Genomic DNA, 56,551 nt, shown 5'->3' on the forward strand with positions numbered 1-56,551 from the left:
GTGTGCTTTGAAAACATTGATATAACAAGGGCTGATAATTATGAAATTAGCTCACTTAAGGATAATATTGATACTTTTCAAAAAAGAGTAGTAGAATCCCTAAATCACGCACAAAAGCATTTCTACTCAGACCAAAATGATCAGGATCAGTTCTTAAAAGTTAAAGTCGGAAATCAAATTCAAATTGTATCATTAAAAGAACTCATGTTTATTGAGACATCCTCCAATTCACACAAGCTTCTGCTTCATTTGGAGAACAGAATAATACATTCTTATGATAAAATTGGGAATTACGACGTCTACCCTGACAAACTATTTAGATCACATAAATCCTATCTAATTAACTTAGATAACATTCTATCTTTCAACAAAACTGAAAGATCTTGCATAATGGCGAATGGAGAACACGTAATGGTTTCCGCGAGAAAAATTAAATTGCTCCAAAAGAAATTGTTTGAACTAAAAGAGAATAGTATGTAATGCGTTTTTACATGTAAAAGTCTACTACACTGGATATTGCGGACAAATTGTACCACTATTTGCACTCATGGTACAGTCATCCGATTTTCCTGCAATATCCAACTTCACTAATGAAAGATTTCTTTTCTTTATGCCCCACAAACTGAATTTTGACTTAGTTTTTAACTCAGTTTCGTTTGATATTTGTTGATATCTTTTAATCTATCAACAGTCTGAAAGCGCTGATATAGAAGCTTTTCAAGCATTTATTGACACTATATAAAAAACAAAAAAATTTTACAACAAATTACTTTAAGATCGTTTATGCATCCCCTAATAACTCTACGATTTTTACTTAAGTATTTTTGGTCCTTTCGCTTTTACATTATTTGTCTTTATTGCTGAAAATCAACCTTTCCTTTTTATGAAATCGTTTTTATTCTGCTTTTCATCGGAGTTTCTTCAAAGAACTATTAGGCGGCCTTTTCCTGTGCTATAGTGTCCTTACATTCAAGGAAAGGCAGGCTATAGCTCTATGAAGACACGCATTGAAACGGACTCGATCGGAAAAAGGAAACTTCCTAAAGAGGCTTACTATGGTATCCACGCGCAACGCGCCAAAGAAAATTTCAGTATCTCTAAGGAGAAGCTTCATCCGTTGCTGATCAAACACTTGGCACATATTAAACAGGCTGCGGCCAGAACAAATCAGCTGGGCGGAGCTCTCCCTCAAACGATCGGTTCGGCCATTGAAACAGCCGCTGCTGAAATGGCCGAAGGAATCTGGAACGAGCAAATCATCGTTGATTCAATCCAAGGAGGGGCCGGAACTTCCGCAAATATGAATGTTAATGAAGTGCTTGCAAATCGTGCACTGGAGTTGATCGGAAAAGAAAAAGGCAGCTACCAAATCATTCATCCAAATGATCATGTCAATATGTGCCAGTCTACAAACGATGTCTTCCCTAGTGCCGGTAAGCTGGCGATGGCTGAATTATTGGAACAATTATTGACGGAGTTGCGGTATTTAGATGATAGTCTTTTTCAAAAAAAATTAGAATTTGCTGATGTGGCAAAAATTGGACGGACTCAGTTGCAAGAAGCTGTCCCTACATCCTTAGGTGCCAGCTTTGGTGCTTTTCAGGCAATGATCCACCGTGACATTTTGCGAATTCAGGCTGTAAGAGAAAAATTGTTTACATTGAATCTTAGTGGTACAGCTATTGGCACGCAAGTCAACACCACCAAGTATTACCGCCAGCATATTCTGGAGACCTTGCAACACTTTTATAGTGATACGCTCTTTTTAGCAGATGACTTAGTTGAGGCGACACAAAACTTAGACGTATTTGTTGAAATTTCCGGATGTTTAAAAACTCTAGCTGTAGGTCTTTCTAAAATCTGCAATGACTTGCGGTTGCTTTCCAGCGGCCCTCATTCCGGTTTTGCGGAATTGGCCCTGCCTATCTGTCAAGCGGGTTCTTCGATCATGCCTGGAAAAATCAACCCTGTGATCCCCGAAGTCGTTAGTCAAGTGGCTTTTCATGTTATAGGAAATGATTTAACAGTGACGATGGCTGTGGAGGGTGGCCAACTTGAATTGAATGCATTCCAACCGATTCTTTTTCACGATCTGTTTGCTTCGATCGAGCTGCTGAGCAATGCCGGTCGAACTCTAACTAATTCTTGCATCTTAGGTATTGAAGCAAATCAGAATCACTGTGCAGAGACCCTGGCTAATTCAGATAGTCTAATCACCGCCATCGCTCCGTTAACGGGCTACGAACATGCCACCATTTTGTTAAAAGAAGCCCGAAAGTCGAAAAAACCTGTTTCAGCCTTGATTAAAAATACCAAGATGATGTCTGATCAGCGCTTAGCGCAATTTTTGGATCTTCCAGAAAGCCACCAACCAACCGGCTCTGATTAGCAGATTCTTGTATTTTATATATCCAACCTTTTAAAACTTCATTATGGACAAAGAGAGCTTGGTGCATAGCACCAAGCTCTCTTTGTCAGTCTTCTTCCGGAAGTTTCAACCCTCTAGGACCGACATTCGTTGAAAAAACGATGTGTGTATGCGTGTCACCGAACTTTTGTAATCGATTGATAAATTCATCCAGCTCAATCGTATTTTGAAAAATTACCTTTAGATGCATAGAATACATCCCGGTCACACAATCGCATTCCAGCACGTTGGGGATTTGATCGATATAGTCGTAAAACACCGGTTTATCCACCGCATTTACTGAACAATTGACGTAAGCTTTGATCAAATACCCCAGCTTTTGATAGTCGATCTGCCCTTGATAGTTCACTACGTACCCTTGCGCTTCTAAATTCTGAAGCCTGACTGACGCTGAAGGGGATGAGATAAAGCATTCTTTCGCAATCTGCTTGACCGAAACTCGACCGCTTTTTTGGATAATGTTTAAGATCTTTCTGTCTGTTCCGTCCATAATCTCCCTCCTATTGTGATGTTTCCATTTTAGTCCCTTTTATCTTGTATCACAAGTTTCGCAAGACACTCAATGTTAGATTTCCTAACATAAGTTTTTGCTGAATAACAGAAAAATCGCTAAGGCAAGGATCGCCAGCAATCCGCAGCAAAGATACATCACAAAAAATCCTCTTGCAGCTGCTAACACGCCCCAAATCATCACACCACCCCCGTAAGCGACATCCAGTGCAGAAGTAAAAATTGCTGTTCCGCTGCCTTTTTGATCTGCCGCTACGTTCATTAAAACAATCGTGTTCATCAAAGGCAAAACACTGGCAAAACCAATTCCGTAGAGTACCGCTGCTGCTATCAGTTGGCTCAATGAGCTGCTGATCGCGATCAAGAAAAAGGCCCCTGCGATGCTCATGATACTCACTGCTATCAGCCGACTTTCCTTTACTTTACGAATCAGTGAAGGAAAACATAAACGGAAAAAAACAGTGACTAATGCCATGATCGTAAAATAGCAGCTTGCCCCGGCAATCCCCTTTTCCATTGCGTATTGAACTAAAAAAGCGATCACGCCAGAATTAGCCAAACAAATCAAGAACATGACCAGCGTTGGAACCATGACCGGTTTACGAATCAAGGAATGTGCATAGCCTTTGCGAATCGGACGATCTTTTTTGCTTCTTTTCTGTTCCTTGTATCGCTCAGAAACAAACAGACTCATGAAAAAAGCCAAAAATGTAAAGACCAGTCCTACACGAAAGAGACTTTGAAACCCAGAGTGTTGAACAACGGCTAAACCGATAACAGGACCGATCGCACTTGGAAGAACCTGCGCAATACTAAAATAGCCTAATCCGATGGACAGTTGATCTTTTGGGATCAGATCACTCATCATTGCACCTGCTGCGGTAGATTGTGTACCATTGCCCACACCTTGAATAAAACGTAAAATCAAAAGAGCAAACAAGCCGCTCCAAATATTCAGCAATCCAAAATCCATCAGCAGCAAAAACAACCCTATGCCTAAGATCACTTTTCGGCCATATTGGTCCAGCAGCTTGCCAATGGGCAAACGAAAAAGGAGTGCGGACACTCCTAACATTCCTATGATCACGCCAGAATCAGCCTTTGATCCTCCAAGACTTTCTACATAAAGCGGCAGTGTGCCCATCTGAGAGTTGATGGCACAGCCAGAAAAAAAGGTGACCAGCATCAATAAAATAAAGTCCTTTGTCCAGATTGTCGTAGTTTCTTTGGTTCTTTCCATTCCGTCCCTCCAACTCTTTTAAACTGAGCCAAAAGCAACCTTCGACAAAAAATCTTTTGTCGCCTGTTCTTTCGGCTCACGGAAAAATTCTTGCGGTTTTCCACTTTCAACGACAACGCCCTCTGCCATAAATACGATTCGATCAGCAACATCATGAGCAAACTGCATTTCATGGGTAACGATGATCATGGTTCGACCTTCTTCTGCCAGATTCTTCATCGTATCTAGTACCTCCCCCACCAATTCAGGGTCTAAGGCGGATGTTGGCTCGTCAAAGAGCAGCAAGTCAGGATTTAATGCGATCGCCCGAGCAATACCGACCCGCTGCTGCTGCCCGCCCGAAAGCTGTTCAGGATACCTATTGGCCTTCTCAGACAGCCCAACCTTTTGAAGCATCTTCATCGCAATCTCTTTGGCCTCTGACTTCGGAATTTTTCTGGGGATAATCAACCCCTCCATCACATTTTGCAGTGCAGTTCGATGCTGAAAAAGCTCATAGCCTTGAAACACCATCGCAGTTTTTAAACAAATCTCCCGAACCCCTTTTGAAAAGGCACGATCAAAGCGAATATGAGTATCTCCTATTTCGATGTCGCCTTTGTCCGCATTTTCTAAAAAATTCAAACAGCGTAAAAAGGTCGTCTTTCCAGAGCCGCTAGGCCCAATTATGCAAATGACTTCTCCTGGCTTGATGGTTAGATCGATGCCCTTTAGAATCTGATCGTTGCCAAATTTTTTATGCACGTTGCGAATTCGAATCATTTCCCATCCCTCCTTCTTCATTCTCTTAGACGACGACTAAGTTTTCTGAGATATTCCCCATCGCCATTTCTACAGCATTGTCGAGCACTGTCTCGGTGATCTCTTTTACTGCCTGATCCGTATAATAAGCGATGTGCGGTGTCATAATAACAGTTTCAAACGTTTTTAAACGCTGATAGAACGGGTTTTGATCATATCCGACAGCAAAATAGTTTTCTTCATCTTCCAAGGTATCTAAAGCGGCCCCGGAAATATCGCCGGCTTCCAATGCTGATATCAGCGCTTCAGTATCGATAATTTTCCCTCTGGCAGTATTAACGAGCATGGCCCCTTTCTTCATTTTGGCAAAGGCATCCGCTGAGAATAGATACTCAGATTCTTTCATAAGCGGAATATGGATACTGATGATATCCGATTTTTCCATCATTTCCTCAAAGGAAACGTAGTCAATAGCTGCTGCAAGCTGTGAATGAGGCTTGCGACTGCAGGCAATTACAGTAGCTCCCAACGCTTTTAAGCTTTGTGCAACCACAGAACCAATCCTTCCAGTCCCCAGCACACCGACTGTCACCTCAGAAAGTTCTTTTCCAATTCTCTTTTGCCGATTTTGCGTCAATTTGGAGGAGTGAAGGTAGTCTGGAATATTACGCAGCAGCATCAACACTGACATTACTGCGAAATGTCCAACTGACGTAGGACTGTAACTAGGCACATTCGTCACAGCCAAGCCGTATTTCCCTGCCCATTCAAAGTTTACGCCGTCAACGCCTGTTGATTTGATCGAAAGGTGCTTCATCCCATATTCAGCCAACCTTCGATAGAGAAACGGCGATTCCCGCATCTCTTGACTAGGGTATAGGCAGATACCATCGTGTTGTCGGGCCATTTCAACATTTTCCCGGTTCAACGCATCACGAACAATCGTGACTGGCACTTTTGTCCGAGTGGACCAAGCATGAATAAATGGAATTTCCACATCTGTTACTCCATAAAAAATCAGTTTCATTGTTTTTCCCCCTTACATTGCTTTTGAATAAGTTGCAATCTGCAGCCCTTCGGCAATAATGCGCATGCCCTGTTTGATTTCTTTTAGCGTTGGCTTGGTAAAATTCAGGCGAAATGATTTTTCATAGCCTTTTCCAGCAACACTCATCACATTTCCTGGAATAATGGCAACTTTCTGTTTTTCTAGATAGTCAAAAAATCGCTCTTCTTCTACCTCTTCCCCCAATTTGCAGCAAATAAAGTATCCGCCTGTCGGTTCAATGAACGACAGTTCTTCTTCTTTAAATGCCTGCAAACAAGTCATCATGAGGTTAAATTTTTCTTTGTACAACCCTTTCAAGGACGCAACATGCGCCTCAAACTGATAATGCTTCATAAATTCTGCTACTAAGACCTGCCAAAAAAAGTTGCTGTGAGAATCAGAGACTTGTTTTGCTAAAATCAATTTTTCTAAAATCGGATCTGATGCCAGTATGAATCCTAAGCGGCAGCTGGGTGCCAGTATCTTTGAAAATGATCCCGCATAGATGACCAACCCTTCTGTGTCCAACGTCTTTATTTTGGGAATCGCTTCTCCTTGGTAAAGCAAATCTCCATAGGGATCATCTTCAAAAATGATCACTTGGTATTTTTTCGCCAATGCATAGATTTTCTTGCGTTCCTCGAAAGGAATCGAAGTGCCTAAAGGATTTTGAAACGTAGGGATTAGATAGAGCAGTTTGATTCGTTTTTGCTGGTCGCGTTTCAGCATTGCCTCTAATACAGTCAAATCGATCGTTTGTTTCTCCAGATCCATCGGAAGAGCCATTGGGATTGCTCCATATCCTTTAATCGCATTGACTGCCCCAGAAAAAGTTTGTTCTTCACATAAGACGATATCTCCCTCGTTGCATAGAACTCGAACCGCCAGATCCATCGCCTGACTCGATCCGGAAACGATCACGACTTCTTCCTGACCGGCCTGAGGGATATTCGTCACCAGCTGCAATCGTTTTTTCAACAAGCGTCTCAACTCTGGATACCCTTCTGTCGCACCATATTGCAAGAAGGATTCCGGATCAAATTCGCTGAACATTGTTGCTGCGATTTCTCCCATGGTCTCCATTGGAAATGCATCAACTGGCGGATACCCATAGGCAAAGGAAATGACTTCTTTTTGCTCCATGTTTTTGTGTGCATTTTCCCGTAACGGAGATACCTTTAATTGACTCATTCGATCTGAAAATTGATAATTCATACGTTTCCTCCTCTATTCGTTAACCTGCCTTCAATTGATTGGTAAAACGTGATAAAAAGATCTTTGTTCGTTCTTCCTTCGGTGTATAAAACAGCTCTTGGGGCGTACCAGACTCAACGATATGCCCGTGCTCCATGAACACTACCTGATCCGCCACATCATGAGCGAATTGCATTTCATGGGTCACTAAAATCATAGTGATCCCCTCCTTGGCGAGGGATTGAATCAACGCTAAGGTCTGACTCACCAGCTCAGGATCCAGTGCGGAAGTAGGCTCGTCAAACAAAATCACCGCTGGATTCAAAGCCAAGGCTCTAGCAATCCCGATTCGCTGTTGCTGTCCTCCCGACAATTGGACAGGATAATGATCTGCGCGATCTTCTAATCCAACCTTTTTCAGCAATCTTTTTGCGATCGTTCTCGCCTCATTTTTGCTTTTCCCCTGTGTAAGAACCAAGGGCATCGCAATATTTTCCAGCGCTGTTTTATTAGTGAAAAGCGCATAATTTTGAAAAACCATCGCTGTGCTTCGCTGAATCTGTAAAATTTCTTTCTTTGTTGCTGTCGCTATATCTGTCAACTGATTTTCAATAACGATTTTTCCTTGATCCGCTGTTTCCAAAAAATTGAGGCATCGTAGAAAGGTCGTTTTTCCAGAGCCGCTGGGACCTAAAAGGACGACGACCTCGCCTTTCTTTACCTCTAGATCGATGCCCTTCAACACTTGATTTTCTCCAAAGGACTTATGGATTTCCTTAATTTTTATCATGATAATTTTCCTCTCCTTTGCAGTATTCTTCTCTCCCATAAACTTGATGTCTTTTCAATGATTAAACTGATGCTCCAATAAATGATTGCGACCGCGACATAGGCTTCTAAAAAGCGATAATTCTGTTGCGCAGTGATTTTCGCTGCTGCAAACACATCGACAACACTTACCATCGACGCCAGTGCCGATGCTTTGATCAAGGTGATCAATAGGTTGCTGATCATTGGCAACGCCACGGGGAATACTTGCGGCATCAGTACACGGCGGATCGTTTGAAAGGTCGTGAGTCCGATTGATTTGGCTGCATCGTATTGTCCCTGCTTGATTGAAGAGAGGGCTCCTCGAAAAACCTCGCTTAAATTGATTGTTGCCATCAAACTCAGTGCAAAAATCACGATCCAGATTGGATCAATATCTTTAAATCGAATACCCCAATTCATTGATTCCGAAAAAGCATTGAACTGTTGGGAGAAGAGCATGAAGATCCCGAGTATCACCAAGACGATTGGAACTCCTTTTAAAACAGTGACAAGAAATTGAAAAAGTGGCGACAACCCTTTGATGTTGTAATTGCGAATCAGCGCGATTCCCCAACCGATTACCAATCCTACTATTAGTGCTGCACCAGCCATAAAGAGCGTTGTTCCGATATATTGAACTGCTGTTTTCAATGCCTCTACCATGATATCCAGCTTAAAGCTCATAATCCTCATCCCTTCTTTTCGTTTGCCTTTGGAACATAATCTCCCTGTAAGTACTCTTCTGAGATCTCACTAATCGTCCCATCCGCAATCAACTCGGTGAGCGCACCATTGATCGCTTCCATTAATTCTTTATCTGTTTCTTTGTTGAATAACAGATAAGCGTCCGATTTATGGACCGGTTTTTCACCTGTTTCAAGCGCAACATCGAAGGAACGATTATACGTATCGACTTGGTATTTCGGTGCCAAGGTAGCATCAACTGCGCCTGAGGTCACAGATTGAACGATTTGTTCAGGTGTGTATTCCCCATAAACCAATTCAAAAGCACCGTCGTTTTCCGCTAAATAGGCTTCAGCCATCGCTGCTTGATTAGTGGCAGTAGTGACATACACCTTTTTCCCCTTCAGTTCTTCAAAAGAATCAATCGGGGCACCTTGCGTACTATCGGTTACGATATACGTGTCCCAAACGACATAACCAACATCGCCATAGGTGAATTTCTCCTGACGTTCTTCATTGATTTCATATTCGTAAGCGGCAAAATCAACCTTTTTACTTTCAAGATTGGACAATGTCGTCGGAAAATCTCCACCTTGAAAAGTGAAATAGTAATCCTCCAGTTTTTCGTCGATTGCTTTGACCACTTGAACGTCGTACCCATCGTACTCGCCTTCCTCATTGAGGTAGCAATAAGGAAGGCCATCATTTCCTGTACCGACCTTCACTTCGGTTCCCTTTTGTGTGTTGGCCTCTGATTCCGCATCATTGCCACATCCGCTAAGCCCGATTCCTGCCAACGCAATAACCCCCAGCATGATCCATTTTGACGTTTTCATAGATTTCCTCCTTTGATTTATGAGACGAATTTTTTTCTTTTTAACAGCAAGAAGAGCTGTGGAACGCGTAGTTTAAAGTTCTGATTGCCATAATTCAGCTGATCCTCCAACAGAGCAAAAATTCGTTCTAAAAGAATACTCAGCAGGATGAATAAGACAGCTGCTCCAATATAGCCCTCTAAGGTATGGAACGTGACTGAGCCTATCGATTTAGCTGTGCCAACGACGTCCAACACCCCGATCGTAAACGCCAGAGAGGTGTCTTGCAGCAAAGCGATTGTCGTTGTCCCGAAACTCGGGATCGCCACTCTTACTGCCTGAGGGAGAATCACCTTCAAGTAGGTTTGCGTCCTGGTCAATCCACAGGCGGTACTGGCTTCGTATTGAGTTTGCGGAACACTGAGGATCGCGGCACGAATCGTCTCTGACTGAAAGGCTGCGGTATTCAATCCATAAGTAATATAGATAAAAATCAGTTTATCCAGATTAGACACATCGACACCCACCACCTGTAGCAGTTCAGGTACGCCGTAGTAAACGACATAAAGCTGGACTAGGATCGGTGTCCCGCGAATAAAGGAAACAAAGACCGCCGAAAGCTGATGGAAGATCGGCACTTTTTCGATTCTAAAAAAGGCCAGCAGCGCTCCTAGCAGTAACCCAATAAGGCTGGCAACACCAACGATTAACAGCGTCGTCGGCAATGCCTCCAACAGTCTAGGAAAATAGTTAATGACGAGTTGCCAATCAAAAAAACGATTCATATCCAGTTCCTTCTCTCTAATAGTCAGAATTTTCAAAATTATTTATCCACACTGTACATTTTTTCGTGAAACACAACAATCAAATCTAGTTGAAACGTAATTATATTTTCAGAAAAGAGCATTTTTTTAAACATCTTTCATGTTGTAACCGTTCCCTTCAAAATTAAATAAACTGTTGGAAAAGCTTCAGCGACTCGCTCATTTTTAACATGACCAGATCACTTTTTGATGCAAAATCGTTCCTGATTCTAAACGATTCGCTGATTCCCCTAGCACTAGTTTTGTGAAATAAAACAAGGAATTGCGGCATATGTACAAAAAAAAAGAGCACTGCGATTATTCAATCGCTAGTGCTCAACTTTATCCCCAATACTCCTGAATGAACTGTTTTCTGCGCTCCGCGTTTTTAGCATAATTTTCAGGATGGTGTTTATAGTAGTCCTGGTGCTCTTCTTCTGCTGGATAAAAGGCGGACGCAGGTTCGATCGTGGTGACGATCGGTTCTTTGAATTGTCCGCTGTCCGCTAATGCTTGTCGGCTTTTTTCTGCTGCGGCCTTTTGTTGTGCATCAAAATAAAAGATCACAGGCCGATAGTTGCTGCCGCAGTCTTCAAATTGGCCAAAAGCATCCGTCGGATCAGTTTGCTGCCAATAAATCTCCACCAACTCTTCAAAGCGGATCAAGTTCGGATCAAAAATAATCTCGACAGCTTCCGTGTGTCCTGTATCACCGCTTTTGACTTCTTCATAGGTGGGATTTTCGGTGTGTCCTCCCGTATAGCCAGAGAGAACCGATTCGATCCCTGGATGCGAATCAAATGGCTTGACCATACACCAAAAGCAGCCTCCTGCAAATATTGCTCGTTCCACTTTTCATTCCTCCATTTTCTATCCTTGTTTGCGAATAAGTCTTTCCTTGTGATCATCAAAACAATCCTTGATAAAAGGGATTCTTTTCTTCCTGAGTTGAACAACAAAAAAGGCACTCATTCCTTTGCCTATCGATCGCTCGACAGCCAAAGGGACGAATGCTTTCGTGTGACCACCCTTGTTCATATTGCCCTCACAGACAATACCTCATCGGTACCAATTCGCTTGATACCCGGCGCGTTAACGGTCGCTGTACCGTCTGGCCTGCGTGAACAAACCAAAATGCTCAGAGCTCATCTTCACTGAATTTTGCAATCCCCTTTTCCACCGACCGGGTTCTCTGTACTTGCTGACGCATCAGTTACTCTTCTCTTCCACGCGTATTTTCTAAATCTTGTTGCTTACTGTAATACAACCAGAGCGGGAATTCAAGAGGAAAGACCGCTTTTACAGATTTTTTTGAGCAGCTTTCTACAGTTAGAAAAAAGCTTTTTCGATAACCCGTCTGCGCAATCAAGACTGCGGTTCATGAAAAACCAGTAATTTCCCCTTTTTTGTATCATAAGTCAGTACCAAGATCGTGCCGTCTTCCGTTGAGTAAATCCTAGTAAGCTCTGCTTTAGGCAATTTGAAATAGTCCCGATGAATGGTCTCTTTTTTCACGTACTCTCGGATCACCTTGCCGTAAGACAGCCAAAAGATGCAGTCCTCTTTTCTAATGTATTCTGCCGTACTGAAAAAAGGGCCCTCTTTCCCAAGATCAATCTTTTTTCTTTTACCGGTGGTGACATTTTTTAAATAATACTCAAATTCGGGAATATCTTCGTATTCGCCGTCCGGATTTTCTGCCAGCTCAGACGAATAAGGGAACGTATAGGTCATCAATTCCTCGATCACCCACTCCTCCGAATAGGCAAAATAGGCTTTCTTGCTGTCCGTTTGTTCATCTGGGAAGGCATACTTCTTTTCGCTGTTTGTTTCTATTTCACGGATCGTATAGTTGGTGCCATTATTCAAAATTTGCTTGGTCCGATCGGCAGTCCACTCATCCTCTGAAAAGTCGTCTGTCGATTGTTTAAGGTCAAAATACTGCTGGTACAGTCGATCAAAGTCAGCACCTTTTTCAATGCTTTTTACGACTCGTCCTGAAGCCAGATCGACCTTCAATATGAACTGGCGCAGCTGACCGCTCTCCGAACGTTCAGCCGTCGGGGACCCGTAGCCATAAATGTACAAGTCATCTGACGTAAGTGCGCTTCTTGGAACTTTGCTGTCAAAAGCCACAAACTCGCCAACCTGCTTTTCTGTCTCCAGATCAACTACCCCATAGTAATATTTTTTTGTATAGCTGGCCCCGTCATTGTAAAACCGATCCACGTAATCGGTAAAATCCGCTGTGGCTGAGACCACCGCGTACTGCCGATCGATTTCTTCAACCTCATAATCTGGAAAGAGGCGAACTTCTTCGTTGGGGGGGATCGACTGCAAAGGGATTGCGACAGCTCGTTTTGAAAAAGGATCGACCTTCAACAACTGCTCATCATTGAAATAAATCAGCTGATCTTGATAGAATTGTATCCCCGAAAGCCCACGGTCACGAGTCTTGATTTGATCTGTCTCTGCAAAATCACTGATATCGATTTGCTGCAGCTTCAGGTTTTCGTGTTGTTGAACAGCAGACTTTTGCTGCTGAACCCAATAAAGACTCAAGCAAAGGGCCAGAACAAGCAGCCCCAAAATCCCGAGTGTCATTTTTCCTTTTTTCATCCTTTTCTCCTCGCTTCGATCGTGCAACGCTTCGTACCTCTACTGTAATACTTCCTTTAAGCTTTGACTACATCAAATCAACCATACTTGTTTTTTTGATCTGAACAATTGCTCAGCTTATTTAGTAAAACAAAAATATCCCTTGAAATTTCCCCGCACTCTCTGTATACTTTCGTTAACCAATAAAATATTATAGGTTAACGAAAAGAGGGGTATCTATGAAACTATCAACGAGAGAAATGGTCTTTGCAGCTTTGTTTGCGGCATTGACTGGTGTGCTGGCCCAGCTGACGATTCCTTTTGGGCCAATTCCGTTGACCATGCAAACTTTTGCTGTGGCGTTTACCAGTACTTTATTAGGAAAGAAAATCGGTACACTGACGGTGCTGCTGTATCTGTTTATGGGAGCAATCGGACTTCCGGTCTTTGCTGGCGGCAATGCGGGGTTTTCGGTCATTTTTGGTCCGACTGGCGGTTTTTTGATCGGCTTTGTTTTTACTGCTTTGAGTATCGGCTGGATTTTAGAAAACACGCGAAAAACTTACTTTTGGGCGATCACCGCCAACCTTACCGGTGCATTGATCACCTTATTGTTTGGGGTTTTATGGTTGAAGGTGAGTGCCGGAATGCCTTGGCAGGGCGCTCTTGCAGCTGGGATGATTCCTTTTCTGGTGCCGAGCGCGATCAAAGCCGTGCTGGCTGGTTATCTGGGTCTGCTGATCATGCGCCGCTTGCCTCGTTCTCTTCGCTTGTCAAACTAAAAAGGAGTGCGAATGTTCGCACTCCTTTTCTTATTTGCGTTGCAGCAGCCAAGTGGCACCGACGACATCAGTGACGAGATCTTCGGATTCGTTCTCTTGGCTTTTTACATAGTCGAAAAACAGCGGACGTTTCTGAGGTTCCAGACTGCTCAGCTCTTCTGCCCGTTGACGGATCAATTGATTGTTCCGATCATTCACAGCCTGCTCATCACTGGCTTCGGCTGCATTTGTTAAAGCAAGGACGTTGAAGCCTGCTTCAGCAAATGTCTCGTTCCATTGCTCCAATGTCAAATACTCATAGTTTTGGTACCGCACATTCTCTGATTGCCCGGCCAGATAGCCATCATCCAGCAAAAGGTAGCCCTGCGGCTTAACTACTTGTTTGACCTTATTCAGCATTTCCAAAGGTTCTCCCAGCACATTGCCGATCGCCCCTAGAATCGCCACATCGTAACCCCGTTCCTTTTGAACGGTTTGATTGACGTCTTCCACTGCAAAGCTGCACAAGTGATCCACTTGACATTTTTCAGCAGTTCGTCGCGCCTCTTTGATAAAGTCCGGCAAAAGATCACTGCCGTGAACCTTCATCCCGAGCTGCTGAGCGATCTCGATGGAGACGGCTCCTTTGCCGCAGCCTAGATCCAAAGCCTTGCACTTTTCCGGTTCTGAGATATGGGTACGGATCAGCTGTGTCATCAAACGCGGGTCGCTGCCCAGTTCGTAAATGTCCTGCAGCAAATAGGCTAGGTAAGGCAGCAGTTCAGCCGTTTCAGCTGTTAATGAGGCTGCTAGTTTTTCTTCTGTGTCTTGATGGTTCGTCATATTTTCATCCTCCAATAATTATTTGATCTTAGGTATTCAACTGCCTTGGAGGACCTCGAATCGGTTAGTTCGGGGATCGACAATTCATCTTCTCCAACTCCTTTTCTTTTTAGTTTATCATTTTAGAGAGCGTTTTCCTAACGTAAAAGGGAGACGATGTCTTTCTTGGCTGCACTTTTGGCTGGCAGCCAGCTAAAGACGATCCCTATGATCACCGACATTCCAAACGCCAGGGTGATCGTAAACAAGTCTGGCCGTACCGCTAATGGGGTGAATAAGCTGATTAAAATGCCAAACAACATTGCAAACAGATAGCCGATCGTTCCGCCAAACAGGGTCAATGTGATTCCCTCTAACAGAAACTGCATCATAACATTGCCTTTGGTCGCACCCATCGCCCGGCGAACACCGATCTCTTTGGTTCTTTCGGAGACGGAAATATAGATCATGTTCATCACACCGATTCCTGAGATGAACAGGGAGATGCCACCAATGACTGAAATCAGCAGTGTGATACTGGTCAGCAGGGTACGCAGTGTATCTACCTGACCAGCTAGATCCTCGCTTTTATAGCTGCCCATTTCCTTCCAGGTGCCATATTTTTTCAGCATGCTTTCTGCTTCCTTCGAGACCTTTTGAACATTGGCCGTCTCCGTCATCTTAACCTGGATCATGCTGTGGTCCTCAGAATTGAAGTAATGCTGAAAAATATTCTCCGGCAGCTCTGCCACCACGTAATTTTCCTGGGTTGCAACAATCGACCCTGCTGGCCGGTCTTCCATGATACCGACGACTTCAAATAAATGACCGCCGATCGTAATGCTTTGCCCTACCAAGGTCTCAGGATTTTCCTCCCGAATCGCCTTAGCAGCCGTTTCATCGATCACAACCACCGGATTTTCATTGAAATAGTCGCTGGCTTGGATCGCTCGTCCATAAATCACGGGAGAGCCGTCCTCCTTCAGCAGCTTGAAGCAGTTCCAGCGGCCGTCGTTGCCGACCTCATCAATGGTTTGATCGGCATATTTTACACCGTTTCGCGAATTGTCATAATAGCTCACTGATTCCACGCCGGAAATACTTTCGACTCGACTGATGTCTTCCTCGGTAAAGGCACCCAAGCCATTTTCAATAAATCCATCATTAGAGGGCGTAAAGGTGTAACCGACACTGCCATCAAACTGGTCCAATCCGATGAATTCCGAAGCGTAATTCTCAAACGCTCGCCCGATGGAGAATACGGTGATGACCGCAGATACCCCAATGATCAACCCAATCATAGTCAGGAAGCTGCGCCGTTTATTCTTGCCGATGGCTTTGATTGAGGTCTTCCAAACTTCACTAAACCGCATGAGGCACACCTTCTTCCAAGATGACTCCATCCTTCACCGTGATCGTGCGCTGGCAATAGGCAGCTGCCTCCGGATCATGCGTAACCATCAGGATCGTAACCTTTTCTTCTTCATTGAGCCGTTTGAACAGCTGCATGATTTCTTCTGAGGTGTGGCTGTCCAAGGCTCCAGTCGGTTCATCGGCAACGATGAATTTGGGATTGCCGACGATTGCTCGAGCGATCGCTACCCGCTGCTGCTGACCGCCTGAGAGCTGCTTGGGCAATTTATTGTATTTATCGGCAATACCGACCTTGCGCAAGGCTTCCATGACTAAAGGTTTGGTCTGCCGCTGCCTCATTCCGCCATACAACAACGGCAATGCCACATTTTCCAGCACTGTATTGTTTTCGATCAATTGAAAGGATTGAAAAACGAAGCCGACCGACTGGTTGCGCAGCTTGGAAAGTCGTTCATCCTTGTACCGATAAGCATTTTCGCCGTTAAACCGATAGTTGCCTTCAAAATCGCCGTCCAAAAAGCTGATGGTATTGATTAAGGTGGATTTCCCTGAACCTGAAGGCCCCATGACTGCGACGAATTCATGTTCGTCGATCGTCAAGGAAATGTCCTTCAGCACATGGATTTTCTCCTGATCGGCAATGTAATATTTATTGATGTTTTCCATGATGATCATTGAACGGTCACATCCATCCCATCTTTAATGTCTGATGCATCTTTGATGATCTTCTGGTCTTCATCGAGTCCTTCTCGCAGCACATAAAAGCCGTTGCCTGTTTCGCAGATGACTGCCTGTTTCTCGGCTTTGCCGCTCTTAACCGTATAGACATAATGCGTCCCCTCTTCTTCGATGACGCTTTTCAGCGGTAGATGGATCTCGTTTCTTGGGATCAGCAATTCGACTGAATACCCCACTTGGATCGGCTCATCTGGTACGGCTGTGAAATCGTAAGTCACTAAATTGCTCTTGTCTTCTTTTGCAGGTTCATTGTTTATTTCAGCTATGTTCGTAATCTTTCCAGTGACGGTGCGTTCATTATTGGCATATTGAATTTCCACCGGCTGTTCTAGCGCAACTTTCGAGCGATCGTATTCTGTCACGGTACCCTTGATGGCTGATTCTTCACTCTTTAGTACCATCAAAGCTTGTTGCGGATCGTTCTTCGCGTCTTCGTTGATACTCGTCACCACGGAGTCATAAGCAGCTCGTACCTTTTCGCCCCATCGATACGTGACCAGCACGGTATCCTTTACCACATGATCGCCTTGATTGACGTGGATCGTTTGAACGGGTCCTTTCTCTGGATCGACCAAAACCGTTTGCTTCTTCAAGGGTTGAACCTGCCCTTTTAAGTGCAGCGGAGTCTGCTTAGCTACCTTGTATAGTTCCACCGGCGCAGTGTCCGCTTTTGCCTTTACTTGTGCGCTTTGATAAACAAAAAAACCGGCTCCTGCAATAAGTACGACACCTAACCCAATTAAAAATTTCTTCATGTTTCTCCTCCTATTTACTTTACATTTCTGTCTCCCAAAATTTGGAAAATACATCCAAGCTGTGCAACTTTCTTTTTTGTTCTGACCGTATACCCTTTTTTGAATCATCTCCTGTTTCTTGCGGTAAAAAAGAAAATGGTCTATTGGGATTTTCCCTAAGTAAATTTTAATGGAGTACTCATTTGAATACTTCCATCGGAGGTGCAAACTCTGACTAGGACTTTAGACTGAGTTTGGTAAATGAAAAAGCATTTAAAAGAACGGATTGGCCGCTCTTTTAAATGCTTCATAGTCTTTTGCTGCGTTTAGTTGTTGCATTGCTGAACAAATTCAATTGGAAACATGGTACGTTCCGCCGTTTCTTCGACCGTCCTGCCTTCTGCTAAAAAGCGTTTTACCACACTGGTCATGCTTTCTGCAACCTCCACGATGAACTGATCATAGTCATAAAAGCGCATGACTCGCTGGCCCCATGGATATTCCTTGCTGTGGTGTAAAAACGCGATGCCTTCGATCGCTGAAAGCTTTGTTTCCCAGGCTTTTAGATCCTCCACCTCAAAATAAATCTGAACATTGTCTGGACGCGACTTCATCTCTAAGGGCACCTCCAAAAGTGTTTCATAATTCGCCTGCAGAGAAAAGCCGCCTTCAAAAGCTACATGAAGATTGTCCAAATCCATGACTATTTTTTGTTCCATTACTTCTTCGTAAAATTGCTTGGCCCGTGTCATATCCGATACTGCCAGCAGTACACCACCAAATTGCATACAGATCCCTCCAATGTCTTCTTCGTTCTGTTATCCACTATACGCTAAAACTTGGCAATTTCACTGTAAAAATCAGACATCTTTTGCCGGTATTCAGTCGGGGTACAGCCGGAGATCTGTTTAAACGCTCGATTAAAATGCGAAACATCGTAATAAGCCATCTGTTCATAGACCTGACGGATTGTCATAGTCGGATTTTGCAGCAAGCGAATTGCCTGATTAATTCGGACTAATCGTGAAAACACTTTGCTGCTCATTCCTAAATGTTCGTTAAACAACCGAGTCAGATGCCGCTCACTATAAAAAACTGTCTCTGAAAGCCGACTCAACGAAAGGACCCCTTGATGCTGAATGATCTGCTGCGTTGAAAACTGCAATTCCTTAGGAGAAGTGTTTGTTAAATATGTCAAAAAAAGCTGGTCCAATCCCTGCAACAGATTCTCGATCGTCTCCGATCGTTCCAAAAGCACCAGTATTTTCGCATTCAGTCGGTCATGCAGCAGGTCGAGATCCACCAGGTGATCGGCCAGCTCCTGTTGGTTGATGGTTATGAAGGCACCTAATCCGCCGGGTTGAAATTCTACAATCATGATCTGCTGGAAAGTGATCGCTTGGTCACCGACCAAAGCAGCCTTCGTTGCCGGTCCAAATACTTTGCCCTCAAACACCTGATCTCGCAAAGCAAAAACCAGCGTGGCGCAGCCATGCGGAATGATCGTATAGCTTTCTGTCATGTGCGATTGATTTGGAAACGAAAGCGTGTAGTTGGAGATATAAGAGCCCAGCCTTGGATCCGGCCGGAGATACACACACTCCGAATTTTGATAAAGCGCGCGTTGGTGATTGCTGTACGCACAAAGAGCAGTCTTTTCGATCATCGTCTCACCTCTGCTTTATCATAACAACTTCATTAAAAGCTTGTCCAGCTCCTTTTACTTATTGGTTCGTCAACTCCATCGCCAGTAACAGGGCTCCGATCAAACCGCTCTCGTTCGGCAGTTCCCAGCGAACAATATATTCCTCTACGGACGGGACTTGAACATAGCCGTTGATCGCTTTTAAGAAGTGTCGGCGGATTTTTTGCAGCAGATGGTCTTGGTTCATCACTCCGCCGCCCAAAACGATTTTCTCTGGTCCTACAATCACCGTGTAAGCGACCAGTGCCTGCGCAAGATAATACGCCTGCAGCTCCCAGATCGGATCATCTGCCGTCAGCTGCTCCCCTTTTATGCCCGTCCGTGCTTCCAGTGAAGGTCCCGAGGCCAGCCCTTCCAGGCAATCCTGATGATACGGACAGCAGCCCTTGTAAGTATCCTCTGGATGACGCTTTACAAAAAAATGGCCCATCTCCGGGTGGCTGATTCCTTGAAAAATCTGCCGATCCACGATTATCCCACCGCCGATCCCGGTACCGACCGTTACATAGATGCAACTGCTGCAGCCCTGTGCGGCTCCCATTTTCAGCTCTCCGTAAGCGGCAGTATTCACGTCTGTCGTCCAATACATTGGAATGGAGTAACGGCTCTTTAACGTTCCTAGTACATCAAAGTTCTCCCATCCCTTCTTCGGTGTCGATAAGACATACCCATACTTCGGCTGATCTGGCCGCACACCGATCGGCCCAAATGATCCGATCCCGATCGCTGCCACGTGATATTGATCAAAAAAAGCAAAAACCTGCTTCAATGTTTCCTCCGGTGAAACCGTTGGAAAACTGATTTTTTCGATCATCTCCAGCTGTTCATTGGCGACGGCACACACGAATTTGGTTCCGCCAGCTTCGATTCCCCCTACTAACATGCTGCTTCCTCCTCTTCTCGATATAAAAAAAGCCAAAGGTCTCCCTCTGGCTTTTTGGTTGTTACGCTTGCTCCTGTCTCCAAGGCTGCACGTTTTTGTCCCGGTAGACTTTGGCTTGGCCGATGGAATTGAACAGCTCCATTTTTTGCTTCACTACCGCTTTGGCGGCATCGATACACTCTGGATAAATCGCATTGGCATCCCACAGCTCGGTAGTGGAAAGAATCTCCCGGCATTTTTTGTAGAAGGCATATTTATAATCCGAAGAAATATTGACCTTTTGGATCCCGATCTGAACCGCTCTTGCGATTTCCTCATCCGGATTCGCGGAACCGCCATGCAGCACCAGCGGAATATCTACCCGACTCTTGATGTCTTCCAGTACATCCATTCGCAATTGCGGTTTGATGTTTTTCGGGTAGATTCCATGAGCCGTTCCGATTGCGACGGCCAACGTGTCGATCCCGGTCTTCTCAATGAACTCTTCTGCATCCTCCGGTTTCGTGTAGATTACTTCGGAGACGCCGCCTTCGATGGTAGTTCCAGTGTTGCCAATGGTTCCTAACTCCCCTTCGACAGAGACTCCGATCTTGTGGCAAACCTCCACAACTTCCTTCGTGATGGCGATATTTTCTTCAAATGGCAGCAGCGATCCGTCGATCATGACTGAGCTGAAGCCGCAATGGATCGCCCGCATGATGCTGCCTAGATTGTCACCGTGGTCCATATGGATGACAAATGGGACCGAACTGTTTTTTGCTCGGGAGACTGCATATTGGAAAAACTCATCTTTGGTAAAATCCAATTCTGTCGGATGGACGGCAATGATCGCAGGAGCATCATTTTCTTCGGCTGCTTCAATGACGACCCTTAAAAAGTTGCTGTCAGCGACGTTAAAGGCTCCAACGGCAAATTTTTCCTCTTTGGCGATTTCCAACATTTGATTCATATTGATTAACATTTGACTTAGACTCCTCTATAGTGATTTATTTTTAGAACCCGAAAGCTCTATATACTGTTTGACGACTGCTTTTCCGGCTGCCATCGTGTGATGGATCAAGGTCGGATAATCTACCTCCGGATCGGCGGCCAACTGCTCTCTGACATCCTGCAGCTGTGCTTTCATGAAGTCGGAACCAACATTGATTTTGTTGATGCCTAATTCAATCGATCGCAAAATATTCTCAGTCCCTGCACCTGACCCACCGTGGAGCACCAAAGGCAGATCAGTGGCCGCTTTGATTTTTTCAACGATGTCAAAACGAAACTCCGGCACGTAGCCCTCAGGATAATTGCCGTGGCTCGACCCGTAAGACAGCGCCAGACAATCCACCCCGGTTTCCTGAATGAATTGGATCGCATCGTCTGGGTCGGTGTACATGTCATCGTTGGTAAAATGATCGCCTGCTACGGCCCCCATGTCGCCGACCTCGGCTTCAACACTGGCATTATAAACCTGCGCCAGTTCTACCATCGCCTTGGTGATCCGAATATTTTCCTCCAGCGGATACATGGAAGCATCCATCATGACACTGGAAAAGCCCTCATGCAGACACTGTTTGACGAAAGCTTGGTCTTGGCCGTGATCTAAATTGATCGCGACCTCGACTTTGGCATTGTTGGCCATCCGAATGATCGGCTGAGTCAAATAGCGGTGATCCAAATGTTCCTTTAAATGGTCCTGCAGCAAGTCAACGATGATCGGTGCGTGCAGCTCTTCAGCGGCTTCGATTACCGCCTTGGCTGTTTCCAAATTGAAGCAATTAATCGCCATCACTGCATACTTTTCTTGATTGGCTTTTTGCAGCATTTCTCTCATTGAGACATACATGTGTTTAAATCCCTTCTTAGCTTAATTTGATCGAAGAAAAATCGACATCTTCCTCTTCTTCATCAACGACTGGTGCTTCGACTGGTTCTTTCTTCAGAACAAACAACAGAACACCAGTAATTACTGAGCCGATTAATAAAGCCAGAGTGAATTTCAATGGGTCGGTCATAGCTGGAATAATGAAGACGCCGCCCGACGGAACTGGTGATCCCACACCCCAGCTCATGCTCAGACCTCCACCAATAGCAGCCCCAGCAACACAAGAAACAATTACACGTAATGGATCCACCGCCGCAATCGGAATCACGCCTTCTGTGATCATACATAAGCCCATTGGGAAAGCAATTTTGATGTTGTCTTGTTCTTCTTTTGAAAACTTAGGCTTGCGGAAGACCCGAGACAAAATCCAAGAAATTGTTACGCCAAATGGTGGTACCATCGAAGCTAGAACCTTCACCGCTTCTGGTTCTTGAATACCTTCCAGCAACATGCCATCTGCAAACAAGGAAGCCACTTTATTGACTGGACCACCAAAGTCAAAGGCCGCCATTCCGCCCACAATCGAGCCGAACAAGAATTTACCAGAGCCCTGCAAACCAACCAAGAATTCTGTCAACGCTTCTGTTGCCCAAACGATCGGTACACCAATCACGAAGAACATCAATAACCCGATAATTAAAGTAGATAATAGCGGAACAATCATCATTGGCATCAAGCCCTGTGCCCAGGCCGGTACCTTTAAATTTTTGACTAAAAATAAGACGAAGAACCCAACCAGATAACCGCCCAGCATGCCGCCTAAGAAACCAGCACCGATGGAATTAGCGATCAGTCCCATGAACAACCCCGGTCCGATCCCGGGACGGTCGGCGATCGAATAAGCGATCACACCAGCGATTACGGGTGCTAAAAGCCCCATTCCCAAAACACCCAGCGAGACTAAAGCATCCGGCACAGAATAGGCTGCCTTGTAATCCTCGATCACGGCTCCACCCGTCAAATTTCCGATGGCGATCAATAATCCCGCTGTAACAACCACTGGCAGCATGTAGGAAATCGCCGTCAGTGCATGCTTTTTGAGCTGTAGTTTTTTCATCATTTCTTTTCATCCCCTTTTATTTTTATGCTTTCCTTACTTCCTCTTCAATCTTGTTGATCAAGCCTTTGGGTGCTTTGATCACCATACTCGTTGGGATTTCAACGATTTTTTTGCCTTTGAAGCGGTCCTTTCCTCCGATCTTGATGTCCGCGGCAATGATCACCACATCAGCTGCCTTGATGTCTTCTGGTGTCAGTTCATTTTCGGTCCCGATCGTCCCCTGGGTTTCAATATGGACCTCGTGTCCCAAGCTTTTGGCGGCGGTCTCCAATTTCTGTTTGGCAATGTACGTATGGGCAATGCCTGACGTACATGCGGCTACTCCAACGATCTTCATGTCTGTCTCCTCCTCTTGTTCTTGCTTTTTCTAAAATCGGTGAGTCACCGATCTTGATGGCGGTTTTTTTACTATTCAGTTGGTTCCTTAGACAGCAGTTCCAACATTTCTGCCTTGGTTTGCGCGGTGACCAGATGTTCGATGAATGCTTCATCTGCCAACAGCATCGCGACCTTTTGTAAAAGCTTAATGTGCATCGTGTTGGCATCTGTGTTGCGGACTGCAAACAAAATAATGACTTGAACGGGTTCGTCATCTAGTGATTCCCATTCGATCGGCTGTTTGGTTTTACCGACAACCAGCGAAGTTTGGCTGACACTGTCGGACTTGCCGTGAGGAATGGCAATCCCGTTGCCGATGCCAGTCATGCCTTCACTTTCTCGCTGGAACACATCTTGGGCAAAGCCGTTTATATCGGTGACGATGCCTTTTTCAGCCAACAGCTTGGTTAATTCAACGATCGCTGCTTCTTTTGTCTCAGCGTCCATTTCCAGTGTGATTAACTCTTCTGTGATCACATCTGCGATACTAAAATCTTCCATCATGTGCTTTGTCATTATTCAATCTCTCCTAACATTTGCTTCACTCTTTTTTCATCTTGCTTGGTAAACATCGAATTCACTAAGATCGATGGCACCTGCAGCTCGGTATTCAAATGGACCGTGGTCAAAATCAGATCGATGTTTTGGTACTGCTCTGCTCGTTTTTGGTATTGGCGGGACGACAGAACATCGACGATCTCTAATTCTGGAAAAGCCTTGCGAACTTTTACCTTCAACAGCTCCGAGGTGCCGACCCCGCTGCTGCACATGATCAGGACGCGTTTTTTCGCATCGATCATCTCCTTATATTTCACAAAATAAAGGGTCAAAAATCCAATCTCGTCCTCCGATATTGGATTGACCTGAAAGACCTCCTGAACTTCTTGGCTGACCTGCTGAACCTGATTGAAGATTTCTGCATATTCCAACTTGATGTCGCCTAGCAAATCGTTTTTAACGATGATCTCGTTTTTCAAGCGGTACAGCATCGGTTCAACGTGCTCATACAGATCCTGCTGGTTCGGCTGCTGATCGATCTGAATGCCCATCAGTTCGCTCATACGCTTCGAAAAATAGTCGGTCATGTTCAAGGCCGTCTGTGATTTCGGTGCCAACTTGATCTGATCATGTTCGATCCGCGAGGAAATTAGGTACTGAAACAGGTAAAAGGTCTCGCTCTCTGGCAGCAAAAGATTCAGGTAATCGTTCATTTTACTGATCACCTTTTCTGACAGACGATACAATTCGTGGTAGCGATTGATCAGCTTCTTTTCTTCCTCGTCCAACTGCTCAAAAGGCTGATCTTCCCGTATCTCCCCTTCGCGTACCCGCTTGATCAAAATATAAATATGGGAAAAAATATTCATGTTGTATGGATACACGATCCCGCTTCCCAGCTGATTCTCAATAAATTCCAACAAGGACGTAATAAAATTGATGTCGTAGGCACTAATTTTGTGTTTTTGCGTGGTAAAATCCGCATCCCACAACGTATTAGTGCTCAACAGTCCATTGACCACTTTGCGGATGGCCTTCTCATTTCCCTCCACCGCGATCCGCTGATCCTTTTTGACCAGCTTCAGCCGATACTCGGATAAGAAATCAGCGATGCGGGTCAGGTCGCTGCTGATCACGGTATCGCTCAAATAATACGGTGAGAACAACTCTTGGATCAGCACCTTGCGCGGTGATTTAAACAACAAAGCTAGCAAGATCGCATTTCGACGTTCTCGTGGGCCTTGGCTAGTTTCATCCTGGCGTTTTTGGACACTTTCGCTCAAATACTTGTCATAATCCAAACGAAAGCCTTTGCCAACTTCGGCAACGATGATCTCGCCCTGATCCGAAGCTTCATTGATTTTCTTGATGGTTCGATAAATCGTTTTGGTCGAAACATTGGCAAATTCAGCTAGCTCTTGACCGGTCAAGGTCATCCCGTGCTTGATAAACAACTCAATCAATTGTGTTTCTCGTTTACTTAGCTGCATTTTGTCAACCTCCTTGTCTATTACTATAATTTCTTTCTGTTCTCGTAACCGTTTTCCTGTGTCCATTTAAGTGGACACAAAACAGAAATCGCTTACAAACGATTGATTGAAGTCGTGAGCTTAACCGTACCTTGAAGTTGAAGACCAAGTCAATCACAGAAAGGTTTTCAGGCGGTGATGTCAAACTGTAACCTCGAAGAAATTTTCGACTTTTTTTCCACAAAAAAGAACATTCGGACACAAAAAAAAGACGTGCGTAAAAATCCACACATCTCCTATTTCAATAACCAACCGCCATCCACAGGCAAAACGACACCCTGTAGATAACTGGCTGCTTCACTGGCCAAAAATAGGGTGGCCGCCGCGACCTCCTGCGGTTCTGCCCAACGATTCAGCGGGGTCTCCTTGGCGACCCATTCAGCCATCGAGGCATCCCCGGCAAAATCCGCAGCGTTCATTGGTGTCTTGATCGCTCCCGGTGCCAGCGCATTCACCCGAATGCCTTCTGCTGCATAGTCCAAAGCCAACTGCTTGGTATAGCCGACCACCGCATGTTTGGCCATCGTATAAGCAGCACCGCCTCCACCCGCAATCAAGCCGGCAATCGAGGCCATGTTGATAATGACCCCAGATTTCCGCTCCAGCATGTGCGGCAAAAATACATTGGTCAGGCGAAAAATGCTGGTGACATTCGTTTGAAAAATTTTCATCCACAGCTCTTCAGTTGTGGATAACGTGGGCAGATAATCATCCAGAATACCTGCCGTATTAATCAAGATATCCACATGAGGATATCTTGCTAAAATGGCCGCTCCCACTTCAGCCACCTGTGAATAGTCACTCAGATCCACTTGGTATGGGATGAACCGTTCTTTTGCTGTCATCGGCTGTTGATCGAGTCCGATCACCGTCGCCTTCTGGGTTAAAAAAGCTTCCGCTTGTGCTTGGCCGATACCGGAAGCAGCACCTGAAACCACTACGGTTTTCCCGGAAAATTCTGAATACTCGATCACTCTACCAGCTTCCAATCATCGGCCAAAATGTCGCAAACCGTTGGGGCAAAGCTGGAAAAACCTTCGTCGGATGTTTTGATCAAAAAGTACGGCGTAACCGGCGCATCCTGATAGACCTCTCCCTCAACCAGAGTCACGTACAGCTCAAAACCGCCCCAGCCTTCACGAATGATCTTTGCACCTTTCTTTAATTCGGGTAAAATTGCTTCAAATGTCATTGTCCTGCCTCCTGAATAATGGTTTGATAGAGCGGCATCAACTGCTGATAGGTTTCCAGCATGTACGCCTTGGCCTCTTCCGGTTTTTCCCACAATGGACTGTCCTTGAGAATGATCCGGCCAATTTGAAACTCGCCTTTTTTCACATCACGAAATCTTATCAACAGCTTTTCCACAGCTTCTGGGGAAAAATCCTCCACCGTCTCCTTCGTGTGATCTCCAGACAACTTAAAATCTGGGGATAACGTAGTGAACACTTCTGGCTGGTCCAGCATTTTCTGAGCGATGGCCTTTTCGTTTTTCGGCTGATCAATGCAGGACAGCCACATGAACACGTAATCCGGCCAGATACCCAGCTGAAAATGCGGCTCCATCTTGTACCCGCGCTTTTTGCGGCTCAAAGCAGACCACGTATTTTCAGGAGCATGGGTAGTCCGTCGGCGGTGCTGAGCGATATGGATAAAGAACTCATCCGCCACCATTTTGGATAACTCTGCACTGAAATACTCATTCAGCGCTTGAAACACTGGCTGGATCTCTGACCGAATGGCTGCCATCCGATCATCCAAACCTGCGATCTTGAACACTTCAAAACTTGATTCATTAAACACGTTTGGTTCCTCCTGTTAAAAATTCTATCGTTTTTTCTCGTATACCCGCTCTGGTCTATTCATAGGTGTCCAAATACGTCTGCAAGGCCGCCGCCAATTTTCCCATATGCAGTCCGTCAACGAAGGAATGATGTGCTTGGACTGAAAATGGCAGTATAATACGACCCTCCCTTTTCCGATACTTTCCCCAGTCGATCAACGGTGTCGCATTGTCTTTTTTGCCGGATATCGTGTGGGAAATATGAGTAAAACTGATCCAAGGCAGTGGAGAAAATTGAAAGACATCATTGCCTAACGGTCCGGTAAAATAAGCTTCCTGCTCCTCGGCTGTTTTTTTCGCTAAAGCCGTGTACGCTGCCAGTGTCTCCGTCAGTGGCACGTTAACTACCTTGAATAATTCCGTTTCCGGGTTCAAGTAAGTAAACGCGGTGTGGATCTGATCGTACAAAACGACTTTTCCATCGACAAAGCGGTAACGGAACTCCTCGATCGAATTCGCACAGGTTGCCGCCGCAAAAATCATCGCAAACGTAAACGAATGCTTTTGTTCCTTCAGCTTTTGCAAGAAATTTGTGATGTCCAGCTCATAGGTGATACAAAAATTCGGTTCGACACTATCGCGAAAAACAGCACAGTGCAGCGCCCGTTTCCACGTCTTTTCATCAATCACTTGATAGGTTCCCATTGGCATTCCTCCTAATTTCGTTGTCTTCTATCATACCATGCAAAAGAGGCGAAACGGAAAACTTCTCCAAAAATCGTCAAGCAAAACTGGTTTCCTGCATCCTTTTGATGTTTCGCTTGAGCGAAGGGTTATCAGTTGTCAAAAACAAGAAATAGGACTACGATATACAGTGGATTTTTTACTGAATTCTTTCAATTATTATTTTCATAGGAGGCTATTATGGATTTTTCATTAATGCAGCGTTTGGCAGCCGAATTTATCGGAACCGCGCTTTTGATTATGCTGGGAAACGGTGCGGTGGCAAACGTTGATCTGAAAGGGACTAAAGGGTACGGCAGTGATTGGATGCTGATTGCAGTCGGGTATGGCTGTGGGGTCATGATTCCTGCCATGATGTTCGGATCAATCAGCGGAAATCATATCAACCCCGCGTTTACTATCGGCTTAGCCTTGAACGGCATGTTCCCCTGGGCAGAAGTCGTGCCTTACATTATTGCTCAGGTGTTAGGTGCCATGGTTGGTCAATTGATCGTAGTCGCTTGTTACAAGCCTTATTATGATCAAACAGAAAATGTCGCTCACGTTTTAGGGACTTTCTCTACGATCAACAGTGTCGGCTCAAAATTCAACGGCTTCGTCAATGAATTCTTCGGGTCCTTTATTTTGTTCATGGGTGCGATTGGGATTACCAAAGCCCCCTTCTTTCAAGACAATCTGGGAACTGCGCATTTTGCTTTAGGTTTCTTGGTGTGGACACTGGTAGCATCTCTTGGCGGACCAACCGGACCTGGCCTGAACCCAGCCCGCGACTTAGGACCGCGCATCATGCATACTATCCTGCCTTTGAAATACAAAGGCAGCTCCCAATGGGAATATGCTTGGGTCCCTGTTGCTGCACCGATTGTTGCGTCCATCGTAGCGATCGCCTTGTACAAATTCTTATTTATCGCTTAAAAAAAGAGGCCGCGGCCTCTTTTTTTATTCGGGTGTTCGCCAAAACTTCGAATACTCCTTTTTTTCATTGATGTTTGTCGCGATCATCTCCCGCAGCAGCGCATGATCAATCGGTTGATGCCACTTGATCCGAAATATATTTTTTGTCTGGTCATAGCCTGCCTCAGCGATTTTGTCAGCAAATGTACGCATCGGTTTGACTTCAGGAGAGACTGAAACGTGATTTCGAGAAAAGCTGAAGCCGATGATGTAGGTTCCGTGATCCGTAAACATTGGCTGATTCCATTTGATTATGGGCTCCAGTTGAGGAAATTCTTTGTGAATCCACTCAAAGAGGCCTTGCATTTTTTCTCTTTTTTCCTCTTCAAGTCCTGCCAAACTCCGATAAACTTCTTCCATCATGATTCCTCCTTTTCTCTGATCACGAACCTAATAATTCCTGTACAGCCGCTTTTCCTGAACGAACAGCACCCTCCATAAATCCTGGATAGCCGATCGCCAGTTCTGTCCCGGCAAAGACCATTCCTTGATATGGATTCCGTAAGATCTTCGCTGCATCCTTCAATCCATCTTTTCTTAACGCATCGCTGTAGCCGCCGCTGTAGTATGGTTCGTTCACCCACACAGCCTCTTTGACGGTCACATACTCTTTGGCCGGTTCCCCAAATGCGTTCACCAGACTGTCTAAAACAATTTCAAACCGTTCTTCTGGGCTCTTTTCTGCATATTGTTTAGCCGTCTTTCCACCGATAAAGGTCGTCAAACGACTTTCGGTATCCTGCTCCGTCGAGGAATCCGCGATCGCCGCTCCTGGTTGATTCACAGAAACCACTCCACCCACTGCTTTAAAGCCATTCTCCGTTTCCGTTTCATGCCAAAACGGTTCCTGATAAATCCAAGTGTATTTGATGACCGCCCCATCCGTAAAGCTGGACAGCGCTTCTCCAAAGTGCTCGTGTAGGGAATCGCTGTACGTGATCCGCTTTGCTGCAGTAGGTGGTACGGCTACGATTACAGCCTTTGTGTGATAAACGGCTTCTTCCGTTTGAACTGTATAATCCCCTTCAGTACCGCTGATTTGCTTCACCGGATCGCCATAATGCACTCGTTCGCCAGATAATTCCGCTAAAAAGTCCGTTATGTTTGAAAGCTGTCCCGCCACTTGAAAGCCATTTTCAGGTTTGTTGGACAGATAGCGCTCCGACATCTCCAGCAGATACGCCAGACTGACCTCGTTCGAATCATTGGTGATTTCCTCGGAAAAAAGACTGTTGGCTACTTTTTCCAAGTATGGATCCTTTAACTGTGTTCGGGTGAATTCTTTGACTGATTGATTTTCCGGTATTTCTGCTGCCGTCAATCGCTCTTCAATCTCCGCCAAAAGCGGATCGATCACCCGTCTGTTTTCATCAATAAAGACCGCATTTTCTGCCAGCGTTGTTCGCGTCAACGATTGATCGGTCTCATGGGCCAAAGCGACGATTTCAGTCATATCACGATTGACAAATTGCGGACCATGCTCAAAAGTGCGCCCTTCAATCTTCTCAGAGAATACCTTGCCTCCCGGTCGGTCATGGGCTTCAAGAATCGCATACGTCTTGCCCGCCGTCCGCAGGTTTCGGCCAGCAGATAGTCCAGCCAGACCTGCTCCGACGACCACTACATCTAATTTTTTATCCATAAGTCTCCCTCCTGTTCTATTAAGCATAGAAAACAAGGGAAGTCAAAGTCAATTTTACAGCTTATATCCCAAATCTGGAAAGGTAGACCTTGTCTTCAACAAAGAAAATCTCTTCGTAGTTGTCGTAGGTCATGACCCACTCTATTTTCTCGTTGTTTCTCACAGGGGAGACAAAATCTTTGATGGCGTAACGGTACTTGCGGATAGAGACGGACTCTGGGTTTTCCTGCATCACCTCTTCCAAGGCTTCATAGTGCTGGATCAGCTTGGTATGAGCCGAACCGAAGGAATCTGTCGATCGATAGAAACTCTCTCCCTCCGCAATTCGCTTGCGGATATAGGTCGCATCTGTGATCGTTTCTTGACTCTTGCCTAAAACACGCTCCGTTTCTTGAACCGTCATGCCTTTTATGACCTTTCTCAGCTCACTAAATTCAGGGATCTGTCTCAAATAGATTTGGTATCCCACATAGCCTGCTCCAGCAATCAACATCAAAAGTAGTGGAAGAACAATCGCGGCTTTTTTCATGGTCGCTCCTCATTCATTTTAGGTTAAGTTTACCCGATAAAAGAGAGCGATACCATTTCAGCCAATATTCTTAATAATTTTCCAATCATTCTTGCTTGGTGATGGCTCAAGTCCAGAATTTTTTATTTGCTTAAACAGCTTAAACTATCAAAATCCGATTGTGAATACCCGCAGTCTAATGGTAAACTTTGGTCAAGGAACCGTTCGTGAAAGAGGTGCAAAATGAAAGCTGGGGAGTTTTTGAAAAAGTTGAGTGTCAATCCTTTTATGAAATATACCGGTGTCTATACCAAGGTGGAGGGCAGACTTGTGCCTTTTACCACTGCGAAGCCGGATATTGAAAACAACCTGGTCTTTTTCCGCCAAAACAAAAAGCCGCCGCTAGCGATGAAAAACCTCTACACGATTCTTTTGCTGCACGAAAACAAACCTCTTTATTTTTGGAATGGCGGAAAGGTGAAGGTTTACAGCTATGATGTTGTTGATGGCAAGATCGTTTTTTAGAGAATGACTCGAAAAAGAATAAAATAACCATAATTATAGATACTGAAAAAATTTATCAAGCAATTTGGAAAGAAACTGCCATTGAGACTTCGAAAAGACTAGGCATTCCTGCGCAGCTCTAACTCATTTAAAGATTGGAAAAAAGCAAGTGTGGCTGGAGCGGAAGCGATTATGGATGTACGAAATAAAGAGAAACTCGCTTTAGTTTAAAAAGACAATAGACTGTTTCAAGCATTTTATTCTTTCGTTAATGATAAAAAAGCCCGGGACATCTCGAAAGATATCCCGGGCTTTCCAGTACCGCCGAAGCGATAGAAAGAGTCTTCGTCCACTAAGCTTCTTTCCGACACCCTGTATAATCCGACAGGTGAGAAAACTCGTGTGCCTCTGGATCGAAGGATCATCTGATCCACTCGACTCGTCGCATGAGACATACTATAGCACAACGGACACTGCTTTACCAACTACTTTTGGTTTTTTTGATACATTTCTGCGGTAATCTTAACAGTTTCCAAAGTCATTTCCTTGGTCACTACCGGACTGGTCAACCGGCCCTGATTCAAACAAGCATTGACATGTTCAACTTCGAAGACGAACTCGCTTTGCTGTTCCACCAGAATCTTCTCTTTTTGCCCGTCCGTAAAGAGAACTTCAGCTTCCTTGGTCTTCCAAAAATTCGGGATATGAATCTGACCTTTTTCACCATAGATCGTGATGCCTGGCGGCAGATCCAGCTTGACCGTCAAAAAGATCGTTCCCACCACGGTATCGTCAAAGGTCAAGGAAAGATTGGCTTGGGTATCGGACTGGTCAGGCGGAAAGACCATCGTTCCTACCACTTGATCCGGTCGTTTTTGCATCAGAAATTGCATGTATTCCAACGGATACGTCCCCGCACCCCTTAAAACCCCACCACCGGCTTCCAACGATGAAAACCAGCTGATATGATAAATATTGGGATACGCCATGACAGCTTCCATCCACTGGATCTTTCCGATCGTTCCTTTTTCCAGCAATTCGACCACTTGATCTGTGATTGGTAAAAACAAAGCTTTTTGTGCCTCCATTAAAAACAATTGCTTGCTCTCAGCCAAGTCAAACAGTTCCTCGGCCTGTTCCAATGTCATGGTGAAGGGCTTCTCCAGTAAAACATGCTTATTATGCTCCAGAGCCAACTTAGCTGCGTCATAGTGCCCTTTGTTGTAAACAGCCACATACACGATATCCACTTCTTCTGACTGGCACAGCGCTTCATAGCTGCCGTAAGCCTGCGGAATGTCGAGCTCCTTCGCCATTTTTTCTGCTTTCTTAAGCTCCCGCGACGCAATCGCAGTCACTTCTCCATCCATACTTTCCCTCACGCCCGCAACAAAGCGCGGCACGACTTGAGCGGTACTTAAAATCCCATAACGAATCGTCATGCAGATGTCCTCCTCTAAAAGAATGTGGTTTTATTCAAAACAAAGACGATCAGATAACCGTAAGCGGCCACTGACCACAGCTTGAAGGTCAGAATGATCTTGCAATACTCCTTCAACGAAAGATCGGTCATCCCGGCAACCAAACAAATCAAGTCATCGGGTAAAAAGGGGAAAATAAAACATACGATCAACAGGCGGCGAATGTCCTTCGTGTGATCGATCAATGCATGTTCGAATTTGTGAAAATTCTTGTCTGAAAGCACCAGTCGAGCAAATTTCGGCCCTAAACGACGAACCAGTAAAAACAGTGCGATTTCCCCAATCACTAGTCCGATGTAGCTATATAAGATTCCCTGAATATTGCCGAACATCAGCATTCCGACGACCGTCGCAATCCCTCCCGGCAAAAAAGGAATAATCGGCTGGATCGCTTGAACAAGAATAAACGCCCCGATTGCAAAGCTGCCGAATTGTCGAATGAAGGCCTGAACATCCTCGTGAGAGGCGAACATTCCCGAATGACGGATATACACCAGCAAAAGAATGAACGCCGTCAGTCCGATCACCGGAAGACTCTGAATGATTTTTTGCTGAAGCAGAAATTTTGAGTGTGTTTTGACTTTTGGTTCCATAGTGCCTCCTTGCCTACTGGAAAAACTCGCCCATCTGATCTACATATTGTACAGATTCTTTTAATGGATAGACGACAAAGTCATGCATCATCCCGGGAACGATCTCGATCGTCATCGTCGTTCCTTGACTACTTTGAACCCTCTGCTGCAAATGCAGAACATCTGGGTACAAAATCTCATCTGTCCCGGCGATCACCAGCAATTCACCTAAATCATCAAATTCTCCATAAATCGGTGAAACGATCGGATCATTTAATGGCAGATCTCCCGCATAATTCTCGCCTGCCTCAGAAAGCAGCTCCTTCTCCAGCAAAACGTCCTTTTCTTGCAGCGCATCGGTTCGCGGATCGCTCAAGGTGGCATCCAGCCAAGGCGAAGCCAGTGCGGTCTTCTTCGGTCGTTTGTCAAACTCAACTTCCTTCAGCCGCTGGGCCAAGCTCATAGCCAGGCCGCCGCCAGCCGAGTCGCCGAACAAGCGAAACTCGTCATCCGGGTAAAGATACGCCAGCTTGCGAAACGCAGCTTCTGTGACTGGCAACGTCTTTTGAGCGGTATTCTCAGGAGCCAAAGGGTAATCAAAATAGCTGACCTTTAAGTTATAGCGCTTGACGAAGCGTTCCTGCACATTTTTATGGAATGGAGAAGCCTCAAGTGCATACCCTCCGCCATGCAGATAAAATACATGCTTGTTCGTCGGATGCGGCGGCAGTAAAGTGATCACTTCATGGCCGTCGATCAGACTGATTTTTTGCGGGATATCGGTTCGGCTCAGCTGCCGGCCATTGATATTTTTTCGTTTAGGCGGATCGATCATCGTGATGCCAACCAATTTTTTCATGTTGATCACTTTAAAGACCCTTTTTACAAATTTGGCTGAATAACGCATCTGTTTTCCTCCTAAAGATAGACGTTCGCTAGCTGTTTTCTTCCCATTGCAGAAGCTGATCGTAAAAAAATAGCATCAGCAAGTGGTCTTCCGCTGAATAAGAAGAATTTTTTCTTTCTGCATGCTACAATAGAAAAAACAGTCTTTGATTCATTTTAGCATAAACAAAGGAGGTGTCCACGATCACAAAACCGAATCGTGAGTTTCTTTTCGACAATATTCGGGGCATTTTGATTTTATTAGTGGTTTTAGGACACGCATTGGAGTATTTCCGGCTGGAAAACAAGGTCGGTCAATTTTTGTACGTCTTTATTTACTTGTTCCATATGCCGGTGTTCATTTTCATTTCCGGCTATTTTTCAAAGAACTTGGAAAAAGGCCGACGAACCTCGGTAGAGACCTTTTTGATCCCCTATTTGCTGCTGAATATCTTTTTGAGTGTCATCATGCTGGCGTTGGGCAAAATTGAGGAAATCTCGATCCTCTCTCCCGGCTGGACGCTGTGGTATTTATACTGCATGTTCATTTGGCGTTTGATGCTGCCGGACTTGGTCAAGATCCGCTATGTGCTGCTGCTCAGCTTTATCGTGGGAATCTTTTCTGGATTCCTGACTGAATTCGGGACCTACATGGCTATGGCACGCACACTGGGCTTTTTCCCATTTTTCTTGGCTGGCTATTATACAGATAAAACATTGATCAAAAATCTGCGGCGAATTCCTCACAGCAAGCTGATCAGTATCGGCATTATTGTTTTTGCCATCATGACCGCATATTTATGGACCAGTAACAATTTGCCGCCGGAGCTGTTGTGGCGGGATCGGGCGTACAATGCCTTTGCGGTGCCGCTGCTGCAAAATTTACTGACGATCATTTTCCTTTATGGTATGGGCTTTGCGTTCGTTTTTGTTTTCATCACCTTAGCCAATAACAAGCCCCATCTTTTCTCGACTTGGGGACAGCGCACTCTGGCGATCTACCTGCTGCATATCTATCTGGTCGCGCCTTTAGTACAGCTCACTGATTATATCAAGCTGCCGGTCATTCAATTGACCTTGCTAGTCTTAGGCTCCTTAGGTATTCTCTATTTGCTCTCACGTCCCAAGGTCACGACGGTACTGCAGAAGACCACGGCGCGCATTTTGCATTTTATCATGCCCGATAAAAAAAATGATTCAAGTTGATATTTTTCTAAAGATACATCCTTAGACTTAGGTGTTTGTAGACGTTTAGTGATAAAATCATTGCACAAGGATCACTTGAAAAAGTCATCCGGCATAAAATTGGAGGAATCGAAAATGAAAAAAGGAATGCGCGGCGGCCTCATTGCCTTAATCGTCATTGCTTTAGTGGTAATTTTTGGTGTTACACAGTACAACGGATTGGCCAAAGAAGAACAATCGGTAGAGGCCAGCTGGAGTCAAGTCGAAAATGTGATGCAGCGTCGAGCGGACTTGATCCCGAACTTAGTCAACTCTGTCAAAGGCAGCATGGGCCAAGAACAAAAAATCTTTGGCGATATTGCGGATGCCCGTAAGGCTTACGGGAGTGCATCCAGCGACTCAGAAAAAATCGAATCCAGTCAAGAATTGGATCGAACAGTCAATACCTTGATCAATGTGATTAATGAAAATTACCCTGAATTGCGTTCAAATGACAACGTTCAAACCTTAATGACGCAATTAGAAGGGACTGAAAACCGCATCTCAGTTGAACGCAAACGTTACAACGAATCCGTTCAAACCTATAATGAGAAAGTCGTTTCTTTCCCGAAAAATATCTTTGCAAACCTGATGGGACTAGGTAAAAAACCTTACTTTGAAGCACAACCAGGCGCAGAAAATGCCCCTGAGGTCGATTTTGGAAATTCTGGTGAATAAGATGAAAAAACGGTTTTGGAGCCTCTTTTCACTCCTGCTCTTGGCAGTCTTCTGGCTGCCGCTGACAGGACATGCTGAATCCCTGCCAGACGCTCCTTCCCATTTTTACTATGATCAGTTAGGCATCATGTCCAATCAGACGAAGGACCTGATCGAAAACAAGGGACTGGTTTATAAAGGCAAGCCTGAGAAGCCTCAGGTCGTCGTCGCAACGATCGAATCGACAGGCGGCGATGATATTGACAGCTATGCGCCAGACCTATTTGAAAAATGGAAAATTGGAAATGCTGATGAAGACAATGGGATCTTGATCCTTTACGCCTTGAATGACGGCAACCGAAACGTCCGAATCGAAGTAGGTTATGGACTAGAGGGGGTCATTACAGATAGTGTTTCTAATAATATTCTGCAGTATTCCAAGGATAACTTGAAGTCTGACGACCCAGAGAAAATCAATCAAGGTCTGCAGCGCGTGTTCAACAGTGTGACCACCCTGATCGACCAAAATTACGAATACCCCGCGGATGAACAAGCCTTGGATCAAGAGGAAGTGAATGACCTTCAAAACGATTCTGATTCGGGCGGTTTGTCTGAGATCATCGTACCGATTATCTTTTTAGTCCTCGCGCTCGTCTTTTTTGGCGGCGGTGGCGGTCGCGGCGGCCGTAATGGACGTTATCGCGGCGGGCCTCCTACCATGTGGTGGGGAGGTTTCGGCGGTGGATCTTCCGGTGGCGGGTTCGGCGGCGGTGGCGGTTTTGGTGGCGGCGGCTTCTCCGGAGGCGGAGGTTCCTCTGGTGGCGGTGGCTCCAGTATTTAATTATGGAAACTAAAAAAATGATCTCCATCCTGTCATACGTGACGGGTGGGAGATCGTTTTTTGGTTTATTTGATTCTTATTGAGCGGACACCTAAGTAGGTTGCTACATTTTTGTTTCGACCACTGTCCTTATCTGGGCTGATGTCGTTTTCGTCTGAAGCAACATAGTTCGATTCTACTTTATATTTGAGTGGTTCAATGACAAGATCCTTTTCACCAGCTTTGATTTTCATTTTTATTTCTTCCGTTTGCCGGTTGATCGCTAGATGGTTCTTATAGATGTTCGATAATTCTCCTGTAAAAGAGAACAGGAAAAAAGTTAAGATATAACCTGAGACAATCGCAGTCAAGAGCTTGTCTGTCTCTTTTGCTCGTGTAACTAGATGGAAAAGGGTGATGTAAAAAGAAATCAAAATAAATACGATTCCACCAAAATAAGAGCGAGACCAAACGATTCCAGCTGGAGAAATCAGCAACACACCAACTGTAAGAATCCCTCCTATAAAAAATAGCAAACTAATCATAAACTGCGGTGTTGTTCCTTCACTCCAGTACAGATATCCAATTAAAACGATCGTAAAAAACAGCAGCATGCTGATATGGTCTTTTAGTCCACCGGAAATAATCGGCAGTGCATCTAAAATTTTACCTAAAAAACTCAAATTATTTCGGTCAAAATAGGTGGCTCTAATATCATTGCCAGGTGCAATAACCATGAATGTCAATCCGATAACATTTCCCAAAATGCCAGAAATCATCCATAACTGGATTTTTCTTTTCTGAAAGAGCAAAGCTATTAATACGTATCCGCAAACGATGACTAAGGTTCCTCCCGAAGTGTTTTCATTGCACCAGCCGGCTAATAATCCCAACAGAAAAAAACCAATGACCTTTGTCGGAGTTCCTCTTTTTTTGTTCTTTGAAAACATATAGTGATGGTATCCTAAAATGAAACTCAGCATGATCACCATCGCAGTCAAATAATTGACCGAACCAGCCATCCACAAAAAAACATCTGAGAAAGTCGGTATAAAAAGCCAAATAGTAGCAAAGATAGTCAATACTTTAAAAAAAGCCAAATGATTGATGTCATCTATCTTCTTCATTTTCGTCAATAGCAGCATTTGATAAAAAAGAATAGTAAACATGGCTGCATTATACACATTGAAAAAGGGCTTAGGTAACTTCGCAAAAAAACGTAAGATAACATGAACTACTGAGCGGCCTGTCCAAGTCATGTACTGATGATACTCATCCTTAAATATTGAAAAAAAGCTTTGCGTTTTTACAGAATAACTATAGTCATCATACATCAGTGGTGTATAACGATTCATTAACAGCATAAATAAAAAAACACATCCTAAACAAAAAAACAATTTTACTTTAGGACTAAAAACTTTCTTGGTCAAATTCCTCACTACTTTCATTGTTAATCCCGATAATCATAACACATATTTTAGCACAAAAGTATAGTACTCCCATGCACATTTCATGAAAATAGAAAAGCAGCAAGACTCCTCGTCCTGCTGCTTTAAGCTACTCATGATTTAAAAATGTCCCGACCTTCGTAGCTAAAAGATCAATGGCTACATGGTTTTCGCCACCTTCTGGAATAATAATATCAGCATAGCGTTTGGTAGGTTCGATAAATTGATGGTACATTGGCTTAACGACTGTCAGATATTGTTCAATCACGGAATCCAATGTTCTGCCGCGTTCCTCCATGTCTCGCTTAATCCGGCGAATGATACGAATATCGTCATCTGTGTCTACATAAAGCTTGATATCCATCAGCTCTCTCAGTCGTTCATCCTCTAAAACCAAGATCCCCTCCAGAATAATGACTTCCTTTGGTTCTTGGATAATGACCGCATCGCTTCGGGTATGTGCTACGTAATCATATACCGGTTTTTCAATCGTCTGATAATTCAATAGTTGCTTCAAGTGTTCGATCAGCAAATCTGTATCAAAAGCAAAAGGATGGTCATAATTAGTCTTCAATCGCTCTTCAAAGCTGATTCCGCTTTGGTCTTTATAATAAGAATCGTGTTCAAGCATCATGATCGAGTGATCGGGAAAATGATTGTAGATCGCTCGACTGACACTGGTTTTTCCGCTTCCTGATCCGCCAGTCACACCAATGATAATTGGCTTGTTTTTCATGAATCAAAACCTCTTTCATCTTTTCGCTACACCTATTATAGCGAAATCCATTCAGATTACTATGGATTTATCAAAAATCTTCTAAAATTCCGTACAGGTCGGTCAGCCGCTGGATCTGATAGGTTGGCTGAATCACCTCAGCTTTTTTACCAGTCGGATTCATCCAGATCGTATCGATTCCAGCGGTCACCCCGCCCTGAATGTCGGACGTCAAGGAATCGCCGATGATCACCGTCTCCTTTTTATTGATTTGCGGAATCTCCTTAAACACGATCTCGAAGAATTCGCGCATGGGCTTATGAACACCCAGTTCTTCAGAGATGAACAGCTTTTTGAAAAAAGGCGCCAATCCGGATTGATGCAATCGCTGCCTTTGGGTCACGGAAACTCCATTCGTGACAACATACAGATCTTTGCTTTGACTCAAGCGCTGCACGAGCTCCAACGCGTGCTCGATGCGTTTATGTCCTTGATTCAAGTAATAGCGATAGCGTGCCTCAGTAGCGGGTCCGTCTACCTGCTTGTTATAACGTTCAAAAAATCTGCTGAAGCGTGTTGCCAACAACTCCTCTCGTGATAAAAGACCTGCTTCGTGCTGCTGCCAAAGTCCACGATTCATTTCCTTGTACTCCAGCTTTTGATTTGGGTCGTCCGGCAGCCCCAGTTCTTGGAATAATTTGTTCAAAGCCTGCGCTTCCGCATCTTTAAAATCAAGCAGCGTATCATCAATATCAAACAATACTGTCGTGTATCCCATCGCTATTCCCTCTATCTAAAGTATTTTTTTAACGCAGTTAACTCCTCAAACATCAACGGACGATATTCGCCAGGTGCCAAGTCTTCTGGAAGATGCAAAGGCCCCATCGTTTTGCGCTGCAGGTCAGTCACCTTCATCCCGCGCGCCAGAAACATTTTCTTCACCTGATGGAATTTCCCCTCGTGAATCGTCAATTCTACCGTCGATGAACTTGTTTCAGCAGTCAATACCGTGAGCTGGGCGCTTTGACAACGGACCCCACCGTGAAAAATGATTCCTTCAGAAAAAGCCCGGATGTCGTCTGCGCCTACCGATTCATTGACCTCTGCACGATAGGTTTTTTCGACCTTTGATCCCGGCTGCAAAAGATCATACCCCAGCTGACCGTTGTCCGTCAATAGCAGCAAGCCATGGGTATCACGATCCAGTCGGCCGACAGGATACAAATCCGTTCGGCGATCCTTTACAGCAATCAGATCCACGACCGTTTCAATCTGCCTGTCCTGCTTAGCCGTCACGACTCCCTTCGGCTTGTTCAAAAGATAATACACATGCTGAGTTGTCAATCGTTTTCCATCAACAAGAACCTTATGCAGTTGACTGTCTACATTTCGTTGAGGATTTTGCTCGATCTTGCCATCGACCCAAACTCTTTTCATAAGAAAGAGCCGCTTCATCGCTTTTCTCGTCGTATGTAAATTGTTTTCGATCACTTTGTCCAATCGCATTGCTAAACTCCTTCATGCTCATCGGACTCATTATACTGGATTCATCAGCGAATGCAACTCAAAAAAAGACACCGTCATCCATTTTGCAACAACCACCGCAACACATCTTCTGAAGCTAAGTTCTCTTGTACTGACTGACCTGAGAACAAAGAATGAACAGATAAAACGGCATGCCTCTTCTGTGCTTCATTTTATAAACTGAGTTATCTCTTCTTAATAGACAAGTGTTTTCCTTGCAATTCGTCAAAAAGAGCGGTACCATTTTAGTAGGCCGCAAAATAGATGCGGTCAACCTAAGTGAATCAAAGGTTTCTCATACACAGCGTAATGACCTGGTAGAGAAAGTTGAACCCAGACTTTTTTTGGACAGTTGCGCCTGCGACTGTCTTTTTGCGTATTTTTCGCAAAACCATTGTGCTGAGAATAACCCGTCACTTAAATAAAACCTGTCTGAAAACCAACAGACAGTCACATTTTAAGGAGGAATTTGGTTATGGCAGTAACATTGAAAGTAGAAGAAAGAGCAACTCGTCCCCGTTCCCTGCGCAACAAGCTACGTCACGAAGGTAAAATCCCGGCGATCGTTTATGGCTATCAAGTCGAAAGCACTCCGATCTCAGTGGATGACCATGAATTGATGCGATTATTGCGTGAAAACGGCGCGAATACTGTATTCTCATTGGATTTGAATGGAAAAAAAGTCAATACTCTGATCAAGGAAACCCAATCAGATACCTTCACTCATGCATTGACACATATTGAATTCTTGTCAGTCAACATGAAGGAGACAACTGAAGCAGAAACAGAAATCGTCCTTACTGGTGAAGCAGCGGGCACGAAAGCAGGCGGCGTATTGACACAAACCCTTTACACCGTTGTTGTTTCCGCAACACCAGACAAATTGCCAGACAATATCGAAGTGGATGTTACTGAGCTGGAAATCGGTCAATCACTCACGATTGCAGATCTGCCAAAAAATGATGACTATGAAGTTATCACAGACGCAGAAGAACAAATCGCATCGGTTCAAGAAGCACAAGAAGAACCAGAAGCAGATACCGAAGAGCCCGCTGAAGCAGCAGAACCAGAAGTAATCGGTGAATCAGAAGAGTAAGCTTAACCCATCAAAAGCAGGAGATCAGCTGACCTCCTGCTTTTTTTAATACTCAAACTGACGATAATAGCGGCGAATATCCAAGGGATGACAATTCAATTTTTCAATATGGGCATCAATTCGTTGTGTGACACAATGCATTAATAAAGGTGACAGGATACGTCCGCGATATTTTTCACTGATCCCTGCAACAGGATAATCCTTTGTATCGATGAAGGTGTAATCGCCACAAATTCGCGGCAATAGCTTCGCTACTCGTTCGGCTAATGGTCGTTGTTCGTCTTCCCCTAAGAATAAAGTGACTGGTGTTGTTTCATCCACTACTTCCAAGGTACCATGCAGAAATTCTGCTGCATGAATCGATTTGGAACGCAACCAGCTTTGCTCTTCCCAATAGCACATAGCATAAGAGTAAACGGCTCCCCACTGATTTCCTGCTCCGATGAAATAATGCATGGGATCATGACGATGTTTTTCTACAAACTTCAAGCCAAACGCGTCTGCTTGTTTCTCCGCTTCTACGAGACCCACAGCTAAATGCTCATCTAATTCTTGATAGTACTCTGCGTAATCTTCAAAGTCTCCATTATTTTTCATCAAGCGATCTGCCACCATAAAGAATTTTAATTGCTCAGTTCCAGGGTTTGGATACGAAATGACGTGATCACACAAATCGGCCAGAATGCTGTCAGGTGTGTCGATAAAACCTAGCAGTACCGCGCCTGCCTTTTTGATTTCCTTAACAGCCTTTACCACTTCTTCCGTTGTTCCAGTAACCGAAGATAAAATGACCAAGGAATCTTTTGTCAGACGTTGATTACCAGTCGTATAATATTCCGCTGCATGTTGAACATAGGCTGGAAGTGCGCTTTTTCCATTGATATACGTAACAGCTTGCATTGCAGAAGCGTAGGTCCCGCCAATTCCTAAATAATAAATTGCGTCAAAGCCTTTTTCCCAGACCTGATCTACCAGCTTTTCTACCTCTGGTCGTAAAGCTAATGCGCCTTGAATGTCTTCGATTTGTTGCTGTTCGTTGAACTTTAACATGTCTTCACCTCTATAATTTACTTTTTAATACCTCGTCAAAATCATCAAAAATCCGTTGACTCAAATCGATCCCTTTAGCTGCTGCGGTTCGGCAAGCAAATAATTGGAACGGAATGACCATCACTAAGGAAGAGAAAAACTTCTCGCCTTCAATTTCCAAGCCTAAAACATTCTCTTCATCGCTTCTTCCAGCTGTGATAATAAAAGTCTGTCCCACCGCTGGCTCCATGTATTTTCGAAGCATCTCTGCACGTTGAGCATTCTCATCTGCTGTCTCTACAAAAAATAGGACATGCTGGCTGTCGGCTTCAAGATATGGTCCATGCATATAAGCCTCCAGCTCAAAGCCTTGGGAAGGCTCGCGAACCGTTTCGGTAAATTTAGTTTCAAATTCTTTGACCGTTCCCCAGTTGGCTCCATAGCCAATACCGATAAATCGTTCTGAAAGCTTAAAGATCGCTTCGTGTTTTGCGAAAAAGGCTTCTGATGCCTCAATAATTGAAGGAATACGTTTAATCAATTTCCGCAGCTCTTTGATTGTCTGTTGCACTTTTTCTTTCGGCAGCCCTTTAGCTTGCCCGATCGCCAGACCTAAGAGCATCAGCTGTAATACGGTTGCTGCATACCCTTTCGTAACAAAACCAACTGTCTCTACACCGATGTTCAAGTCAATCGTCCGATCGGCTTTTTGTGCCAGGGAGCTGTCTAGATTACTAGTTAGGGCTATAGTGTACAGCTCCGAATGCTCTAAGGCTTCTAAAGCATAACTGGTTGAGGCACTTTTTCCACTCTGAGAAACCGCAATGACCGTATCAATCGCTGAAGAAAGCTTGCCATAATGCTGAAAATGATAGGGCTCCTCAATCGTGATTGATACATCGCCTAATTGCTCTAGCGCAACTTTAGCTGCCAGACAAGCATTGTAAGAAGAGCCGGTTGCCAACACTAAAATATTTTTGCTGTTTGCCAATTTGGCATCTGTCGTCTCTGAGAAGTTATCTAGAATACGTAATAACGTTGGTTCTTCTTCATGGATATAATCCAACATGGTTGCCATATTTTCCCTCCTAAAAAATTCCTATCAAAGAACCCAAAATACCTACCACTGCGATACTGATTAAAATGATTAATGGATTCAACTCTTTCTTTAGTAGGTAGAACACTCCGCCAAACGCTCCCAAAGATAAAATTTTAGGAACAATATCATCAAACAAGCTTTGAACAGTCACCGCATTGTCGCCAGAGCCAATTTGCAGTGGAATATTTACCTCGATCATGGTCGCAGTCATTCCACCGACCACCATCAATCCGATAATCGCTGCACCAAAAGTTAAACTTTCCATCATGCCGTTTTCTTGGATTTTCTTCAAAAAGCCGGTTCCTAATCTGTAGCCCCAGCCAGTCGCAAAGTAACGGAACAAAAGATGCGGAACATTGAAGATGATTAAAAATAAAATTGGACCCAAAATATTTCCTTGAACGGCTAGTGAGGTTCCGATACCAGTTGCAATCAAACGCAGCGTTCCCCAGAACAAGGAATCACCAATTCCAGCTAATGGCCCCATCAATGATGTTTTGATACTGTCGATGGCTGTTACATCAAAGTTAGGATCATTGGCATTTTCCTCTTCCATCGCCGCATTAATCCCTAAAATCAGTGTAACCACGTGAGGCGTGGTGTTAAAGAATTCCAAATGTCGCTTCAGACCATTGGCCATCGTTTCTTTGGTGGTATACAATTTTTTCAAAATCGGAATCATTGCATAAGCGTAGGCCATATTCATTTGCCGCTCATAATTCCAGGAAAATTCCATTTGGAAGGAGCGCCAGAATACTTTATTTAAGTCCTTTTTAGTAATTTTCAACTCATTATTAGAAGTCTTCGTCATCATCGATTACCTCCCCGGTAGTGGTTTGAACAGGCTGAGCCGCCCGAACATTCATGATATTCACAACAACAACGGCTACAATTGCTCCGAAAATAGCCAAACCAGTCACTGGAATTTCTAAATAGGCAGCTAAAGCGAAGCCTAAGAAAAAGTAAGGTGCTACTTTCTTGTTTAGCAGCAAGCGAGCCAGCATCGCAAACCCTAAAGCCGGAATTAATCCAGTTGCCACACTTAGGCCGTGCTGCACAAATTCTGGAATACTGTTTAATAAACTGCCAACTGTTTTACTGCCTACCATAAAGGAAATCGTAACGACTAATCCCAACATGAAGGACAAGCCAAAGCCCGCCAATAAATGCATTCGTTCGACACCTTTATAGTTTCCTTGTTCAGCGTAATCATCGGCTTTGTGGTTCATAATTGGGATCAACAAACCTAAATAAACATTCTTTAAAATCAAGGTTAAGGTAGCAATTGGCAGCCCTAGCAGCAAGGCCGTTTCCGTTCCTGCTCCTGCGGTGATCGCAAATGCCGTACCTAACACCCCACCTGTTACTACATCAGGCGGAATGGAACCGCCAACTGAAAATGAACCAATAAATGCTAACTCCAACGTTGCTCCCATAATGACACCCGTTTTCACATCACCTAATACAATCCCTACAAACAAGCCCGTCACAATCGGCCTTGAAAGCAGTGATGTTCCCAACGCATATTCCGACTGTACAATAAATGCCACAATCCCCAGCAAGATAGCTTGTACTCCCATTGTTCTCCCCCATTTCTTATAGTACTTCCGTAACCTTCACTTTTTTCTCTGATGGTACCTGTTGAATATCTATCTCAATTCCCTTTTCCACCAGCTGCTTTAGCAATTCTTCCTCTTCTGGCACAACATTGACAGATTTACCAATACTGCGAGAACCTTCTTTAGCTTTTATCCCTCCTAAGTTAATTCGTTTAATTTCCGGATAAGCTTCTGCCAGCTTATAAGCATCGGCAATGGATTCCACTACGATAAATAATTTGTACTTGTCAGTTACACCACTTTTCAAAGCCGCGATAGAATCTTCAATGTTCTTGATTACTAGTTTGACTCCTTGTGGTTTAGCCAGCTTGATGGTTGTTTTGCGAATCTCATTGGTTGGCACATCATTGTTGGCAATCAAAATACAATCCGCTCCAATTGTTTGAGTCCAAGAAAAAGCAACCTGACCATGCAGCAAACGATGGTCCACTCTCGTCAATAAAATCATCTTTCGTTCCTCCTGTTTCGTTTAAAATTCTTCCTCCGCTAATTCCTTTTTAACGGCTTCGTTACAAAATTGAATACTCTCTTTCGCTTCCTCCAGCGCTTCTTGAATAATTCCCGCGGTAGTATTAAGACTGGTCATTCTAGTCGTCAAGCCAATTAAGAAGGGTAAATTCAAGCCAGCCACTAGATAGAAATTCGGATAACGAATATAATGCAGGAATTCATTGTTGACACTGCCGCCAAATAAATCCGTGACAACAATCAGATCATCAGCTGCATGAATTTTAACGATCTCCTGTACTTCTTTCGTTAAATCAAAAGTTTCTTCCAGATAACAATCTAGCGCTGTAATGGATGTATCTCCTCCACAGATCAGCTGTAAGGAACTCAAAATTCCTGATGCAAATTTACCATGAGAGGCCAAAATAATTTTTCTTGCCATACTCTTCACCTCGCTTACACCTAAATAAAAGCAAGTCCTATGCCAAGTTTAGTGGCAAAGAACTTGCTGCTGTTAAAAATCTTCAATTTCGGCTGTTGTATCAGTTGTCTTAAAGACAATGTCGTAGATGTAGGCAATCTCTGATTCAGGAATTTTGACACTATAAACCTTTTCTATGACACTAAAGGCCGTTTCGATCTGTTGGAGAACTTCTTTTTGACACTGATACAATTCTTCATAGCCCTGGTAGCTGTCAATCGCTACATTCCGAATTAGTCGTTCAATCAAACAGCTGACATGTACATACAAAGCCAGCTTCTTCGCATTGCTGATGGTCAGCTTTGCAAGACTCTCCAGCTCCCGCATGAACAGTTCAATTTCCCCCATGACTTTATCAGTATCAAGAATAGTGACTGAGTCAATTACCTTTTCCAATGAGAAATTGCGGATAATATTGCTGTTAAACACAGCATTTTCTTCGGGAGTTAACGCTTTGTCCAGCCAGCGAGCCAAGGTCTGCTCCTCATCCCCAGAAATCAGCTCCTCTAAGGATAAATACGGAACTGTTGGTATTTCAGGATCAGCTGTCCCAATGACGCCCAAAACTTCATACATCGAAAAGATAGTTTCCGTTTCCTTTTTCTCCTTTAACAAGGAATACTCGTAAGGCAAAATCTTCAAGCTAGAAGTTGATGGTAAGCTTTTTTCTAGCAAATGACAAATGTGTTCAGCTGTCCCGATCCCGGTAAAGCAGGTGGTAATCAAAACCTGCAGCTTATTCTTCTCAGGGTAAATAATTTCCCAGTCTAATGGTGCTGCCTCAGCGGTTTGCTGGACAATTTCCTGTAAGGATTTTTGCTGCTGCACCTGTTCCCCCATTGCAATCGCCAAAGGTGTCGTTACATTGTTCATAATAACAATCGGTGTCGTAATCTGCTTAGGAAAATATTGATAGATTTCCTTTAATGATCCCATATCAACCAAAATTACTAGACCATTAGAAACATCGTGGTATTCGCTGTAGTTTAAAATTTCCTCAGCAATTTGCTGGGGAGTAACATCCAACGGCATATCAAAGGACTCAAAAATATCTTTGCCTAATAAACGATTGGCAACATTCGCAATACTGCTGGCCGTCGCATAGCCATGAGCTACGATGACCGCCTTAGGAATTCCCGCCAGCTTCTTCCAATCCGTTTTTCTTAAATAAATCGTCAACAGCACCTTGTCCATCGGTGAAATGTCCAAATCTAGTTTTGGGCGACATAATTCGAGGATACGGATGACGTAACGATAGCTAGCGGCATAACTCTGCTCTACCTGCCTTTCCAACTCCTTAATCAATCGATGAATATCGGGATCTTCCGGATACCAATGACTACTTCCTCGCTGGAATAAGTAGTAGCTGATAGCATACACACTGTTTCCATTAAAGCGAATTTGGTAGGCACTTTCCATTTGATTAAAGGTATCCCGCACATATTGAGTAAGATAAATGAGGAGCTCCTGCTTTTGCTGCCGATCCGTTTCAAACAGCAAAAAATCAAATAGTCCTTCAACTTCCTTTTTGAACTTTTCTTCACAGTTTGCCAATTGGCACTCTTGCTGCTGAAATTCTGTTAATAACCGTTCGAAGGTCCTCATGACTCGCTGCTGCTTCGGCTGGGCCTTTTCTACCAGCTGCTCCAAAGAAAGTTGATCAGTGATCCATATTTCTTCTTGAACAGTCGTTTGAGTGGTCAGTTGAGCAGGACTCAAGCCGCTTTCTGGCAAATGATAGATGGTAACTTGAATTTCTTCTTCCGTCTTTTGTTCTGAAAATGCTTTTGCGACAGTGACCTTCACCACATTTTTCAACTCTCCAATGTTGCCATTCCAAGTGCCGCTGGCTAGCAGCTGCAATACTTGACCAGATACCTTTAGTGTCCGCCTTAGCTTCCTCTGCTCTTTTAATAAAAAGGAATAAATTAACTCTAAGCGTTCCGTCCGATTGCGCTCTGCTAAGGTCGGTAATTCAATTTGAATCGGGATTCGTCGAATAAACGTAGTTAAAAAGCTGCTTTGCAGATCCTCTGTGGTCGCGAAGAATAAACGGGTGTTGATCTTCAAGGGATTGCCAGTGTCCCCCATTCGATAGATTAATCCCTGATCCAGAAAGGTGAACAGTTTTTCCTGTCCTTCAGGATTCAAGCGATGCACTTCATCTAAAAACAAAATTCCTTGATCCGCCGCCTCAAACGCTCCTGCTTTGTCCTGATCAGCTCCCGTAAAGGCTCCCTTCACATGACCAAAGAGATTGCTAGTCAACAATTCAGGGTTGTTGGCATATTGTGCGCAATTCAAGGTCACAAACGGAGCATTTTCATCAATCAGTCCATTTTCCAAACAATACTGATAAATGATCTTAACCATGAAGCTTTTCCCCGTACCACTTTCACCAGTGATTAAAACCGGCAGGCCGTTTCCAGGGTAATCCAAGGCGGTTTTTATTTGGTCCACACCGCGTCTTAAGCTTTTATCATGACCAATTAACAATGAAAACAAGTCCTTTTGCTGATCGAACAAGGGCTGCTCCTTGATGATTTCTTCTAACGAGCGATAATAGGTTTGGCTCAAGGAGAAAAACTGCCTTTCAAAGGCTTCTTTATGGAAATAATAGACCGGACGAGAATTTACTTTGATTAATAAGCCTTCATCATTTAGCTGATTCAAGTAATGACTGATTGTATTGCGTTTCACCTGAAAAATTTCAGCCAGCTTTTTAGTCGTAAAAATGTCATTAACTGCTTTCAAATCAATAAAGGCTGTTTGATTTTCTAAATAGTGTAGTAGTTTTGCTTTCATGGTTCTCACCTCTTTAAATGGTCGATTTCTTATGATTGTAGCAAAGTCCTCAACAAAAACAAATTCCTTTTTTTGGTAGTAAATAATTGTTTTTTCTTATAAAAAGCTTTACAATAAAGCACTACAAAGGCAAGGTTCAGTGATTTGCGCTATAATTAGCCTATAGACCTGTTCCGCAAAGGAGGACAAAACATGTTTGAAACCTTTGATGCAAATAGAAGCCGTTATGCCTCTGTCGGTGTAGTCTCCAGTATGCCTGGTGAGCTGATTGACAGCATCTGGTTCATCATTGATCTAGATTTAAAGGGCTTGATTCCCTTGGACAACATGTTGACTTTTGATTTGATCAATCAACAAGGACATGTGACGATGCATTTTTCTCAAGAAGGCAGCGAGGTCGAAATGGATATTGACCTGCCGTTTGTTTATTCCAGAGAATTCCCTGCAGAAGTCTATGCCTATGATGATGGTACGAAACAAACCATCTTACTTCCCAATGAAATCAAACAACGTTAACTCTTGAAACATGTGGTAACTGAATACTCAAACAAGCATTTTATTCAAGTAGTGTTAAACAATTCTTTACCTATTGAAAAGGCATACCAGCGCGGTTTCGACCGCTTTTGGTATGCTTTTTTTGTAAATATTCGATAATTCAATATTTTCCCTTGCATTGTGTGGGTTCTGTGGTAATATCTAGTGAGCAATTTTCATGAAAGGAAATGAAAGCCATGAAAGAACTTACCCGCGGGAATCCTGCAAAACTGATTTTATTCTTCACCATCCCATTGTTAGCCGGAAATGTTTTACAGCAATTTTATAATATGATCGATATGATTATCGTTGGCCAGACGTTAGGCAAAGATGCGTTAGCGGCGGTTGGTGCAACAGGAAGTGTCAGCTTTTTGATCATCGGATTTGCCCAAGGGTTGACTTCTGGGCTTTCGATCATTACCTCTCAACGCTTTGGCGCCAAAGATACTTTTGGTGTTCGTAAAAGCTTTGCGGCTTCTGTGGTGATCAGTGCCGCAGTAACGGTTATCCTGACCACCCTGAGTCTCTTGTTTTTACGTCCGCTCTTATTGATCATGCAGACACCGCCAGAGATCATTGATCAAGCACAATCCTTTATCTCGATCATCTTGGCCGGGATTTTTGCGGCGATGATGTTCAATTTGTTGTCGAACATGATTCGCGCATTGGGGGACAGCCGCACCCCATTGATTTTCCTAGCAATGGCGGTCGTTGTAAATATTATTTTAGACGTTGTCTTTATCACGAAGTTTCATATGGGAATCGCTGGTGCTGGGTATGCCACCGTGTTCGCCCAAGTCGTAGCAAGTTTGTTGTGTCTCATTTATATTCGCAGAAGAATTCCGTTGCTGCAGATCGGTCGGAAACATTTCTCATTGGATAAAAACGAACTTCGTTTCCACTTGAATACCGCTTTACCAATGGGCTTCCAATCATCGATTATCGCTATTGGTGCTGTGGTTTTGCAATCGGCATTGAACAGCCTGGGAACAGATGTAGTAGCGGCCCAAGCTGCGGCTGGACGAATCGAACAATTTGCTATTTTGCCAATGATGTCCTTTGGGATCACTATGGCGACCTTCACTGCCCAAAACTATGGTGCTAGACAATATGGCCGGATTCTGACCGGAATCAAGCAAAGTTTGATCATGAACATTTTGTTCAGCTTGCTGGCTGGATTTTCTGTCATCGTTTTCGGTCATCATTTGATCGCACTGTTCGTAGATAAAGGGGAAACACAAGTTTTTGCCCTGGCACAAGTCTACTTCAATATCAGTGGAGCTTTATACGCAGTCCTTGCGATTTTATTTATTTTGCGTTACACCCTGCAAGGTCTTGGCCAAGCGAAAATCCCGACTATTGCCGGCATGATGGAATTGATCATGCGTTCTTTCGCAGCGATCATCTTGACCGGCTTGTATGGCTACCCCGGAGCAGCCTTTGCTTCACCCCTTGCTTGGATCGGTTCTGTTTCGGTCCTGCTGCCATCGACCATCAAGGCCATTCGCCATTTGAAGGAATTGGAACGTCAGCAAAAAGAAGAACCTGAACGGTCGAAAGAACCTAAGAGTCAATTATCAACGAATTAAAGGTACGATAAAAATCGCGTGGCGCCTGTTAATAAACAGCGTACCACGCGATTTTTTGTCTTCTTATCCGTATGATTTTTTGCTAAATTAAAACACGCAGAAAGTTCTTTTGAAAGAGTTTGCGCTTCTTTAGGTGATAAAGGAGTGCAAGTCTCGATGATGGACAGTAATTTTTCGATAGTGATTTCGTGAAAAACCGATAAATGCTTTCTTGGTCGTCTTCCGAAAAATAAGGATTCACCTGAACGACTGGAATGCTTTTCAATTCTAATGGAATCGTCGTCACCACCAGATCCACATTGTTTTCAGATAGCCATCTGACACCTTCTCTTGCTCCAAAAGTTCCAACGACATTGACGTGAAACGTATTTTTGATTTTGCTTTTCACTATTTCTGAAGTGCTGATTGCGATCTCAATTACTATTTCTTTTGCATGCAAGGTCTCCAGTAATTCATTCAATTTATCAATGTCATTATGGATCATTTGCGTACTAACACTGAAATAAGCTGCAAAAAGCAGCCATGAAAAATCTCATGACTGCTCATCCATTTATTTCCGTTCCTTCAACCACGTCTTTCGTGTCTGTCCAACGATCAAAGGGACGGTTTCATACACAACTTCGCTATATTCCAATCCGAACCAGCGCTCTGGAGATACCGCATGCCGCTTGATCGCCAATCGAGCCTGCATGACTTGGCGATCCCATTTAGGCAATTCCGTCACAGTGGACAATTCCCCTTGGATCAGCACAAACCGAAAATCGCCGACCTGTCGTCCGGGGGTCAATGAATAATGCTGCGGCTGTTTGGGCAATCGCCCTTCCTTCATCAAGTCATGGATAATTTGACGCAGGTAAACATTCACGTCCTGCGAGACCCGGAAGCCTAAATACAATTTAACCTTTACAAGAAAATCAGTGCCCATCATATCGATCGCATATTCCTTTGTATAAGGTTCATCTGTGACCTCCACATTGACGAACCAATAGGCTTTGGCCCGTTTTAGACGTTTGTCCAAAATGGAATAAATGTATTGCTGTGGAATTTGATCATCGTCCATTTTAGGAACCAGAAAGACCACATTGGTTTGATAATAAGGAATCGTTTCATCCTTGTGCAGTTCCTCCAGCTGACTAACGTATGCTTGAAAAGAAACCTCTTGACTAGCATTTTCCTGAATTTGGTTGCTGCGGTGCCAAATGTACATCAACGCTAAAATCACCAGCGCCATCCCTACTGCCACAAAACCGCCGTGGAAGAATTTGGTTATACTGGACACAAAGAAGAATACTTCGAGTGTCCCAAAAAAGAGAATCATTAAATAGGCCAATAGCTTCGAAACCTTTTCTTGGATCATGTAATGATACAGCAGATAAGTCGTCATCAGCATTGTTACTGTAATTGAAAGCCCATAGGCTGCTTCCATATGGCTAGATGTTCGAAAGGTCAGCACAATCAAGGAGCAAGCCCCCCATAAAATAAAATTGACAGCTGGAATATACATTTGTCCAATGCTGCTCCCTGGGTAAAAAATACGCATACGAGGCAGCAGCTTCAGCTTGATTGCTTCAGAAACCAAAGTAAAGGAGCCTGAAATCAACGCTTGTGACGCAATGATCGCCGCCACTGTAGCGAAAATCACCCCAAATACGATCCAGCCGTCTGGCAAAATTTGAAAGAAGGGGTTCAACTCTTCGACAGCTTCTAAAGCCGCGGTTCCTTTTGCATGAAGAATCCAGGCAGCCTGCCCTGCATAATTCAACATCAAACAAAGAAAGACATAGGGCCAGCTAAAGCGAATATTCTTTTTGCCTACGTGCCCCATATCAGAATACAACGCCTCTGCACCCGTTGTCGCCAGGAAAATACTGCCTAAAATAAAAACGCCTGATTTGTTAGCCGGATCAAACAGCAGCTGGATCGCATAATAAGGATTCAACGCCTTCAATACACTGAGGTCATAAGGGATATTGATTAACCCCATTACACCTAAAAACGTAAACCACAGCAGCATCACGGGACCGAAAGCACGACCGACAAAATCAGTCCCAAATCGCTGGATCAAAAAGAGGAAAAGAATAATCACTAACGTAATCACGACGATAATGTTTTGATTATTCCCAAACCGTTGGTAGAAATCCGGAATTCCCCTCAAGCCCTCAATCGCAGTAGTCACCGTTACGGCGGGTGTCAACACGCCATCGGCCAAAAGCGCAGCTCCGCCAATCATAGCAGGAACGATCAAGAACTTCCCGCCCTTTCGTACTAATGTATACAAAGAAAAAATACCACCCTCACCATGATTGTCTGCATTCAAGGCGATCATAACATATTTGATCGTGGTCAATAAGGTCACCGTCCAAAATACCAAGGAGACGACCCCAATCACAAAATCGTTAGTGACTGTCGCCAAGCCGCCGTTTTCCATCAAAATGGCCTTCATTACATACAGCGGACTCGTCCCGATATCTCCGTACACAACGCCCATTGCGACTAGCAGCCCCGCTGCAGACAACTTTTTCATCGAACTCTTGCTCTTTTCCATTCCTGCACACTCCTGACAAAATAAAGCCGATCTTTTTCATTTCTGTAAAGGAGAGCTTGCAACTAAAAAAGACCTAAACAATAGTCTTCACCATTGTTTAGGTCTTGCAAATTTTCTCTTAGACCAGTGCAGAGCACTAGATGTTGATCTAAAAGCATAGAAGCTCTATGTCGCTACTCCCCTAAAATGTACCCTCATTATCCGGATCTTTGGGCATTTTGTCAAAGAATAACCTTGAAAGTTGAGAATTATTTTTCTTCATTCTTTTCTTCCGTCAGCATCGCTTTGCGAGAAGCATTCACACGGCCTTGACGATCGATCTCAGTCACTTTGACTAAGACTTCGTCACCCATTTTCACAACGTCTTCCACTTTGTTAACTCGTTCATTCGCCAGTTGAGAGATGTGCACCAACGCATCCTTGCCTTTGATCAAGTTGACGAAAGCCCCAAATTTTTCGATACGGACAACTTTACCTAGGTATACTTCACCGACTTTGACTTCTTTGGTTAATTCTTCAATAATTTTAATGGCTTTTTGGATCATTTCAGCATCCGATGACGCGATGCTGACAAGACCTTCTTGGTCGATATCGATCTTCACGCCGGTTTCATCAATGATGCCATTGATTGTGTCGCCGCCTTTACCGATAACTGTCTTGATCTTATCAGGATCGATCTTGATCATTTCGATCTTCGGTGCATACGGACTCAACTCTTCACGCGGCGTAGCCAAGGTATTGGTCAAGTTTTCCAGGATTTCCATCCGGGCTTTTTTCGCTTGATCCAATGCTTCTGTCAAGATTTGTTCGGTGATGCCCTGGATCTTGATATCCATTTGCAGCGCAGTAATTCCTTCTTTGGTTCCGGCAACTTTAAAGTCCATGTCGCCCAAGTGATCCTCCAAACCTTGAATATCGGTTAAGATCGTGTAGTTTTCGCCGTCTGAAACCAAGCCCATCGCGATCCCGGCAACCGGGGCTTTGATTGGAACACCCGCGTCCATCAATGCCAGCGTACCAGCACAAATACTTGCTTGAGACGAAGAACCATTTGATTCCAGTACTTCTGCTACCAAACGAATCGTATACGGGAAGTCTTCTTCACTAGGAATGATTTGTGCCAAGGCACGTTCACCCAACGCTCCATGCCCAATTTCACGACGGCCCGGACCAAACGCGCGTCCAGTTGAGCCGACTGAGAATTGTGGGAAGTTATAGTGATGGATGAAGCGTTTAGAATCTTCAATTCCTAAACCATCAATAATTTGGTGTTCTCCTAATGGTGCTAATGTACATACGGACAAAGCTTGTGTTTGTCCACGAGTGAATAGCCCTGAACCGTGAACCCGTGGCAATACGCTTACTTCAGAATCCAAAGGACGGATTTCATCCAATTTACGGCCATCCGGACGAATTTTGTCAATGGTGATTAATTCACGAACGACGTCCTTTTCAAGATCTTCCGCGATTTGTTTCACTTCTTTAGTTAATTGATCCGCATCTTCATGATCCGCAAATTTCTCTGCGTAGACTTCTTTTACGGTATCTTTGACTTTATCGATTTCGTCTTCACGAGCCAATTTTTCTTCGGTCATAACGGCCGTTTTCATTGTTTCGTAGTAGCTGTCAAAGATTTCTTTCTTCAAGTCAGCGTCTACCTGCAATAATTGAACTTCCATTTTAGGTTTGCCTACGGCTGCTACGATTTCTTCTTGGAAAGCTACCATTTCTTTGATCGCTTCAAAACCAAATAGCAAGGCACCTAACATATCTTCTTCAGAAACTTCTTTGGCACCTGACTCCACCATGTTGATGGCCTTCTTCGTACCGGCAACCGTTAAGTTGATGTCTGAAGTTTCATTTTGTTCAACAGTTGGGTTCAAGACATAGTCGCCATTAACACGGCCTACATCAACACCAGCGATCGGGCCGTCAAATGGAATATCTGAAATAGCCAACGCTAATGATGAACCAAACATCGCTGCCATTGAAGGGGAGCAATCTTGTTCCACACTCATAACAACGTTCGTTACTTGTACTTCGTTACGGAAGCCATCCGCAAACATCGGACGGATCGGACGGTCAATCAATCGTGCAGTCAAGGTAGCATCCGTACTTGGACGACCCTCACGTTTGATGAAACCGCCAGGGATTTTCCCTACTGCATACATTTTTTCTTCATAATTGATCGTTAACGGGAAAAAGTCAGTATCTCTTGCTTCCTTTGAAGCAACTGCTGCACTTAATACAACCGTGTCACCATAACGCACCAAAACAGCACCGTTGGCTTGTTTCGCCATTTGACCAACTTCGACTTGCAGGGGGCGTCCGCCCCAAGTTGTTTTGAATACTTGTTTTTCTGACATAATTTCTCCTTTTTTCCCTCTGACTGGTGCGACGCTACTAAACAAATGGAAAATGCGAAGCGGTTCGCAGCTTGCATTTGGTTAGTAGAGTGACGGCAGGCCGGTCGGAGGATGTTTTATTTTTGTTTTTGAGACCTGTGGGCTGATACCCACACATCACTTCAAAAAAAGTGAGATTCCTAGGAACCTCACTTTCAGTGTTACGAATTAACGACGTAGTCCTAGACGTTGGATTAATTCACGGTAACGTTGTACGT

At 44.1% G+C, this 56,551-nt stretch carries 60 protein-coding genes (1 of these 60 cut by a window edge); 11 read left to right on the forward strand and 49 right to left on the reverse strand.

Annotated features, from left to right (window positions below; translation table 11 throughout):
- Both NRIC_RS09645 and NRIC_RS09650 read left to right on the forward strand, forming a co-directional pair.
- Window positions 1-480, forward strand: a 480-nt coding sequence (locus NRIC_RS09645; RefSeq protein WP_175580054.1) for a LytR/AlgR family response regulator transcription factor, incomplete at its 5' end; no start/stop codon positions are given.
- Window positions 481-994: 514 nt separating this feature from the next.
- Window positions 995-2,389 carry an aspartate ammonia-lyase gene (locus NRIC_RS09650; RefSeq protein ID WP_146622502.1) on the forward strand — a complete coding sequence of 465 codons (1,395 nt, stop codon included), beginning with the start codon at window positions 995-997 and terminating at the stop codon, window positions 2,387-2,389.
- Between the two features lie 85 nt (window positions 2,390-2,474).
- Here NRIC_RS09650 and NRIC_RS09655 read toward each other — a convergent pair whose 3' ends face one another.
- The 11 genes from NRIC_RS09655 to NRIC_RS09705 all read right to left on the reverse strand — a co-directional run bounded on the left by NRIC_RS09655 (window position 2,475) and on the right by NRIC_RS09705 (window position 12,892).
- Window positions 2,475-2,918 carry an Lrp/AsnC family transcriptional regulator gene (locus NRIC_RS09655; RefSeq protein WP_146622503.1) on the reverse strand — a complete coding sequence of 148 codons (444 nt, stop codon included), beginning with the start codon at window positions 2,916-2,918 and terminating at the stop codon, window positions 2,475-2,477.
- Between the two features lie 84 nt (window positions 2,919-3,002).
- Window positions 3,003-4,178, reverse strand: a complete 1,176-nt coding sequence (locus NRIC_RS09660; protein WP_146622504.1) for an MFS transporter — start codon at window positions 4,176-4,178, stop codon at window positions 3,003-3,005.
- An 18-nt stretch (window positions 4,179-4,196) separates the two neighbouring features.
- Window positions 4,197-4,940, reverse strand: a complete 744-nt coding sequence (locus NRIC_RS09665; RefSeq protein WP_146622505.1) for an amino acid ABC transporter ATP-binding protein — start codon at window positions 4,938-4,940, stop codon at window positions 4,197-4,199.
- 25 nt (window positions 4,941-4,965) lie between these two features.
- On the reverse strand, window positions 4,966-5,946 hold the full coding sequence (locus tag NRIC_RS09670) for an NAD(P)-dependent oxidoreductase (protein WP_146622506.1): 981 nt from the start codon (window positions 5,944-5,946) through the stop codon (window positions 4,966-4,968).
- A gap of 12 nt (window positions 5,947-5,958) precedes the next feature.
- Window positions 5,959-7,182: an aminotransferase-like domain-containing protein gene (locus NRIC_RS09675; protein ID WP_146622507.1), complete on the reverse strand. Its 1,224-nt coding sequence runs from the start codon at window positions 7,180-7,182 to the stop codon at window positions 5,959-5,961.
- Between the two features lie 19 nt (window positions 7,183-7,201).
- A complete protein-coding gene (locus NRIC_RS09680; protein ID WP_146622508.1) occupies window positions 7,202-7,951 on the reverse strand; it encodes an amino acid ABC transporter ATP-binding protein in 750 nt (249 codons plus the stop codon).
- Window positions 7,948-8,655, reverse strand: a complete 708-nt coding sequence (locus NRIC_RS09685; RefSeq protein WP_146622509.1) for an amino acid ABC transporter permease — start codon at window positions 8,653-8,655, stop codon at window positions 7,948-7,950. The genes NRIC_RS09680 and NRIC_RS09685 overlap by 4 nt, the downstream gene beginning before the upstream one ends.
- Before the next feature lie 5 nt (window positions 8,656-8,660).
- Entirely contained in the window at window positions 8,661-9,491 is an 831-nt protein-coding gene (locus NRIC_RS09690; RefSeq protein WP_146622510.1) for a transporter substrate-binding domain-containing protein, read from the reverse strand.
- Window positions 9,492-9,508: 17 nt separating this feature from the next.
- A complete protein-coding gene (locus tag NRIC_RS09695; RefSeq protein WP_146622511.1) occupies window positions 9,509-10,255 on the reverse strand; it encodes an amino acid ABC transporter permease in 747 nt (248 codons plus the stop codon).
- 360 nt (window positions 10,256-10,615) lie between these two features.
- Entirely contained in the window at window positions 10,616-11,125 is a 510-nt protein-coding gene (gene msrA, locus NRIC_RS09700) for a peptide-methionine (S)-S-oxide reductase MsrA (protein WP_146622512.1), read from the reverse strand.
- Window positions 11,126-11,638: 513 nt separating this feature from the next.
- Window positions 11,639-12,892, reverse strand: coding sequence for a hypothetical protein (locus tag NRIC_RS09705; protein WP_146622513.1), 1,254 nt, complete (start codon window positions 12,890-12,892; stop codon window positions 11,639-11,641).
- A 218-nt stretch (window positions 12,893-13,110) separates the two neighbouring features.
- Here NRIC_RS09705 and NRIC_RS09710 point away from each other — a divergent pair, with 218 nt between their 5' ends.
- Window positions 13,111-13,653 carry a biotin transporter BioY gene (locus tag NRIC_RS09710; RefSeq protein WP_146622514.1) on the forward strand — a complete coding sequence of 181 codons (543 nt, stop codon included), beginning with the start codon at window positions 13,111-13,113 and terminating at the stop codon, window positions 13,651-13,653.
- A 30-nt stretch (window positions 13,654-13,683) separates the two neighbouring features.
- Here NRIC_RS09710 and NRIC_RS09715 read toward each other — a convergent pair whose 3' ends face one another.
- The 17 genes from NRIC_RS09715 to NRIC_RS09795 form a co-directional block, all read right to left on the reverse strand.
- Window positions 13,684-14,475, reverse strand: a complete 792-nt coding sequence (locus tag NRIC_RS09715) for a class I SAM-dependent methyltransferase (RefSeq protein ID WP_146622515.1) — start codon at window positions 14,473-14,475, stop codon at window positions 13,684-13,686.
- 137 nt (window positions 14,476-14,612) lie between these two features.
- Window positions 14,613-15,827: an ABC transporter permease gene (locus NRIC_RS09720; protein ID WP_146622516.1), complete on the reverse strand. Its 1,215-nt coding sequence runs from the start codon at window positions 15,825-15,827 to the stop codon at window positions 14,613-14,615.
- On the reverse strand, window positions 15,817-16,503 hold the full coding sequence (locus NRIC_RS09725) for an ABC transporter ATP-binding protein (RefSeq protein WP_146622517.1): 687 nt from the start codon (window positions 16,501-16,503) through the stop codon (window positions 15,817-15,819). Before NRIC_RS09725 ends, NRIC_RS09720 begins: the two co-directional genes overlap by 11 nt.
- Window positions 16,500-17,321: an efflux RND transporter periplasmic adaptor subunit gene (locus NRIC_RS09730; RefSeq protein WP_146622518.1), complete on the reverse strand. Its 822-nt coding sequence runs from the start codon at window positions 17,319-17,321 to the stop codon at window positions 16,500-16,502. The genes NRIC_RS09725 and NRIC_RS09730 overlap by 4 nt, the downstream gene beginning before the upstream one ends.
- Before the next feature lie 305 nt (window positions 17,322-17,626).
- Window positions 17,627-18,088, reverse strand: a complete 462-nt coding sequence (locus tag NRIC_RS09735; protein WP_146622519.1) for a VOC family protein — start codon at window positions 18,086-18,088, stop codon at window positions 17,627-17,629.
- Between the two features lie 44 nt (window positions 18,089-18,132).
- Entirely contained in the window at window positions 18,133-18,966 is an 834-nt protein-coding gene (locus NRIC_RS09740) for a helix-turn-helix domain-containing protein (protein ID WP_146622520.1), read from the reverse strand.
- Window positions 18,967-19,024: 58 nt separating this feature from the next.
- The gene (locus NRIC_RS09745) at window positions 19,025-19,888 is read right to left on the reverse strand and encodes an ROK family protein (protein ID WP_146622521.1); all 864 of its coding nucleotides are present in this window, start codon (window positions 19,886-19,888) and stop codon (window positions 19,025-19,027) included.
- Window positions 19,889-19,949: 61 nt separating this feature from the next.
- The gene (locus NRIC_RS09750) at window positions 19,950-20,849 is read right to left on the reverse strand and encodes a ketose-bisphosphate aldolase (RefSeq protein WP_146622522.1); all 900 of its coding nucleotides are present in this window, start codon (window positions 20,847-20,849) and stop codon (window positions 19,950-19,952) included.
- A gap of 15 nt (window positions 20,850-20,864) precedes the next feature.
- Complete coding sequence (locus NRIC_RS09755) at window positions 20,865-21,719, reverse strand: class II fructose-bisphosphate aldolase (protein WP_146622523.1); 855 nt, start codon at window positions 21,717-21,719, stop codon at window positions 20,865-20,867.
- Window positions 21,720-21,735: 16 nt separating this feature from the next.
- On the reverse strand, window positions 21,736-22,818 hold the full coding sequence (locus tag NRIC_RS09760) for a PTS fructose transporter subunit IIC (RefSeq protein ID WP_146622524.1): 1,083 nt from the start codon (window positions 22,816-22,818) through the stop codon (window positions 21,736-21,738).
- 22 nt (window positions 22,819-22,840) lie between these two features.
- Entirely contained in the window at window positions 22,841-23,155 is a 315-nt protein-coding gene (locus tag NRIC_RS09765) for a PTS fructose transporter subunit IIB (RefSeq protein WP_146622525.1), read from the reverse strand.
- Between the two features lie 71 nt (window positions 23,156-23,226).
- A complete protein-coding gene (locus NRIC_RS09770; protein WP_175580055.1) occupies window positions 23,227-23,712 on the reverse strand; it encodes a PTS sugar transporter subunit IIA in 486 nt (161 codons plus the stop codon).
- A complete protein-coding gene (locus tag NRIC_RS09775) occupies window positions 23,712-25,184 on the reverse strand; it encodes a BglG family transcription antiterminator (RefSeq protein WP_146622527.1) in 1,473 nt (490 codons plus the stop codon). Before NRIC_RS09775 ends, NRIC_RS09770 begins: the two co-directional genes overlap by 1 nt.
- A gap of 275 nt (window positions 25,185-25,459) precedes the next feature.
- Entirely contained in the window at window positions 25,460-26,197 is a 738-nt protein-coding gene (locus NRIC_RS09780) for a 3-oxoacyl-ACP reductase (RefSeq protein ID WP_146622528.1), read from the reverse strand.
- Window positions 26,194-26,415: a DUF2829 domain-containing protein gene (locus NRIC_RS09785; RefSeq protein ID WP_146622529.1), complete on the reverse strand. Its 222-nt coding sequence runs from the start codon at window positions 26,413-26,415 to the stop codon at window positions 26,194-26,196. Before NRIC_RS09785 ends, NRIC_RS09780 begins: the two co-directional genes overlap by 4 nt.
- Window positions 26,412-27,026, reverse strand: a complete 615-nt coding sequence (locus tag NRIC_RS09790) for a DUF1054 domain-containing protein (protein WP_146622530.1) — start codon at window positions 27,024-27,026, stop codon at window positions 26,412-26,414. The genes NRIC_RS09785 and NRIC_RS09790 overlap by 4 nt, the downstream gene beginning before the upstream one ends.
- Before the next feature lie 55 nt (window positions 27,027-27,081).
- Window positions 27,082-27,711, reverse strand: a complete 630-nt coding sequence (locus NRIC_RS09795; protein WP_146622531.1) for a chloramphenicol acetyltransferase — start codon at window positions 27,709-27,711, stop codon at window positions 27,082-27,084.
- A 219-nt stretch (window positions 27,712-27,930) separates the two neighbouring features.
- Between NRIC_RS09795 and NRIC_RS09800 the strand changes: the two genes are divergently transcribed.
- Window positions 27,931-28,665 (forward strand): MIP/aquaporin family protein, encoded by a 735-nt coding sequence (locus NRIC_RS09800; RefSeq protein WP_146622532.1) that lies wholly within the window; start codon window positions 27,931-27,933, stop codon window positions 28,663-28,665.
- A gap of 24 nt (window positions 28,666-28,689) precedes the next feature.
- Here the strand turns inward: NRIC_RS09800 and NRIC_RS09805 are convergent, their stop codons facing one another.
- The 3 genes from NRIC_RS09805 to NRIC_RS09815 all read right to left on the reverse strand — a co-directional run bounded on the left by NRIC_RS09805 (window position 28,690) and on the right by NRIC_RS09815 (window position 30,875).
- Entirely contained in the window at window positions 28,690-29,064 is a 375-nt protein-coding gene (locus NRIC_RS09805; protein ID WP_146622686.1) for an iron chaperone, read from the reverse strand.
- Between the two features lie 22 nt (window positions 29,065-29,086).
- Complete coding sequence (locus NRIC_RS09810) at window positions 29,087-30,346, reverse strand: flavin monoamine oxidase family protein (RefSeq protein ID WP_175580056.1); 1,260 nt, start codon at window positions 30,344-30,346, stop codon at window positions 29,087-29,089.
- A 61-nt stretch (window positions 30,347-30,407) separates the two neighbouring features.
- Entirely contained in the window at window positions 30,408-30,875 is a 468-nt protein-coding gene (locus NRIC_RS09815; protein ID WP_146622534.1) for a hypothetical protein, read from the reverse strand.
- A gap of 222 nt (window positions 30,876-31,097) precedes the next feature.
- On the opposite strand from NRIC_RS09815, the gene NRIC_RS09820 reads away from it, so the two are divergent.
- A complete protein-coding gene (locus NRIC_RS09820; RefSeq protein ID WP_146622535.1) occupies window positions 31,098-31,379 on the forward strand; it encodes a hypothetical protein in 282 nt (93 codons plus the stop codon).
- Window positions 31,380-31,843: 464 nt separating this feature from the next.
- Here NRIC_RS09820 and NRIC_RS09825 read toward each other — a convergent pair whose 3' ends face one another.
- From NRIC_RS09825 to NRIC_RS09835, 3 genes are read right to left on the reverse strand one after another with little or no spacing between them, the layout of a single operon-like run.
- A complete protein-coding gene (locus NRIC_RS09825; protein WP_146622536.1) occupies window positions 31,844-32,800 on the reverse strand; it encodes a Gfo/Idh/MocA family protein in 957 nt (318 codons plus the stop codon).
- A gap of 14 nt (window positions 32,801-32,814) precedes the next feature.
- On the reverse strand, window positions 32,815-33,432 hold the full coding sequence (locus tag NRIC_RS09830; protein WP_146622537.1) for a TVP38/TMEM64 family protein: 618 nt from the start codon (window positions 33,430-33,432) through the stop codon (window positions 32,815-32,817).
- Between the two features lie 13 nt (window positions 33,433-33,445).
- On the reverse strand, window positions 33,446-34,318 hold the full coding sequence (locus NRIC_RS09835) for an alpha/beta hydrolase fold domain-containing protein (RefSeq protein WP_146622538.1): 873 nt from the start codon (window positions 34,316-34,318) through the stop codon (window positions 33,446-33,448).
- A gap of 173 nt (window positions 34,319-34,491) precedes the next feature.
- Here NRIC_RS09835 and NRIC_RS09840 point away from each other — a divergent pair, with 173 nt between their 5' ends.
- The 3 genes from NRIC_RS09840 (at window position 34,492) to NRIC_RS09850 (ending at window position 37,018) form a co-directional block, all read left to right on the forward strand.
- A complete protein-coding gene (locus NRIC_RS09840; RefSeq protein ID WP_146622539.1) occupies window positions 34,492-35,502 on the forward strand; it encodes an acyltransferase family protein in 1,011 nt (336 codons plus the stop codon).
- A gap of 114 nt (window positions 35,503-35,616) precedes the next feature.
- Entirely contained in the window at window positions 35,617-36,198 is a 582-nt protein-coding gene (locus NRIC_RS09845) for a LemA family protein (protein ID WP_146622540.1), read from the forward strand.
- A 1-nt stretch (window position 36,199) separates the two neighbouring features.
- The gene (locus NRIC_RS09850) at window positions 36,200-37,018 is read left to right on the forward strand and encodes a TPM domain-containing protein (RefSeq protein ID WP_146622541.1); all 819 of its coding nucleotides are present in this window, start codon (window positions 36,200-36,202) and stop codon (window positions 37,016-37,018) included.
- Window positions 37,019-37,083: 65 nt separating this feature from the next.
- Here the strand turns inward: NRIC_RS09850 and NRIC_RS09855 are convergent, their stop codons facing one another.
- The 4 genes from NRIC_RS09855 to NRIC_RS09870 form a co-directional block, all read right to left on the reverse strand.
- Complete coding sequence (locus NRIC_RS09855; protein ID WP_227873780.1) at window positions 37,084-38,445, reverse strand: DUF3329 domain-containing protein; 1,362 nt, start codon at window positions 38,443-38,445, stop codon at window positions 37,084-37,086.
- Window positions 38,446-38,554: 109 nt separating this feature from the next.
- A complete protein-coding gene (udk, locus tag NRIC_RS09860) occupies window positions 38,555-39,181 on the reverse strand; it encodes a uridine kinase (RefSeq protein ID WP_146622543.1) in 627 nt (208 codons plus the stop codon).
- A gap of 70 nt (window positions 39,182-39,251) precedes the next feature.
- A complete protein-coding gene (locus tag NRIC_RS09865; RefSeq protein ID WP_146622544.1) occupies window positions 39,252-39,938 on the reverse strand; it encodes a YjjG family noncanonical pyrimidine nucleotidase in 687 nt (228 codons plus the stop codon).
- Window positions 39,939-39,949: 11 nt separating this feature from the next.
- Window positions 39,950-40,666, reverse strand: coding sequence for a 16S rRNA pseudouridine(516) synthase (locus tag NRIC_RS09870; protein ID WP_146622545.1), 717 nt, complete (start codon window positions 40,664-40,666; stop codon window positions 39,950-39,952).
- 493 nt (window positions 40,667-41,159) lie between these two features.
- On the opposite strand from NRIC_RS09870, the gene NRIC_RS09875 reads away from it, so the two are divergent.
- Window positions 41,160-41,780: a 50S ribosomal protein L25/general stress protein Ctc gene (locus tag NRIC_RS09875; RefSeq protein WP_146622546.1), complete on the forward strand. Its 621-nt coding sequence runs from the start codon at window positions 41,160-41,162 to the stop codon at window positions 41,778-41,780.
- A 45-nt stretch (window positions 41,781-41,825) separates the two neighbouring features.
- Here the strand turns inward: NRIC_RS09875 and NRIC_RS09880 are convergent, their stop codons facing one another.
- From NRIC_RS09880 to NRIC_RS09910, 7 genes are all read right to left on the reverse strand, one after another.
- Window positions 41,826-42,830, reverse strand: a complete 1,005-nt coding sequence (locus NRIC_RS09880) for an SIS domain-containing protein (RefSeq protein WP_146622547.1) — start codon at window positions 42,828-42,830, stop codon at window positions 41,826-41,828.
- A gap of 10 nt (window positions 42,831-42,840) precedes the next feature.
- The gene (locus tag NRIC_RS09885; RefSeq protein ID WP_146622548.1) at window positions 42,841-43,887 is read right to left on the reverse strand and encodes an SIS domain-containing protein; all 1,047 of its coding nucleotides are present in this window, start codon (window positions 43,885-43,887) and stop codon (window positions 42,841-42,843) included.
- 10 nt (window positions 43,888-43,897) lie between these two features.
- The gene (locus tag NRIC_RS09890; RefSeq protein WP_146622687.1) at window positions 43,898-44,719 is read right to left on the reverse strand and encodes a PTS system mannose/fructose/sorbose family transporter subunit IID; all 822 of its coding nucleotides are present in this window, start codon (window positions 44,717-44,719) and stop codon (window positions 43,898-43,900) included.
- Window positions 44,703-45,488, reverse strand: coding sequence for a PTS mannose/fructose/sorbose/N-acetylgalactosamine transporter subunit IIC (locus NRIC_RS09895; protein ID WP_146622549.1), 786 nt, complete (start codon window positions 45,486-45,488; stop codon window positions 44,703-44,705). Before NRIC_RS09895 ends, NRIC_RS09890 begins: the two co-directional genes overlap by 17 nt.
- A 16-nt stretch (window positions 45,489-45,504) precedes the next feature.
- Entirely contained in the window at window positions 45,505-45,975 is a 471-nt protein-coding gene (locus tag NRIC_RS09900) for a PTS sugar transporter subunit IIB (protein ID WP_146622550.1), read from the reverse strand.
- A 21-nt stretch (window positions 45,976-45,996) separates the two neighbouring features.
- Window positions 45,997-46,416 (reverse strand): PTS sugar transporter subunit IIA, encoded by a 420-nt coding sequence (locus NRIC_RS09905; protein ID WP_146622551.1) that lies wholly within the window; start codon window positions 46,414-46,416, stop codon window positions 45,997-45,999.
- A 72-nt stretch (window positions 46,417-46,488) separates the two neighbouring features.
- The gene (locus NRIC_RS09910) at window positions 46,489-49,260 is read right to left on the reverse strand and encodes a sigma-54-dependent transcriptional regulator (protein ID WP_146622552.1); all 2,772 of its coding nucleotides are present in this window, start codon (window positions 49,258-49,260) and stop codon (window positions 46,489-46,491) included.
- A 192-nt stretch (window positions 49,261-49,452) separates the two neighbouring features.
- Here NRIC_RS09910 and NRIC_RS09915 point away from each other — a divergent pair, with 192 nt between their 5' ends.
- Together NRIC_RS09915 and NRIC_RS09920 are read left to right on the forward strand one after the other, a co-directional pair.
- Window positions 49,453-49,776: a DUF960 domain-containing protein gene (locus NRIC_RS09915; RefSeq protein ID WP_146622553.1), complete on the forward strand. Its 324-nt coding sequence runs from the start codon at window positions 49,453-49,455 to the stop codon at window positions 49,774-49,776.
- 215 nt (window positions 49,777-49,991) lie between these two features.
- On the forward strand, window positions 49,992-51,383 hold the full coding sequence (locus NRIC_RS09920; protein ID WP_146622554.1) for an MATE family efflux transporter: 1,392 nt from the start codon (window positions 49,992-49,994) through the stop codon (window positions 51,381-51,383).
- 82 nt (window positions 51,384-51,465) lie between these two features.
- On the opposite strand, the gene NRIC_RS09925 is transcribed toward NRIC_RS09920, so the two are convergent.
- The 4 genes from NRIC_RS09925 to rpsO form a co-directional block, all read right to left on the reverse strand.
- Window positions 51,466-51,867: a PTS sugar transporter subunit IIB domain-containing protein gene (locus tag NRIC_RS09925; protein WP_146622555.1), complete on the reverse strand. Its 402-nt coding sequence runs from the start codon at window positions 51,865-51,867 to the stop codon at window positions 51,466-51,468.
- A 66-nt stretch (window positions 51,868-51,933) separates the two neighbouring features.
- Window positions 51,934-53,928 carry a KUP/HAK/KT family potassium transporter gene (locus NRIC_RS09930; RefSeq protein WP_146622556.1) on the reverse strand — a complete coding sequence of 665 codons (1,995 nt, stop codon included), beginning with the start codon at window positions 53,926-53,928 and terminating at the stop codon, window positions 51,934-51,936.
- A gap of 248 nt (window positions 53,929-54,176) precedes the next feature.
- Window positions 54,177-56,294 (reverse strand): polyribonucleotide nucleotidyltransferase, encoded by a 2,118-nt coding sequence (pnp, locus tag NRIC_RS09935; protein WP_146622557.1) that lies wholly within the window; start codon window positions 56,292-56,294, stop codon window positions 54,177-54,179.
- A gap of 207 nt (window positions 56,295-56,501) precedes the next feature.
- On the reverse strand, window positions 56,502-56,551 hold the 3' portion of the coding sequence (gene rpsO, locus NRIC_RS09940) for a 30S ribosomal protein S15 (RefSeq protein WP_146622558.1). Its footprint extends 220 nt past the window's final position; 50 of the gene's 270 nt are visible here — the last part of the coding sequence; its start codon lies off the right edge, out of view — the gene reads right to left on this strand; the stop codon is at window positions 56,502-56,504.

Origin of the sequence: Enterococcus florum, assembly GCF_004309355.1 — a bacterium.
Classification (GTDB): domain Bacteria; phylum Bacillota; class Bacilli; order Lactobacillales; family Enterococcaceae; genus Enterococcus_A; species Enterococcus_A florum.

Excerpts from the sequence above, each read along its gene's own strand:
- NRIC_RS09895 (WP_146622549.1), bottom strand. The coding sequence starts at position 45,488 with ATGGGAGTACAAGCTATCTTGCTGGGGATTGTGGCATTTATTGTACAG.
- NRIC_RS09670 (WP_146622506.1), bottom strand. The coding sequence starts at position 5,946 with ATGAAACTGATTTTTTATGGAGTAACAGATGTGGAAATTCCATTTATT.
- NRIC_RS09820 (WP_146622535.1), top strand. The coding sequence starts at position 31,098 with ATGAAAGCTGGGGAGTTTTTGAAAAAGTTGAGTGTCAATCCTTTTATG.
- NRIC_RS09785 (WP_146622529.1), bottom strand. The coding sequence starts at position 26,415 with ATGACATTTGAAGCAATTTTACCCGAATTAAAGAAAGGTGCAAAGATC.
- NRIC_RS09850 (WP_146622541.1), top strand. The coding sequence starts at position 36,200 with ATGAAAAAACGGTTTTGGAGCCTCTTTTCACTCCTGCTCTTGGCAGTC.
- NRIC_RS09680 (WP_146622508.1), bottom strand. The coding sequence starts at position 7,951 with ATGATAAAAATTAAGGAAATCCATAAGTCCTTTGGAGAAAATCAAGTG.
- NRIC_RS09660 (WP_146622504.1), bottom strand. The coding sequence starts at position 4,178 with ATGGAAAGAACCAAAGAAACTACGACAATCTGGACAAAGGACTTTATT.
- NRIC_RS09760 (WP_146622524.1), bottom strand. The coding sequence starts at position 22,818 with ATGATGAAAAAACTACAGCTCAAAAAGCATGCACTGACGGCGATTTCC.
- NRIC_RS09830 (WP_146622537.1), bottom strand. The coding sequence starts at position 33,432 with ATGGAACCAAAAGTCAAAACACACTCAAAATTTCTGCTTCAGCAAAAA.
- NRIC_RS09900 (WP_146622550.1), bottom strand. The coding sequence starts at position 45,975 with ATGATTTTATTGACGAGAGTGGACCATCGTTTGCTGCATGGTCAGGTT.
- NRIC_RS09905 (WP_146622551.1), bottom strand. The coding sequence starts at position 46,416 with ATGGCAAGAAAAATTATTTTGGCCTCTCATGGTAAATTTGCATCAGGA.
- NRIC_RS09810 (WP_175580056.1), bottom strand. The coding sequence starts at position 30,346 with ATGGATAAAAAATTAGATGTAGTGGTCGTCGGAGCAGGTCTGGCTGGA.
- NRIC_RS09885 (WP_146622548.1), bottom strand. The coding sequence starts at position 43,887 with ATGGCAACCATGTTGGATTATATCCATGAAGAAGAACCAACGTTATTA.
- NRIC_RS09740 (WP_146622520.1), bottom strand. The coding sequence starts at position 18,966 with ATGATCGAAAAGACTGCTCTTTGTGCGTACAGCAATCACCAACGCGCG.
- NRIC_RS09880 (WP_146622547.1), bottom strand. The coding sequence starts at position 42,830 with ATGTTAAAGTTCAACGAACAGCAACAAATCGAAGACATTCAAGGCGCA.
- NRIC_RS09755 (WP_146622523.1), bottom strand. The coding sequence starts at position 21,719 with ATGTATGTCTCAATGAGAGAAATGCTGCAAAAAGCCAATCAAGAAAAG.
- NRIC_RS09845 (WP_146622540.1), top strand. The coding sequence starts at position 35,617 with ATGAAAAAAGGAATGCGCGGCGGCCTCATTGCCTTAATCGTCATTGCT.
- NRIC_RS09795 (WP_146622531.1), bottom strand. The coding sequence starts at position 27,711 with ATGGGAACCTATCAAGTGATTGATGAAAAGACGTGGAAACGGGCGCTG.
- NRIC_RS09735 (WP_146622519.1), bottom strand. The coding sequence starts at position 18,088 with ATGCAATTTGGTGGTGTACTGCTGGCAGTATCGGATATGACACGGGCC.
- NRIC_RS09875 (WP_146622546.1), top strand. The coding sequence starts at position 41,160 with ATGGCAGTAACATTGAAAGTAGAAGAAAGAGCAACTCGTCCCCGTTCC.
- NRIC_RS09655 (WP_146622503.1), bottom strand. The coding sequence starts at position 2,918 with ATGGACGGAACAGACAGAAAGATCTTAAACATTATCCAAAAAAGCGGT.
- udk (WP_146622543.1), bottom strand. The coding sequence starts at position 39,181 with ATGAAAAACAAGCCAATTATCATTGGTGTGACTGGCGGATCAGGAAGC.
- pnp (WP_146622557.1), bottom strand. The coding sequence starts at position 56,294 with ATGTCAGAAAAACAAGTATTCAAAACAACTTGGGGCGGACGCCCCCTG.
- NRIC_RS09730 (WP_146622518.1), bottom strand. The coding sequence starts at position 17,321 with ATGAAGAAATTTTTAATTGGGTTAGGTGTCGTACTTATTGCAGGAGCC.
- NRIC_RS09815 (WP_146622534.1), bottom strand. The coding sequence starts at position 30,875 with ATGAAAAAAGCCGCGATTGTTCTTCCACTACTTTTGATGTTGATTGCT.
- NRIC_RS09765 (WP_146622525.1), bottom strand. The coding sequence starts at position 23,155 with ATGAAGATCGTTGGAGTAGCCGCATGTACGTCAGGCATTGCCCATACG.
- NRIC_RS09925 (WP_146622555.1), bottom strand. The coding sequence starts at position 51,867 with ATGATCCATAATGACATTGATAAATTGAATGAATTACTGGAGACCTTG.
- NRIC_RS09805 (WP_146622686.1), bottom strand. The coding sequence starts at position 29,064 with ATGGAAGAAGTTTATCGGAGTTTGGCAGGACTTGAAGAGGAAAAAAGA.
- NRIC_RS09920 (WP_146622554.1), top strand. The coding sequence starts at position 49,992 with ATGAAAGAACTTACCCGCGGGAATCCTGCAAAACTGATTTTATTCTTC.
- NRIC_RS09725 (WP_146622517.1), bottom strand. The coding sequence starts at position 16,503 with ATGATCATCATGGAAAACATCAATAAATATTACATTGCCGATCAGGAG.
- NRIC_RS09665 (WP_146622505.1), bottom strand. The coding sequence starts at position 4,940 with ATGATTCGAATTCGCAACGTGCATAAAAAATTTGGCAACGATCAGATT.
- NRIC_RS09675 (WP_146622507.1), bottom strand. The coding sequence starts at position 7,182 with ATGAATTATCAATTTTCAGATCGAATGAGTCAATTAAAGGTATCTCCG.
- NRIC_RS09870 (WP_146622545.1), bottom strand. The coding sequence starts at position 40,666 with ATGCGATTGGACAAAGTGATCGAAAACAATTTACATACGACGAGAAAA.
- NRIC_RS09695 (WP_146622511.1), bottom strand. The coding sequence starts at position 10,255 with ATGAATCGTTTTTTTGATTGGCAACTCGTCATTAACTATTTTCCTAGA.
- NRIC_RS09865 (WP_146622544.1), bottom strand. The coding sequence starts at position 39,938 with ATGGGATACACGACAGTATTGTTTGATATTGATGATACGCTGCTTGAT.
- NRIC_RS09770 (WP_175580055.1), bottom strand. The coding sequence starts at position 23,712 with ATGACAAAGCACATGATGGAAGATTTTAGTATCGCAGATGTGATCACA.
- NRIC_RS09650 (WP_146622502.1), top strand. The coding sequence starts at position 995 with ATGAAGACACGCATTGAAACGGACTCGATCGGAAAAAGGAAACTTCCT.
- NRIC_RS09825 (WP_146622536.1), bottom strand. The coding sequence starts at position 32,800 with ATGACGATTCGTTATGGGATTTTAAGTACCGCTCAAGTCGTGCCGCGC.
- NRIC_RS09720 (WP_146622516.1), bottom strand. The coding sequence starts at position 15,827 with ATGCGGTTTAGTGAAGTTTGGAAGACCTCAATCAAAGCCATCGGCAAG.
- NRIC_RS09930 (WP_146622556.1), bottom strand. The coding sequence starts at position 53,928 with ATGGAAAAGAGCAAGAGTTCGATGAAAAAGTTGTCTGCAGCGGGGCTG.
- NRIC_RS09800 (WP_146622532.1), top strand. The coding sequence starts at position 27,931 with ATGGATTTTTCATTAATGCAGCGTTTGGCAGCCGAATTTATCGGAACC.
- NRIC_RS09910 (WP_146622552.1), bottom strand. The coding sequence starts at position 49,260 with ATGAAAGCAAAACTACTACACTATTTAGAAAATCAAACAGCCTTTATT.
- NRIC_RS09685 (WP_146622509.1), bottom strand. The coding sequence starts at position 8,655 with ATGAGCTTTAAGCTGGATATCATGGTAGAGGCATTGAAAACAGCAGTT.
- NRIC_RS09690 (WP_146622510.1), bottom strand. The coding sequence starts at position 9,491 with ATGAAAACGTCAAAATGGATCATGCTGGGGGTTATTGCGTTGGCAGGA.
- NRIC_RS09715 (WP_146622515.1), bottom strand. The coding sequence starts at position 14,475 with ATGACGAACCATCAAGACACAGAAGAAAAACTAGCAGCCTCATTAACA.
- NRIC_RS09750 (WP_146622522.1), bottom strand. The coding sequence starts at position 20,849 with ATGTTAATCAATATGAATCAAATGTTGGAAATCGCCAAAGAGGAAAAA.
- NRIC_RS09855 (WP_227873780.1), bottom strand. The coding sequence starts at position 38,445 with ATGAAAGTAGTGAGGAATTTGACCAAGAAAGTTTTTAGTCCTAAAGTA.
- NRIC_RS09705 (WP_146622513.1), bottom strand. The coding sequence starts at position 12,892 with ATGAAAAAAGGAAAAATGACACTCGGGATTTTGGGGCTGCTTGTTCTG.
- NRIC_RS09915 (WP_146622553.1), top strand. The coding sequence starts at position 49,453 with ATGTTTGAAACCTTTGATGCAAATAGAAGCCGTTATGCCTCTGTCGGT.
- NRIC_RS09775 (WP_146622527.1), bottom strand. The coding sequence starts at position 25,184 with ATGCAGCTAAGTAAACGAGAAACACAATTGATTGAGTTGTTTATCAAG.
- NRIC_RS09890 (WP_146622687.1), bottom strand. The coding sequence starts at position 44,719 with ATGACGAAGACTTCTAATAATGAGTTGAAAATTACTAAAAAGGACTTA.
- NRIC_RS09745 (WP_146622521.1), bottom strand. The coding sequence starts at position 19,888 with ATGTTAGTAGGGGGAATCGAAGCTGGCGGAACCAAATTCGTGTGTGCC.
- NRIC_RS09835 (WP_146622538.1), bottom strand. The coding sequence starts at position 34,318 with ATGCGTTATTCAGCCAAATTTGTAAAAAGGGTCTTTAAAGTGATCAAC.
- NRIC_RS09710 (WP_146622514.1), top strand. The coding sequence starts at position 13,111 with ATGAAACTATCAACGAGAGAAATGGTCTTTGCAGCTTTGTTTGCGGCA.